This window comes from Sphingopyxis sp. (assembly GCF_051861155.1).
GTDB lineage: Bacteria > Pseudomonadota > Alphaproteobacteria > Sphingomonadales > Sphingomonadaceae > Sphingopyxis.
In genome coordinates this window covers 170,769-227,303 of sequence record NZ_JBHYDE010000004.1, presented here as the reverse complement: position 1 = coordinate 227,303, position 56,535 = coordinate 170,769, and the positions used below count along the sequence as shown (strand labels likewise).

General features: G+C 65.5%; 52 protein-coding genes (2 of these 52 running past the window's edge). 26 read left to right on the top strand and 26 right to left on the bottom strand.

What is annotated here, in order from left to right:
* Both serA and ACTIFP_RS09265 read left to right on the top strand, forming a co-directional pair.
* Positions 1–940, top strand: partial view of a phosphoglycerate dehydrogenase gene (gene serA / locus ACTIFP_RS09270; protein WP_439568427.1) — the 3' portion only. Its footprint begins 647 nt before the window's first position; 940 of the gene's 1,587 nt are visible here — the last part of the coding sequence; its start codon lies off the left edge, out of view; the stop codon is at positions 938–940.
* A gap of 151 nt (positions 941–1,091) precedes the next feature.
* Positions 1,092–2,204: an ATP phosphoribosyltransferase regulatory subunit gene (locus ACTIFP_RS09265; protein ID WP_439568426.1), complete on the top strand. Its 1,113-nt coding sequence runs from the start codon at positions 1,092–1,094 to the stop codon at positions 2,202–2,204.
* 109 nt (positions 2,205–2,313) lie between these two features.
* Here ACTIFP_RS09265 and ACTIFP_RS09260 read toward each other — a convergent pair whose 3' ends face one another.
* Positions 2,314–2,691 carry a DOPA 4,5-dioxygenase family protein gene (locus ACTIFP_RS09260; protein ID WP_439568425.1) on the bottom strand — a complete coding sequence of 126 codons (378 nt, stop codon included), beginning with the start codon at positions 2,689–2,691 and terminating at the stop codon, positions 2,314–2,316.
* Positions 2,692–2,734: 43 nt separating this feature from the next.
* Positions 2,735–3,667, bottom strand: coding sequence for an alpha/beta hydrolase (locus tag ACTIFP_RS09255; RefSeq protein ID WP_439568424.1), 933 nt, complete (start codon positions 3,665–3,667; stop codon positions 2,735–2,737).
* A gap of 152 nt (positions 3,668–3,819) precedes the next feature.
* Between ACTIFP_RS09255 and ACTIFP_RS09250 the strand changes: the two genes are divergently transcribed.
* Both ACTIFP_RS09250 and ACTIFP_RS09245 read left to right on the top strand, forming a co-directional pair.
* The gene (locus ACTIFP_RS09250) at positions 3,820–5,109 is read left to right on the top strand and encodes an adenylosuccinate synthase (RefSeq protein ID WP_439568423.1); all 1,290 of its coding nucleotides are present in this window, start codon (positions 3,820–3,822) and stop codon (positions 5,107–5,109) included.
* Positions 5,110–5,152: 43 nt separating this feature from the next.
* Positions 5,153–5,743 carry an NADPH-dependent FMN reductase gene (locus ACTIFP_RS09245; RefSeq protein ID WP_439568422.1) on the top strand — a complete coding sequence of 197 codons (591 nt, stop codon included), beginning with the start codon at positions 5,153–5,155 and terminating at the stop codon, positions 5,741–5,743.
* Between the two features lie 30 nt (positions 5,744–5,773).
* On the opposite strand, the gene ACTIFP_RS09240 is transcribed toward ACTIFP_RS09245, so the two are convergent.
* The gene (locus tag ACTIFP_RS09240; protein WP_439568421.1) at positions 5,774–6,982 is read right to left on the bottom strand and encodes a methionine gamma-lyase; all 1,209 of its coding nucleotides are present in this window, start codon (positions 6,980–6,982) and stop codon (positions 5,774–5,776) included.
* A 113-nt stretch (positions 6,983–7,095) separates the two neighbouring features.
* Here ACTIFP_RS09240 and ACTIFP_RS09235 point away from each other — a divergent pair, with 113 nt between their 5' ends.
* Positions 7,096–7,554: an Lrp/AsnC family transcriptional regulator gene (locus ACTIFP_RS09235; RefSeq protein WP_439568420.1), complete on the top strand. Its 459-nt coding sequence runs from the start codon at positions 7,096–7,098 to the stop codon at positions 7,552–7,554.
* A gap of 46 nt (positions 7,555–7,600) precedes the next feature.
* Here the strand turns inward: ACTIFP_RS09235 and ACTIFP_RS09230 are convergent, their stop codons facing one another.
* Entirely contained in the window at positions 7,601–8,914 is a 1,314-nt protein-coding gene (locus ACTIFP_RS09230; protein ID WP_439568419.1) for a spinster family MFS transporter, read from the bottom strand.
* Between the two features lie 111 nt (positions 8,915–9,025).
* Between ACTIFP_RS09230 and ACTIFP_RS09225 the strand changes: the two genes are divergently transcribed.
* The gene (locus tag ACTIFP_RS09225; protein ID WP_439568418.1) at positions 9,026–10,600 is read left to right on the top strand and encodes an amidase; all 1,575 of its coding nucleotides are present in this window, start codon (positions 9,026–9,028) and stop codon (positions 10,598–10,600) included.
* A 115-nt stretch (positions 10,601–10,715) separates the two neighbouring features.
* Here the strand turns inward: ACTIFP_RS09225 and ACTIFP_RS09220 are convergent, their stop codons facing one another.
* From ACTIFP_RS09220 to ACTIFP_RS09210, 3 genes are read right to left on the bottom strand one after another with little or no spacing between them, the layout of a single operon-like run.
* Entirely contained in the window at positions 10,716–11,201 is a 486-nt protein-coding gene (locus ACTIFP_RS09220) for a DUF2721 domain-containing protein (RefSeq protein WP_137753577.1), read from the bottom strand.
* Entirely contained in the window at positions 11,198–11,611 is a 414-nt protein-coding gene (locus ACTIFP_RS09215) for a DUF4345 family protein (protein ID WP_439568417.1), read from the bottom strand. Before ACTIFP_RS09215 ends, ACTIFP_RS09220 begins: the two co-directional genes overlap by 4 nt.
* Entirely contained in the window at positions 11,611–12,819 is a 1,209-nt protein-coding gene (locus ACTIFP_RS09210) for an LL-diaminopimelate aminotransferase (RefSeq protein ID WP_439568416.1), read from the bottom strand. The genes ACTIFP_RS09215 and ACTIFP_RS09210 overlap by 1 nt, the downstream gene beginning before the upstream one ends.
* Before the next feature lie 112 nt (positions 12,820–12,931).
* Between ACTIFP_RS09210 and ACTIFP_RS09205 the strand changes: the two genes are divergently transcribed.
* From ACTIFP_RS09205 to clpS, 3 genes are all read left to right on the top strand, one after another.
* Entirely contained in the window at positions 12,932–14,710 is a 1,779-nt protein-coding gene (locus tag ACTIFP_RS09205; RefSeq protein WP_439568415.1) for a PHA/PHB synthase family protein, read from the top strand.
* Positions 14,711–14,832: 122 nt separating this feature from the next.
* A complete protein-coding gene (locus ACTIFP_RS09200; RefSeq protein ID WP_439568414.1) occupies positions 14,833–15,588 on the top strand; it encodes a phasin family protein in 756 nt (251 codons plus the stop codon).
* A gap of 235 nt (positions 15,589–15,823) precedes the next feature.
* The gene (gene clpS / locus ACTIFP_RS09195) at positions 15,824–16,177 is read left to right on the top strand and encodes an ATP-dependent Clp protease adapter ClpS (RefSeq protein ID WP_439568569.1); all 354 of its coding nucleotides are present in this window, start codon (positions 15,824–15,826) and stop codon (positions 16,175–16,177) included.
* A gap of 1 nt (position 16,178) precedes the next feature.
* On the opposite strand, the gene ACTIFP_RS09190 is transcribed toward clpS, so the two are convergent.
* Positions 16,179–16,670 carry a winged helix-turn-helix transcriptional regulator gene (locus ACTIFP_RS09190; RefSeq protein WP_439568413.1) on the bottom strand — a complete coding sequence of 164 codons (492 nt, stop codon included), beginning with the start codon at positions 16,668–16,670 and terminating at the stop codon, positions 16,179–16,181.
* 175 nt (positions 16,671–16,845) lie between these two features.
* Between ACTIFP_RS09190 and ACTIFP_RS09185 the strand changes: the two genes are divergently transcribed.
* Together ACTIFP_RS09185 and ACTIFP_RS09180 are read left to right on the top strand one after the other, a co-directional pair.
* Positions 16,846–17,571 carry an SDR family oxidoreductase gene (locus tag ACTIFP_RS09185; RefSeq protein WP_439568412.1) on the top strand — a complete coding sequence of 242 codons (726 nt, stop codon included), beginning with the start codon at positions 16,846–16,848 and terminating at the stop codon, positions 17,569–17,571.
* Positions 17,565–18,170, top strand: a complete 606-nt coding sequence (locus ACTIFP_RS09180) for a 2-hydroxychromene-2-carboxylate isomerase (protein WP_439568411.1) — start codon at positions 17,565–17,567, stop codon at positions 18,168–18,170. The genes ACTIFP_RS09185 and ACTIFP_RS09180 overlap by 7 nt, the downstream gene beginning before the upstream one ends.
* A gap of 116 nt (positions 18,171–18,286) precedes the next feature.
* Here ACTIFP_RS09180 and ACTIFP_RS09175 read toward each other — a convergent pair whose 3' ends face one another.
* A complete protein-coding gene (locus ACTIFP_RS09175) occupies positions 18,287–19,282 on the bottom strand; it encodes a DUF3011 domain-containing protein (protein WP_439568410.1) in 996 nt (331 codons plus the stop codon).
* Positions 19,283–19,454: 172 nt separating this feature from the next.
* On the opposite strand from ACTIFP_RS09175, the gene murA reads away from it, so the two are divergent.
* Positions 19,455–20,741, top strand: a complete 1,287-nt coding sequence (murA, locus tag ACTIFP_RS09170; RefSeq protein ID WP_439568409.1) for a UDP-N-acetylglucosamine 1-carboxyvinyltransferase — start codon at positions 19,455–19,457, stop codon at positions 20,739–20,741.
* Here the strand turns inward: murA and ACTIFP_RS09165 are convergent.
* From ACTIFP_RS09165 to ACTIFP_RS09145, 5 genes are all read right to left on the bottom strand, one after another.
* A complete protein-coding gene (locus ACTIFP_RS09165) occupies positions 20,728–21,996 on the bottom strand; it encodes an alpha/beta hydrolase family protein (RefSeq protein WP_439568408.1) in 1,269 nt (422 codons plus the stop codon). The two genes, murA and ACTIFP_RS09165, sit on opposite strands and share 14 nt — an antisense overlap.
* Positions 21,997–22,022: 26 nt before the next feature.
* Positions 22,023–22,988 carry a DMT family transporter gene (locus ACTIFP_RS09160; protein ID WP_439568407.1) on the bottom strand — a complete coding sequence of 322 codons (966 nt, stop codon included), beginning with the start codon at positions 22,986–22,988 and terminating at the stop codon, positions 22,023–22,025.
* Complete coding sequence (locus ACTIFP_RS09155; RefSeq protein ID WP_439568406.1) at positions 22,985–23,995, bottom strand: threonine aldolase family protein; 1,011 nt, start codon at positions 23,993–23,995, stop codon at positions 22,985–22,987. The genes ACTIFP_RS09160 and ACTIFP_RS09155 overlap by 4 nt, the downstream gene beginning before the upstream one ends.
* Positions 23,996–24,099: 104 nt before the next feature.
* On the bottom strand, positions 24,100–24,285 hold the full coding sequence (locus ACTIFP_RS09150) for a hypothetical protein (protein ID WP_439568405.1): 186 nt from the start codon (positions 24,283–24,285) through the stop codon (positions 24,100–24,102).
* Between the two features lie 225 nt (positions 24,286–24,510).
* Positions 24,511–25,728, bottom strand: coding sequence for an argininosuccinate synthase (locus tag ACTIFP_RS09145; protein WP_439568404.1), 1,218 nt, complete (start codon positions 25,726–25,728; stop codon positions 24,511–24,513).
* A gap of 164 nt (positions 25,729–25,892) precedes the next feature.
* On the opposite strand from ACTIFP_RS09145, the gene ACTIFP_RS09140 reads away from it, so the two are divergent.
* A complete protein-coding gene (locus tag ACTIFP_RS09140) occupies positions 25,893–27,962 on the top strand; it encodes a S46 family peptidase (RefSeq protein ID WP_439568403.1) in 2,070 nt (689 codons plus the stop codon).
* Between the two features lie 63 nt (positions 27,963–28,025).
* Here ACTIFP_RS09140 and ACTIFP_RS09135 read toward each other — a convergent pair whose 3' ends face one another.
* Positions 28,026–28,526 (bottom strand): hypothetical protein, encoded by a 501-nt coding sequence (locus ACTIFP_RS09135; RefSeq protein ID WP_439568402.1) that lies wholly within the window; start codon positions 28,524–28,526, stop codon positions 28,026–28,028.
* A gap of 224 nt (positions 28,527–28,750) precedes the next feature.
* Here ACTIFP_RS09135 and ACTIFP_RS09130 point away from each other — a divergent pair, with 224 nt between their 5' ends.
* Both ACTIFP_RS09130 and ACTIFP_RS09125 read left to right on the top strand, forming a co-directional pair.
* Positions 28,751–29,710, top strand: coding sequence for a helix-turn-helix transcriptional regulator (locus ACTIFP_RS09130; protein WP_439568401.1), 960 nt, complete (start codon positions 28,751–28,753; stop codon positions 29,708–29,710).
* A gap of 47 nt (positions 29,711–29,757) precedes the next feature.
* Positions 29,758–30,195: a DUF1801 domain-containing protein gene (locus ACTIFP_RS09125; protein ID WP_439568400.1), complete on the top strand. Its 438-nt coding sequence runs from the start codon at positions 29,758–29,760 to the stop codon at positions 30,193–30,195.
* Between the two features lie 194 nt (positions 30,196–30,389).
* Here the strand turns inward: ACTIFP_RS09125 and ACTIFP_RS09120 are convergent, their stop codons facing one another.
* Genes ACTIFP_RS09120 through ACTIFP_RS09110 form a run of 3 tightly spaced genes read right to left on the bottom strand, consistent with a single transcriptional unit; the run spans position 30,390 to position 33,757 of the window.
* The gene (locus tag ACTIFP_RS09120; RefSeq protein WP_439568399.1) at positions 30,390–31,160 is read right to left on the bottom strand and encodes a molybdopterin-dependent oxidoreductase; all 771 of its coding nucleotides are present in this window, start codon (positions 31,158–31,160) and stop codon (positions 30,390–30,392) included.
* A complete protein-coding gene (locus ACTIFP_RS09115; RefSeq protein ID WP_439568398.1) occupies positions 31,157–32,014 on the bottom strand; it encodes a cytochrome b/b6 domain-containing protein in 858 nt (285 codons plus the stop codon). The genes ACTIFP_RS09120 and ACTIFP_RS09115 overlap by 4 nt, the downstream gene beginning before the upstream one ends.
* A 30-nt stretch (positions 32,015–32,044) precedes the next feature.
* Positions 32,045–33,757 carry a class I adenylate-forming enzyme family protein gene (locus ACTIFP_RS09110; protein ID WP_439568397.1) on the bottom strand — a complete coding sequence of 571 codons (1,713 nt, stop codon included), beginning with the start codon at positions 33,755–33,757 and terminating at the stop codon, positions 32,045–32,047.
* A gap of 77 nt (positions 33,758–33,834) precedes the next feature.
* Here ACTIFP_RS09110 and lgt point away from each other — a divergent pair, with 77 nt between their 5' ends.
* Genes lgt through ACTIFP_RS09080 form a run of 6 tightly spaced genes read left to right on the top strand, consistent with a single transcriptional unit; the run spans position 33,835 to position 39,847 of the window.
* Entirely contained in the window at positions 33,835–34,710 is an 876-nt protein-coding gene (gene lgt / locus ACTIFP_RS09105) for a prolipoprotein diacylglyceryl transferase (RefSeq protein ID WP_439568396.1), read from the top strand.
* On the top strand, positions 34,703–35,767 hold the full coding sequence (locus ACTIFP_RS09100; protein WP_439568395.1) for a class I SAM-dependent methyltransferase: 1,065 nt from the start codon (positions 34,703–34,705) through the stop codon (positions 35,765–35,767). Before lgt ends, ACTIFP_RS09100 begins: the two co-directional genes overlap by 8 nt.
* Entirely contained in the window at positions 35,764–36,282 is a 519-nt protein-coding gene (locus ACTIFP_RS09095) for a GNAT family N-acetyltransferase (RefSeq protein ID WP_439568394.1), read from the top strand. The genes ACTIFP_RS09100 and ACTIFP_RS09095 overlap by 4 nt, the downstream gene beginning before the upstream one ends.
* The gene (gene pgeF, locus ACTIFP_RS09090) at positions 36,279–37,046 is read left to right on the top strand and encodes a peptidoglycan editing factor PgeF (RefSeq protein WP_439568393.1); all 768 of its coding nucleotides are present in this window, start codon (positions 36,279–36,281) and stop codon (positions 37,044–37,046) included. Before ACTIFP_RS09095 ends, pgeF begins: the two co-directional genes overlap by 4 nt.
* A 9-nt stretch (positions 37,047–37,055) precedes the next feature.
* A complete protein-coding gene (locus tag ACTIFP_RS09085) occupies positions 37,056–38,462 on the top strand; it encodes an SLC13 family permease (protein ID WP_439568392.1) in 1,407 nt (468 codons plus the stop codon).
* A 59-nt stretch (positions 38,463–38,521) separates the two neighbouring features.
* Positions 38,522–39,847, top strand: coding sequence for a cystathionine gamma-synthase family protein (locus ACTIFP_RS09080; protein WP_439568391.1), 1,326 nt, complete (start codon positions 38,522–38,524; stop codon positions 39,845–39,847).
* Positions 39,848–39,999: 152 nt separating this feature from the next.
* On the opposite strand, the gene ACTIFP_RS09075 is transcribed toward ACTIFP_RS09080, so the two are convergent.
* Complete coding sequence (locus ACTIFP_RS09075) at positions 40,000–40,671, bottom strand: HAD family hydrolase (RefSeq protein WP_439568390.1); 672 nt, start codon at positions 40,669–40,671, stop codon at positions 40,000–40,002.
* A 150-nt stretch (positions 40,672–40,821) separates the two neighbouring features.
* On the opposite strand from ACTIFP_RS09075, the gene ACTIFP_RS09070 reads away from it, so the two are divergent.
* Genes ACTIFP_RS09070 through ACTIFP_RS09055 form a run of 4 tightly spaced genes read left to right on the top strand, consistent with a single transcriptional unit; the run spans position 40,822 to position 44,346 of the window.
* Positions 40,822–41,928 (top strand): ABC transporter permease, encoded by a 1,107-nt coding sequence (locus ACTIFP_RS09070; RefSeq protein WP_439568389.1) that lies wholly within the window; start codon positions 40,822–40,824, stop codon positions 41,926–41,928.
* Positions 41,928–42,794, top strand: a complete 867-nt coding sequence (locus ACTIFP_RS09065; protein ID WP_439568388.1) for an ABC transporter ATP-binding protein — start codon at positions 41,928–41,930, stop codon at positions 42,792–42,794. The genes ACTIFP_RS09070 and ACTIFP_RS09065 overlap by 1 nt, the downstream gene beginning before the upstream one ends.
* Positions 42,794–43,735, top strand: a complete 942-nt coding sequence (locus ACTIFP_RS09060; protein WP_439568387.1) for an MlaD family protein — start codon at positions 42,794–42,796, stop codon at positions 43,733–43,735. The genes ACTIFP_RS09065 and ACTIFP_RS09060 overlap by 1 nt, the downstream gene beginning before the upstream one ends.
* Before the next feature lie 11 nt (positions 43,736–43,746).
* Positions 43,747–44,346 (top strand): ABC-type transport auxiliary lipoprotein family protein, encoded by a 600-nt coding sequence (locus ACTIFP_RS09055; RefSeq protein WP_439568386.1) that lies wholly within the window; start codon positions 43,747–43,749, stop codon positions 44,344–44,346.
* Positions 44,347–44,508: 162 nt separating this feature from the next.
* Here ACTIFP_RS09055 and pepN read toward each other — a convergent pair whose 3' ends face one another.
* On the bottom strand, positions 44,509–47,106 hold the full coding sequence (pepN, locus tag ACTIFP_RS09050) for an aminopeptidase N (RefSeq protein WP_439568385.1): 2,598 nt from the start codon (positions 47,104–47,106) through the stop codon (positions 44,509–44,511).
* A gap of 46 nt (positions 47,107–47,152) precedes the next feature.
* On the opposite strand from pepN, the gene ACTIFP_RS09045 reads away from it, so the two are divergent.
* On the top strand, positions 47,153–47,962 hold the full coding sequence (locus ACTIFP_RS09045; protein WP_439568384.1) for an SDR family NAD(P)-dependent oxidoreductase: 810 nt from the start codon (positions 47,153–47,155) through the stop codon (positions 47,960–47,962).
* A 91-nt stretch (positions 47,963–48,053) separates the two neighbouring features.
* Here ACTIFP_RS09045 and ACTIFP_RS09040 read toward each other — a convergent pair whose 3' ends face one another.
* The 6 genes from ACTIFP_RS09040 to nadA form a co-directional block, all read right to left on the bottom strand.
* Positions 48,054–49,238, bottom strand: a complete 1,185-nt coding sequence (locus ACTIFP_RS09040; protein WP_439568568.1) for a DUF445 domain-containing protein — start codon at positions 49,236–49,238, stop codon at positions 48,054–48,056.
* 171 nt (positions 49,239–49,409) lie between these two features.
* Positions 49,410–52,826 (bottom strand): efflux RND transporter permease subunit, encoded by a 3,417-nt coding sequence (locus ACTIFP_RS09035; protein WP_439568383.1) that lies wholly within the window; start codon positions 52,824–52,826, stop codon positions 49,410–49,412.
* A gap of 37 nt (positions 52,827–52,863) precedes the next feature.
* Complete coding sequence (locus tag ACTIFP_RS09030) at positions 52,864–54,072, bottom strand: efflux RND transporter periplasmic adaptor subunit (RefSeq protein WP_439568382.1); 1,209 nt, start codon at positions 54,070–54,072, stop codon at positions 52,864–52,866.
* A 294-nt stretch (positions 54,073–54,366) separates the two neighbouring features.
* Entirely contained in the window at positions 54,367–54,636 is a 270-nt protein-coding gene (locus ACTIFP_RS09025) for a GlsB/YeaQ/YmgE family stress response membrane protein (RefSeq protein ID WP_439568381.1), read from the bottom strand.
* A 121-nt stretch (positions 54,637–54,757) separates the two neighbouring features.
* Complete coding sequence (locus ACTIFP_RS09020; protein WP_293647980.1) at positions 54,758–55,021, bottom strand: GlsB/YeaQ/YmgE family stress response membrane protein; 264 nt, start codon at positions 55,019–55,021, stop codon at positions 54,758–54,760.
* Between the two features lie 942 nt (positions 55,022–55,963).
* On the bottom strand, positions 55,964–56,535 hold the 3' portion of the coding sequence (gene nadA, locus ACTIFP_RS09015; protein ID WP_439568380.1) for a quinolinate synthase NadA. The gene runs 418 nt beyond the window's last position; 572 of the gene's 990 nt are visible here — the last part of the coding sequence; its start codon lies off the right edge, out of view; its stop codon occupies positions 55,964–55,966.

Genomic DNA, 56,535 nt, shown 5'->3' with positions numbered 1-56,535 from the left:
CGAGAATATCGCCAAGGCGAAGAAGGGCGTGCGGATCATCAACTGCGCGCGCGGCGGGCTGATCGACGAAGCGGCATTAAAGGACGCGCTGGAATCAGGCCATGTCGCGGGCGCCGCGCTCGACGTGTTTGCGCAGGAGCCGCCCGCCGCCGACCATCCGCTGTTCGGCGCGCCGAACTTCATCTGCACCCCGCACCTCGGCGCGTCCACCGACGAAGCGCAGGTCAATGTCGCGATCCAGGTGGCTGAACAGATTAGCGATTATCTGCTCACCGGCGGCATCACCAATGCGCTCAACGTCCCCAGCCTGTCGGCCGAGGAAGCGCCGAAGCTGCGCCCCTATATGAGCCTCGCCGAAAAGCTCGGCAGCCTGGTCGGCCAGCTCGCGCATGATAATTTGACGACGATCTCGGTCGAGGTCGAGGGTGCGGCCGCCGAGCTCAACCTCAAGCCGATAACCGCCGCGGTGCTCACCGGCCTGATGCGTCGCTATTCGGACGCGGTGAACATGGTCAACGCCCCGCACCTCGCGCGCGAACGCGGGCTCGATGTCCGCGAAGTGCGCCACGACCGCGACGGCGATTACCACACGCTCGTCCGCGTCACCGTCGCGACCGAACAGGGCGACCGCTCGGTCGCGGGCACCTTGTTCAGCAACGGCGACCCGCGCCTCGTCGAAATGTTCGGGATCAAGGTCGAGGCCGATCTCGACGGCCACATGCTCTACATCGTCAACGAGGACGCCCCGGGCTTCATCGGCCGCATCGGTACGACGCTGGGCGACGCGGGGCTCAACATCGGCACCTTCCACCTCGGCCGCCGCGCCGCAGGCGGCGAAGCGGTGCTGCTTTTGAGCCTCGACTCGCCGATGCCCGAACCGCTTCTGTGGCAGCTTTGCCAGTTGCCCGGCGTCAAGACGGTGAAGGGGCTGAAGTTCTGAGCAAGCCAGTCCCCCTCCCGCTTGCGGGAGGGGTTAGGGGAGGGCATGTCGAGGGTGGCTCTGTTCTGAAACAGGCCCTCCCCCGACCCCTCCCGCAAGCGGGAGGGGAGACTTGTTGAACTCCCCTCTCCACCCGCCTAAAGGCCCCACCATGCCTCGCACGCCCACCCTGCTGCCCGAAGGCCTTCGCGACCGCCTCCCCCAACAGGCCGAGGCGGCGTCGCGCGTCACCCGCGCGCTCGTCGATGCGATGCGCGCGCACGGCTATGGCCGCGTGTCGCCGCCGCTCGCCGAATTTCGCGAGACGCTGGGCGGCGATGACGACCGCACCACCCGCGACTTGCTCCGCTTCACCGATCCGGTGTCGCAGCGCACCCTGGCGCTGCGCCCCGACATCACCCGGCAGGTCGGCCGCATCGCGACCTCGCTGCTCGCAACCGCGCCCCGACCGCTGCGCCTTTGCTACGCCGGGCAAGTCGTCAAACTGCGCGCTAGCCAGCTCCGCCCGGCGCGCGAAATGCTCCAGGTCGGCGCCGAGCTGATCGGCAGCGACAGCGTCGCCGCGGCGCGCGAGATCGTCGGCGTTGCGATCGACGCGCTCGAAGCCGCGGCGATCGGCCCGGTCACGATCGACTTCACGCTGCCCGACGTGGTGGACCTGCTCGCAAACGGGCCGCTGCCCGTCGACGCCGACATTCAGCAGCTCCGCGACGAACTCGACGCCAAGGATGCCGGCGCGCTGACGCGTATCGGCGCCGCGGCCTATCTGCCACTGCTGCGCGCCACCGGTCCCTTCGATCAGGCGATCGCTGACCTGCGTGCGTTCGACACATCGGGCGTCCTCACCGCGCGCATCGACGCGCTCGAAGCGATTGCGGCGCCGGTTCGCGACCGCGTGACGCTGACCCTCGACCCGACCGAGCGCCACGGCTTTGCCTATCAAAGCTGGTTCGGTTTCCAGATTTTCGTTCCCGGCCAGGGCGACGCGGTCGGCCGGGGCGGCGGCTATGCGATCCCGGTGGGCGAACAGGAAGAGGCCGCGGTCGGCTTCTCGCTCTATCCCGATCCGCTGATCGACGCCGGGCTCGGCGCCGAAGACGACCGCGACCGCCGCATCTTCCTGCCGCTCGGCCATGATCCGGTACTCGCCGCGAGCCTGCGCGCCGATGACTGGCAGACGGTCGCGGCCCTGTCCGATGCGGATGATGCGCAGGCGCTGGGCTGTGGGTGGCGGCTTGGTGGCGATGGGCCGGTCGAGGCCTGAGCCATCCCCCAAATCCGCTCGTGTCGAGCGAAGTCGAGACACGCGACCGCATAGACCGCCCCAATGTATCTCGACTTCGCTCGATACGAACGGGCTCTAAAAGCCCAGCCTAGAAATCCGAAATCCCGAACCGCGGCACCCCCTGATTGATCCCCGGCGGATCGAGCACCGTCACATCCAGCACAACTGGCTCGCCGATCCAGTGCGCCAGCGTCGTATGATCGGCCAAATCGTCATCAGTCAGCGGATGCACCAGAGCGCGCAGGCCCGTTGCCGCAATCTCCGCGATCACGGCATCTTGCGAGCGCGCCAGAAAATGCACCTCATATTGCGCGATCGGATGCGGCCCAGCGGCGCGATCGGTCATCGCGCCGACGAACAGGATCGCGGGATTCTGTCCAAAAGCGTCGCGCAGCGCGGCGGCGGCAGGGCGTTCGGCGGGGTCGTAATAGATATGGGCGTGATAGGGGGCGTCGGGGTTTGTCATGATCTCTCCTACGCCCTCCCCTAAAGGCGAGGGGCTTGAATTGCTACCGTGCGAACACCCGCTTCAGCCACGCATCGACCGCCCCCGTCGCCGCATAGGCCGGATCGCCCAGGCTGCGATTGATTTCGGCATGGCCCTTCAACCCCTCGCCCGGAAAGCTGCCATGCTCGACGCGGCTGCCGCCTGCGGTCAGCGCATTGCCCAAAGCCTTCGCCTGCCGCACGCCGTCGGGTCGCTGGACATAGAGCAGCAGGAAATCCCGCGCGTTGGGGGCGGCCGCGTGTGCGGTCGGCGACAAGGCCTTTTGCCGCGCCGGATCACTGCCGAACGCCTGTTTGTAGGTCGCCTGCATGATCGGCGGGCCGTCCTTCATCTGCGCCGGCACGTCGTAAGCCGCGCCGTCGTTGGGAATCACGCCCGCGATGTCGGCGAAGGACAGTCCAGCACCTTTCAGATAGCGCTCGTCGGTCCCGACCAGCGCGACCAGATGCGCGCCCGCGCTATGCCCCATCAACACGATCCGCCGCCGGTCGATGCCCAGCGTGGCGGCACGGTCGATCAACGCCTTCACCGCGCTCGCCACATCGGCTGCCTGCTGCTCGACCGTCGCGGCGGGGACAAGGCGATAGTTGATCGAGGCAAAGGCATAGCCCTGCCCCGGATAATGCACCGGTTTGAAGCGCCCGGTCGCATTGTCCTTGCTGCCACGCTTCCACCCGCCGCCGTGGACATAGACGATCAGCGGCGCCGGTCCCTTGGCACCCTTGGCGCGCCAGATATCAAGCACCTGCAACGGATCGCTGCCATAGGCTATCGTCTCGCCGCCCGGAGCCTGCGGCCCGTCTTCGGCCCCCATGCGTTCGGCCATCCGCTCGCGCAGCCGATCGCGCAGCTTCTCGCGCGCATCACTTGCGGGCATGCCGCTGGCCACGACGGCGGTCACCGCCAACAGGCCGATCCAGTATCGCTTGCTCATATCCGCACCTCCATCGCCCCCCGGCGCCCGCGCTTTGTCCGACCCAAATGTCACAAATTCATCCCAGCGCGCTTGCCTCTGCGGCCAAATCCGCTAAGGCCGCGCCGGGCCGGCGCTGCTCGTCTTTGGGCCCAGTTCAGCAGGACAGCATCATGGCAAATGTTACCGTCATCGGGTCGCAATGGGGCGACGAGGGCAAGGGCAAGATTGTCGACTGGCTCGCCAGCCGCGCCGACGCCGTGGTGCGTTTCCAGGGCGGCCATAACGCCGGTCATACGCTGGTCGTCGGCGAACAGGTGTACAAGCTGTCGTTGCTGCCGTCAGGGATCGTCACCGGGACACTGTCGATCATCGGCAACGGCGTCGTCCTCGATCCCTGGGCGCTACGCGACGAGATCACCAAGCTGCGCGGTCAGGGCGTTGCGATCAATCCCGAGAATTTCGCGATCGCCGACAATTGCGCGCTGATCCTGCCGTTCCACCGCGACCTTGATGCGCTGCGCGAAACCGCGGCGGGCGCGGGCAAGATCGGCACCACCGGGCGCGGCATCGGCCCGGCGTATGAGGACAAGGTCGGTCGCCGCGCGATCCGCGTCTGCGACCTCGCCCACCTCGACAAGCTTGAGCCCCAGCTCGACCGCCTGACCGCGCATCACGACGCACTGCGCGCCGGTTTCGGCGAGCCGCCGATCGATCGCGAGCGCCTGGTCGCCGACCTCACCGAAATCGCCGACTATGTCCTCGAATATGCGCAGCCGGTGTGGAAGCGCCTCAAGAAGGTGCGCAAGGCCGGGGCGCGCATCCTGTTCGAGGGCGCGCAGGGCGTGCTGCTCGACGTCGATCACGGCACCTATCCCTTCGTCACCAGCAGCAACACCGTCAGCGGCACCGCCGCGAGCGGCTCGGGCCTCGGCCCCTCGGCAGTCGGCTTCGTGCTGGGCATCGCCAAGGCCTATACGACGCGCGTCGGCAGCGGCCCATTCCCGACCGAGCTCGAGGACGCGATCGGCCAGAAGCTTGGCGAACGCGGCCATGAATTCGGCACCGTCACCGGGCGCAAGCGCCGCTGCGGCTGGTTCGACGCGGTGCTCGTGCGCCAAAGCTGCGCGGTATCGGGCGTCACCGGCATCGCGCTCACCAAGCTCGACGTGCTCGACGGCTTCGACACGATCCGCATCTGCACCGGTTATCGCCTGCGCGGCAAGATTCTCGACTATTTCCCGGCGCATTCGGCCGACCAGGCCGAGGTCGAGCCGATCTACGAGGAAATGGACGGCTGGCACGAATCGACCGCAGGCGCGCGCAGCTATGCCGACCTGCCCGCGCAGGCGATCAAATATATCCAGCGCGTCCAGGAACTGATCGAAACCCCGATCGCGCTCGTGTCGACCAGCCCCGAACGCGAAGACACGATCCTGATCCGCGACCCGTTCAGCGACTGATCGCGGGGCTTGTCAGGGCGGGCATAGAGCCTAGGATCGCGGCATGACCCGCCACATCCTTGTCTTCTATGGCAGCTATCGCCGCGACCGGCAGGGCATCAAGCTCGCCCGCTGGCTCGTCGAATCCCTGAGCGCGCGCGGCGACAATGCTGAATTGATCGACGCCAAAGCCGTCGATCTGCCGATGCTCGACCAGCGCTTCAGCGATTATGCCGCGGGCGAGGCGCCGGCGGCGATGGCCGAACTCGCCGCAAAGATTGCCGCCGCCGACGGCTATGTCTTCGTCGCGGGCGAATATAATGGCGGGCTGCAACCCGGGCTCAAGAATCTCGTCGACCATTATCTCGCGGGTTTCGCGTGGCGCCCGGCCGCGATCGCGTCCTATTCGGCGGGCCCATTTGCCGGTGTCCGGTCGGCGACCGCCTGGCGCACCACGCTCGGCGCGATGGGGATGGTCGTCACCTCGACCCCGCTGGGCCTCGCGCGCATCGGCGGCGCTTTCGATGGCGACGGCCAGCCTGCGGGCGAAGACGGCGGGCGGCTCGCCAAGGCTTTCCCGCGCTTTGCCGACGACCTCACTTGGTGGATCGATGCGGCGAAGGCGCAGCGCGCCGATGCCGGGACGCCCTTCTAGTTCGATTTGTGCTCGGCCTTGATCGCGGTATCAGGCGGCGATCGCCACCGCCCGGTGATCGAGCGCCTGCGACAGGTCGGCGACGATGTCCTCGACCTCTTCCAGTCCCACCGACAGGCGAACAAGGCCGTCGGCGATGCCATGGTCGCGGCGCTCGTCGGGTGAATAGGTCGAATGGGTCATGCTGGCGGGATGCTGGATCAGGCTTTCGGCATCGCCAAGCGACACCGCGCGCTGGACAAGCTGGAGCCGGTTCATCATCGCGATTCCCGCTTCATAGCCGCCCTTCAATTCGAACGCGATCATGCCGCCAAACCCCGGCATCTGCCGACGCGCCAGATCATGCTGGGCGAACGACGGCAGGCCGGGATAATGGACCGCCGCGACCGCCGGATGCGCCGCGAGCATTTCCGCCGTCGCCATCGCCGAACGGCAATGTTCGGCCATCCGCAGCTTCAGCGTCTTCAGCCCGCGCAGCACCAGCATGGCGTTGAACGGCGCCATAACCGCCCCGGTCATATCCTTCACCCCGACCAGCCGCACTTGCTGCATATCGGCGGCGGTGCCGAGCACGATGCCGCCGACCAGGTCGCCGTGGCCGCCCAGATATTTGGTCGCCGAGTGGACGACCGCGTCCGCGCCCAGCGCGATCGGCCGCGTCAGCGCCGGGGTCGCATAGGTGTTGTCGACCACAGTCCGTGCACCGTGCGCGCGTGCGATTGCCGAAATCGCGGCAATATCGATCAGCCGCATATTGGGATTGGCGGGCGTTTCGAAATAGACGATGCGCGTCGCATCGGTAATCTCCGCCGCCAGATTGGCCGGATCGGTCAGGTCGACGTGCCGGATGCCGACGCCAAAGCGCGCAAGGCCATGGCGCATGAAGGCAAAGGTGCAGCCGTACAGCGTCTTGTCGACGATCACTTCATCGCCGGGTTCGAGGAAGGACCAGAACAGCGCCGCGATCGCGCCCATCCCCGATGCCGTCGCAACCGCCGCTTCGGCTTGTTCGAGCGCTGCCATGCGCACTTCGAGCAGGTTCACGGTCGGATTGGCGATGCGACTGTAGAAATAGCCGTCGCGCGTCCCGGCAAAGATTTCGGCCCCCGCCTCGGCGCTGTCGAACACGAATGTCGAGCTCAAGTGCAGCGGCGGCACGAGCGCGCCTTCGTGCGCGGCAGGATCGTAACCCGCGTGAATCGCACGCGTCGAAAACGATGATGAAGAACTGGGTGGCATGCGGCTTCACTCCTGCGCTGACACCAGATCTATATCACGATGCAGGGGAAAAATTCTTCCAAACTACGCCACTAACTGCCATAATATTGGCATATTCTGCTAAGGAATCGCCAATGGATCGCAAAGATTACCAGATTGTTCGCGCGTTGATGCGCGACGGCCGATTGACCAATCAGGATCTTGCGGCGCGCGTGAACCTGTCGCCTTCCCCCTGCTTACGTCGCCTGCGACTCCTCGAAGAACGCGGCGTCATCACCGGCTACGCGGCCGTCGTCGATCAAAAGTCGATGGGCTATCCGATCACCGTCTTCGTCGGTATCAGATTGAGCCGGCACGACAGGGAGACGGTGGAGCGTTTCGAGCGGAGCATCGACGAGATCGACGAGATACTGGACTGCTTTCTGATGACGGGAGCAATCGATTATCAGCTCCGCGTCGTGGCGCCCGATCTCGATGGCTATGAACGCTTTGTCCGCGATCGCTTGCATGCCATCGACGGAATTGCATCGATCGATACCAGCCTTGCATTCGGCATCGTCAAGCAGAGCCGCATCCTGCCAATGCCAGGCTAAACCTTTCGATCAGCCGGATACCGGGGAAAATCCCGACGGGCTGTTCTTAACCCGACTTGAGCTCGGCCTTCAGCCGCAGGCTGGCGCGCCAGAAGAAAAACGCCGGGATCAGCCCCAGCCACGCGGCGCCATAAAGTACCCAGCGCACACTTTCCTGTCCGGCGAGCGGTTGCAACGCGTCGGACAGCACACCGAACAGGAACGGCCCAAGGCCGAGCCCGATCAGATTCTGCCCAAACAGCATGATCGACGCCGCGACGGCGCGGGCGCGCGGCTGGACCAGCCCCTGCACACAGCCATAGGCGGGGCCGTAATAGGCCGAATTGAGGATCGTCGGGATGATCAGCATCGCCACCGCGATCCGCCAATCCTCCATATAATAGCCAAGGAACAGGATCGGCGCCGCGATCGCCATGCCATAAGCGGGAAAGGTCAGCAGATGCTTTTTGTCGCGCGGGCCGTATTTGTCGGCCATCTTGCCGCCGAGCCAGGTACCGAACGCGCCCGCCAGCCCCAGCACGACCGCCATCGACAGCCCCGCCTCGGTCGTCGACAGCCCGTGGCTGCGGATGAAAAAACTGATCGTCCACAGCGCCTTCCCATAACCAAGCACCGCGACGACCGAGGCCGCGATCAGGATATAGACAAAGGCGCGCGAGCCGAAGATTTCGCGCAGCGCCTCGCCTGTCGACAGCGGCACCACTGCGCGCGCGGTTGCCACCGCCTCGTCCGATCGGCTGTGGCGCGGCTCGCGCATCACGAACAGCACGACCAGCGCCAGCAAAATCCCCGGCGCGCCAACCATCATCAGCGCGACGCGCCAGCCGTAGATATCGTTGACGATCCCGCCGATGATCAGGCCGAGCAGCGAACCGATCGGCACCCCAAGACCGTAGAAGGCAATCGCCGACGAGCGTTTTTCGGCCGGGACGCTGTCCGAAATCAGCGAATGGGCGGCCGGCGTGCACCCCGCCTCGCCGACCCCGACCCCGACCCGCGCCAGCAGCAGCTGGACGAAGTTCTGCGCCAGCCCGCACACCGCGGTCATCGCCGACCAGATCGCCAGCGAAATGGCGATCAACCGCACCCGGTTCGTGCCGTCCTTGTCGGCATAGCGCGCGATCGGAATACCGAGCAGCGCGTAAAAGACCGCAAACGCCGGCCCCGCGAGCAGGCCAAGCTGGGTGTCCGAAAGCCCGAGGTCGGCCTTGATCGGTTCGGCCAGAATGTTGACGATCTGCCGGTCGAGGAAGTTGAAGATATAGACGATCAGCAGGATCCACAGCATCGACCGCGTCTGCGCCGAAACGCCCGTGGCGGGTGCGGTGATGCCGTGCGACAAGGCAGCTTTATCGGTCATTTTTATCTCCCGCACCCATGGGAGCAGACCGGGGGGAGTGGTGTCAACGCCCTTGCGGCGCCCCGAAAATCGTCGCTTGCAATTGCCGCTACGGCTGCCAGCCTGCCGCCCATGCAAAAAATCTCGCTGTTCGCCGCCACCGCCCTCGCCCTGATCGCCCCGGCCATGGCGATGCCGCCCCCGTTGCCGCCGGTCGAGGGCAAGGACGCCGCGACGTTGCAGGCCGAAATGACCGAGCGGAGAATCAACAGCGACGTCATCACCGCAACCTATCTCGACCGTATCCGGACGCTCGACGACAACGGCCCGCAACTGAATGCGGTCATCGCGACCTTTCCCGATGCGACGAGCGCGGCGCATGCGCTGGACCTTGAGCGCCAAGCGGGACGCGTGCGCGGCCCGCTTCACGGCATCCCGGTGCTGATCAAGGACAATATCGAGGCGATGGGGCCGATTGCGACCACCGCCGGGTCGCTGGCGCTGAAGGACAATGTCACGAACCGCGATGCGCCGCTGGTGGCGCGGCTGCGCGAGGCCGGGGCGGTGATCCTGGGCAAGACCAATCTCAGCGAATGGGCGAATATCCGTTCGAACAATTCAACCAGCGGGTGGAGCGCGGTCGGCGGGCTGACGAAGAATCCGCACGCGCTCGACCGCAACACCTGCGGATCATCGGCGGGCAGCGGCGCGGCCACTGCAGCCAGCCTGGCGCCGATCACCATCGGCACCGAAACCGACGGATCGATCACCTGCCCCGCCGGGGTCAATGGCATCGTCGGCTTCAAGCCCACCGTCGGGCTGGTCAGCCGCACCCATATCGTTCCGATCAGCCACAGTCAGGACACCGCAGGACCGATGACGCTGACGGTGCGCGATGCCGCGCTCGTGATGACTGTGATCGCCGGCAGCGACCCCGCCGATCCCGCGACCGCCGAGGCCGACGCGCGCAAGACCGACTATGCCGCGGCGCTCTCCCCCGATGCGCTGAAGGGCAAGCGTATCGGCGTGCTGCGGGACCGCATCGGCGACCGCCCGGACATCGCCGCGCTGTTCGCTGCGGCGCTCAAACAGATGAGCGACCTTGGCGCGACGGTGGTCGAGATTGCTGACAGCCGCAAAGGACTGGAGGAATTGGGCGACGCCGAGTTTGAAGTTCTGATGACCGAGCTGAAGGCCGATATGGCGGCCTATCTGACCAGCCTTCCGGCCAAGGACGGCCCCAAGACGCTCGCCGACCTGATCGCCTTCAACAAGGCGAACCCCGCCGAACTCAAATGGTTCGACCAGTCGCTGTTCGACCTCGCCGAGAGCAAGGGCGGCCTCGACAGCCCCGCCTATATTGCGGCGCGCGCCAAGGCCGCGCGGCTGGCGGGGGCCGAGGGCATCGACCGGCTGATGAAGACGCACAATGTCGACCTGCTGATCGGGGTCACCAACGGCCCTGCCTGGACCAGCGATCTGGTCAATGGCGACCATTATAGCGGCCCGAGCGCCAGCCAGCTGCCCGCGGTCGCCGGCTATCCGCATCTGACGGTGCCGATGGGGGCGGTCGCGGGGCTGCCGGTCGGGGTGTCGTTCATCGGCGGCAAATGGGCTGACGCTGACGTGCTGTCGGCGGGCTATGCCTACGAGCAGGCAAGCCGGAAACGGGTGGCACCGGCGTACCGGGTGAGTATCGATCCTTAGCCGAGCCTAGAAAAATCCGTTCGTGTCGAGCGAAGTCGAGACACCGTGACGACCGCGCTAACGATGGGCATCTCGACTTCGCTCGATGCGAACGGAAATGGAGATTGGTAAGGGGCTAGCGCTTATCCCGCCGCCGCTTCCACCCCATTTCTTCCAGCTCGAGCAATTCCATCGGGACATGGATATTGCGGATCGCCATCCGTACCTCGATCAGGAACAGCACCAGCGACGCGAGCAGCAGCAGCATCGCGATCGCGAACGCCCAGGACGCCGCCAGCCCCAGGTTGAACCCCGCGATCGCCTGCGCGAACAGCAGCGCGACGAGCAGGCACACGACGATGCCGCACGCGACCGCGGCGGCGATCGCGTTGTTGATCACGTCCATCCGCCGGTCGGCGGCGCGCAGTTCGGCGACGACGCGCTCATGCTCCTGCCCCTCGGTTTCCGACCAGCGGTCCATCAGCGCGCGCGAGCGATCGACCACACGCGACAGGCGGCCGGTGAGGACGTTGAGCAGGCTGCCCGTCGCGACGAGCAGGAACACCGGAGTTACCGACAGCTGGATCGTCTCGGCGATCATCGCCGAGCCGGTCGCGCTCATGCTGCGGGCGCCGCGGCGCCAAGACCGCGAAGCACCCAAAGCGCGATGGCGACGCCGATCAGCTCAACCGCCAGCAGCCCCGCGAATAGTGCGTCGGGCGCCTGCCCCAGCATGACCGCGGCAATCCGCGCCGCCGCGACGCAGCCCCCGATCAGCACGAGCACCCACAAACCGGGCGCCAGCGTCGCGCGCCGCCACCCGAGCAGAAAGGTCGTCAGCCCGACGCCGATGAACATCCCGCCGTAAACTGTCCGGATTTCCATCACCGCCTTGGTGCTGGGCATCGCGACATCGGTCTCGATCGTCAGCGCGGCGGGGTCGAGAAAATAGCGCAGCCCGATCAGGACGAAACCGAGCCCGAAGACCGCGGTCAATATCCCTCCCGCGCGTTCGACACCCGCGCGCGGCATTATCCCGCCTTCGCCGGGGTGTTCATGCCCATCGAGACAAAATATTTGCGGATATTGCGCGCCGCCTGCCGGATGCGCTGCTCATTCTCGACCATCGCGATGCGGACAAAGCCCTCGCCATCCTCGCCATATCCGACGCCCGGCGCGACTGCGACCCCGGCGTGGGTGAGCAATTGTTTGGAAAATTCCAGGCTGCCCATGTCTTTCAGCGCAGGCGGCAACGGCGCCCAGGCGAACATCGACGCCTTCGGGCTCGGGATGTCCCAACCGGCGCGGGCGAAGCTCTCGACCATCACGTCGCGGCGCTTCTGGTACAGCTCGCGGTTCTTCTGGACGATGTCCTGCGGCCCGTTCAGCGCCGCGCACGCCGCGGCCTGGATCGGGGTGAAGGCGCCATAGTCGAGATAGGATTTGACCCGCGTCATCGCCGCAATCAGCCGTTTGTTGCCGACCGCAAAGCCCATCCGCCACCCCGCCATCGAATAGGTTTTCGACATCGAGGTGAATTCGATCGCAACATCCTTTGCCCCCGGCACCTGCAGGATCGAGGGGGTCGGGTTACCGTCATAATAAAGTTCGGAATAGGCGAGGTCCGACAGCACCCAGACCTTGTTCTCCTTGGCCCAGGCGACGAGCCGTTCGTAAAACGCCAGGTCCACCGCCTCGGCGGTCGGGTTCGACGGATAATTGACCACCAGGATCGACGGGCGCGGCACGGTGAACGCCATCGCGCGGTCGAGAGCGCGCCAGTAATTTTCGTCCGGCGTCGTCGGCACGCTGCGGATCGTCGCCCCGGCGATGATGAAGCCGAAGGTGTGAATGGGATAGCTGGGGTTCGGCGCCAGCACGACGTCGCCCGGCCCGGTGATCGCGGTCGCGAGGCTGGCGAGCCCTTCTTTCGACCCCATCGTCACCACGACCTCGCTCTCGGGATCGAGCTCGACGTTGAAGCGGCGCGCGTAATAATTGGCTTGCGCCTTGCGCAGCCCCGGAATCCCCTTCGACTGCGAATAGCCGTGCGCGTCGGGCTTCATCGCCACTTCGCACAGTTTTTCGATCACATGCGCCGGCGGCGGCAGGTCGGGATTGCCCATCCCCAGGTCGATGATGTCTTCGCCCGAGGCGCGGGCGGCCGCACGCATCGCATTGACTTCGGCGATGACATAGGGCGGCAGGCGCTTGATGCGATAGAATTCATCTTCGGACATGGGAAACTAGAACAACTCCTTTTCGTTATCGGATATAGGTGCGAACGGCGCCTCGCCAGCCGCATCGCGGCTTGTTATAGGCTTCTAACCGCACTGACCAGCAGGAACGAACATGAGCGACGCAGACAAAAGCGATACGACCGACGCTCCGGGGCCCTTCCTGCCGACACCCGACGACATGCAGCATTGGGCCAGCGTGATCGGCCGCGCGCAGCAGATGATGCTCGAATATGCGCTGGGTCAGGCTAACGACGGCAAGACAAGCGCCGCGGCGATGTTCGATCCCTCGACATGGCTCGAAAACCCGGCGGCGCAGCTGTGGGCGCAGCAGTCCTCGAAGATGTGGGATCAAGGCGTCGCCTTCTGGACCTCGCTCGCGACACTGAACCCGATGACCCCGGCGGCGCCCGATGCCGCGGCGGCAAAGGATCGCCGCTTTGCCGACCCCGACTGGGCGGCGAACCCGGTGTTCGCGATGATCCGCCAGACCTATGGCCTGCTCGCCGAACAGATGCTGGCGACGACGCGCCAGCTCGACGGGCTCGATCCCGCGGCGCGCGCCAAGATGGAATTTGCCGCGAAAAGCATCGCCGATGCGATGGCGCCGACCAATCTCGCGCTCACCAACCCCGAAGTCATCAAGCGCGCGGTCGAAACGCGCGGCGAAAGCCTGCTCAAGGGCTTGAAGCATATGCTCACCGACCTGTCGCGCGGGCAATTGAGCCACGTCGATCCCGACGCGTTCGAGGTCGGGATCAATATCGCGACAACCCCGGGCAAGGTCATCCACGAAACCGAGCTTTATCAGCTGATCCAATATACGCCGACGACCAAGGAGGTGCTGGCCACGCCGCTGCTCATCTTCCCGCCATGGATCAACCGCTTCTACATCCTCGATCTCAACCCCGCAAAAAGCTTCGTCGCCTGGGCAGTCGAGCAGGGATTGTCGGTGTTCATGGTGTCGTGGAAATCGGCCGACGCGTCGATGAAGGACGTCGTGTGGGACGATTATATCGCGGCGCAGGTCGATGCGATCGACACGGTGCGCGCGGCGCTGGACGTCCCCGCGATCCACACGATCGGTTATTGCGTGGCGGGGACCACGCTCGCCGCGACGCTCGCGGTGCTGGCAGCGAAAGGCGAGGCCGAGCGGGTCAAGTCGGTCACCTTCTTTACCGCGCAGGTCGATTTCGAACAGGCCGGCGACCTCAAGCTGTTCGTTGATGACAGCTATCTGGCGCTGCTCGAACAGCTGTCGGCGCCCGGGTTCCTCGACGGCCGTTATATGGCCGCGACCTTCAACAGCCTGCGCGGTCGCGACCTGATCTGGAACTATGTCGTCAGCAATTATCTGCTCGGCAACGACTATCCGCCCTTTGACCTGCTTTACTGGAACGGCGACACGACCAACCTGCCGGCGAAGTGGCACCGGCAATATCTGGTCGACCTGTACCGCGACAATCGCATGGTGATCCCGAACAGCCTGGCGGTGCTGGGCACCCCGATCGACCTCAGGAAGATCGCAACCCCCGCCTATATCCAGGCAGGGCGCGAAGATCATATCGCGCCGCTGGCCAGCGTGTGGCGGCTGATGGATCATCTGTCGGGGCCGAAGACCTTCCTGCTCGCCGGGTCGGGCCATATCGCCGGGGTCGTCAACCCGCCCGCCGCGGGCAAATATCAATATTGGACCGGCGACAGCAACGCCGCGACGCTGGACGATTTCGTCGTCGGCGCCAACGAGACCAAGGGCAGCTGGTGGCCGCACTGGATCGACTGGATTTCGGCACAGGATAGCGCAAAAACGCCCGCCAAGGGGAGCCGCATTCCCGGAAAAGGTGCCAAAAAGGCGATCGAGGACGCGCCGGGCCGCTATGTCAAACAGCGGTAATATCTAGCGATTATTGAGCTTTCGGACGGCGATGACAATTTTTTTGTGCGCTGCACAAAAATATCCTTGAAATCGCCGAACCACTCCTATATTGTGCACTGCAACATAAAGGAGTTCTACCCATGGCTACCAAGATGGATAGTGCCGAAAAGGCTTTCGAAGCCGCGACGCTGGAAACCGCCGCCAAGCCGGTGGACGTTCCGGCTGCCCCCGCCGTTGTCGCTGCGCCCGCAGCGGTGAAGGCTGCGGCGCCTGCCAAGATCAAGACGGTGAAGGCAAAAGCCAAGCCGGCCGCGAAAAAGGCCGCTGCCCCCAAGGCAGTCGCCAAGAAGGTTGCCCCCAAGAAGGCGGCCGTGAAGAAAATTGCCCCGAAGATTGCCCCCAAGGCCGCGCCGAAGCCGGTTGCCGCCGTCAGCAAAGGAATCAAGACCATGAACGACACCGTCAAGAAGTTCGCCGACGAAGCGAAGACCCGCACCGAAGCCCTGACCGCCGACTTCAACGAGAAGGCCAAGGAAGCGATGGCAAAGACCAGCAAGCTCGCTGAAGAAGCCGTCGAATTCAACAAGGCAAACGTCGAAGCGCTGGTCGAAGCCGGCAAGATCGCTGCCAAGAACATGGAAGTTCTGGGCCAGGAAGGCGTGACCTTCGCTCGCAAGAGCTTTGAAGACACCACCGCCGCGCTGAAGGGCTACACCGCCGTCAAGACCCCGGCCGACTTCTTCAAGCTCTATGCCGAAAACAGCAAGAAGGCGTTCGACGCCGCTGTCGCCCAGACCTCGAAGACCAGCGAGCTGGTCGTCAAGATGGCGAACGACAGCTTCGCGCCGATCTCGAACCGCGTTTCGGTCATCACCTCGAAGATGAAGGCCGCCTAAGGCGCTTTCACCTTCCGTTGGCGCGGGCATTCCCCCTCCCTCCCCGCCTGCGCTGACACCCCCAAGGCCGCTCGCTTCCCCCGGAAGCGGGCGGTTCTTGTTTTGACGGTCAGTCGAACCCCGGCTGGCGAACAAGAGGTTAAAAACCGCGCGCGCGCCCCTTGCGCTTCGCCCGCCGCTTGCGATATTCCTGCCCATGATGCTTCCAGTTTCGATCACCTCCCCTATCCGCGCCATGGCGGAGTCAAACAATGTCCGCGCCATGGCGGACAAGGACGAAGGCTCGCCCGGCACCCCCGGCGTCGGCATCGCGACGCGCACCCGCGCGAAGGCGAAGAAGCCGTCGATGTACAAAGTGCTGCTGCTCAACGACGATTACACCCCGATGGAATTCGTCGTGATGGTGCTCCAGCGCTTTTTCAACATGGACATCGAACAGGCGACGCAAGTGATGCTGCACGTCCACCAGCAGGGCGTCGGCGTGTGCGGCGTGTTCAGCTATGAGGTCGCCGAAACCAAGGTCAATCAGGTGATGGACGCCGCGCGGCAGAACCAGCACCCGCTGCAATGCACGCTGGAAAAGGCGTAATCTAACCCGCGCGCCGCGCCTGCTCCGCCCGCAGCGCCGCCGATGGCTCGCCCTTCAAATCGCCATAACCCAGCAGTTCACCGCAACCCGGACACACCATTGCCGTCCCGACATCGGTGCCGCAGGCGCGGTGGATGTAGCGCATCGCCGGCCCGCCGCCGGTCTCGCCGTCGCGATACGCCCAGCGTTCGGCCCAGCCGCGCATCGCATAAAGCACGTCGAACAGATCCTTGCCCTTGGCGGTCAGCCAATATTCGTGGCGGACGGGCCGCTCCTGATAGGCGCGCCGCTCGACCACCCCTTCGCTTTCGAGCAGCTTGAGCCGCGCCGAAACGAGCTGCGGGCCGAGGCCGGTGTTCGCAGCGATGACCTCGAACCGCCGATTGCCAAAGAACAGGTCGCGCAGGATGAGCAGCACCGCGCGATCGCCGAGAAGTTCGGCCGACCGCCCGACGGGGCAAAAGGTTGCGGACAGATCGGCGCGTTTGGGCAAACACTGTTCTCCTGGGCCGTTCCCCGGCGAAAGCCGGGGTCCAGAGCGGCAACCACGGCCTTCGCCTTCTGGACCCCGGCTTTCGCCGGGGAGCAGAAAGGAAGCAAGCTGCCAAAAAAATCTCTTGTCACTATGATTATCATAGTTACTATCGGACGCAAGAGGAGATTCGTTTATGTCCGCAGCCGTCATCATCGGGGCCGGCGACGCCACCGGCGGCGCCATTGCCCGCGCCTTCGCCGCCGAGGGCCTCACCGCCTGCGTCAACCGCCGGACACGCAACGCCGACCAGCTCGAAGCGCTGGCGCAGTCGATCCGCGATGACGGCCACAAAGCTCGCGCCTTTCCCGGCGATGCGCGCAGCGAGGACGACATGATCGCACTGTTCGATCAGGTCGAGGCCGAGGTCGGCCCGGTCGAGGTCGCGGTGTTCAACATCGGCGCCAATGTGAATTTCCCGATCAGCGAGACGACGGTGCGCGTGTACACCAAAGTGTGGGAAATGGCGTGCCTCGGCGGCTTCCTGATGGGGCGCGAGGCGGCCAAGCGGATGACGCCGCGCGGCCGCGGCACGATCATCTTCACCGGCGCGACCGCGTCGCTGCGCGGCGGGTCGGGCTTTTCAGCCTTCTCGGGCGCGAAAGCAGCGCTGCGCATGCTCGCGCAGTCGATGGCGCGCGAACTCGGGCCGCAGGGCATCCACGTCGCGCACACGATCATCGATGGCGCGATCGACACCGACTTCATCAAGGGCCGGCACCCCGATTTCGATAACGCCAAGGCGCAGGATCTGATCCTCAACCCGGCCGCGATCGCCGCCAACTATGTCATGCTCCACCGGCAACCGAAAAGCGCGTGGACGCACGAACTCGACCTGCGCCCCTGGGGAGAAAAATGGTGACCAGAACCCTCGAACTCATCTTCGATTTCGGTAGCCCCAACGCCTATCTGTCGATGAAGGCGCTGCCCGAGCTACTCGACCGTACCGGCGCCGACCTGGTCATTACCCCCTGCCTGCTCGGCGGTATTTTCAAGGCGACGGGCAACAAGGCGCCGATGATCCAATATGCCGACGCACCGGCGAAACTCGCCTATGAAAATCTGGAGATGCGACGCTTCATCGCAAAACATGGCCTGACCAAATTTCGCCTTAACCCGCATTTCCCGGTCAACACGCTGACGATCATGCGCGGCGCGATCGTCGCGGGCGACGAGGGCGTGCTCGACGATTACATCGACGCGGTGAACCGCGCGATGTGGGAGGACGGGCTGAAGATGGACGATCCGGAGGTGATCGCAGCGTTCCTGTCGGCCAACGGCTTCGACGGCCCGGCGCTGCTCGCGCGAACGCAGGAGCCCGAGATCAAGGCGAAGCTGGTCGCCAACACAGAGGCCGCGGTCGCCCGCGGGGTGTTCGGCATCCCGACCTTTTTCGTCGGCGACGCGATGTTCTTTGGCAAGGACCGGCTGGGTCAGGTCGAAGAGGCACTGCTGGCATAAGTTCAGCCCCCAATAACGTCATCCCGGCGAAGGCCGGGATCTCAACCCGGCGTCATATCGCGACGGCGAGATCCCGGCCTTCGCCGGGATGACGGATAGAAACGCAGAAAACGCCGCTACGAGAAATCGAGCTGGATGATCTCGCTCGGCGTCGCACGGCAATACATCTCGACCGATTTGGCGCCGTCGGGGTAGGTGGCGGTCATTGCGGCGCGGATCCGCCAGCCGCCATTGCCCTGCTCAAGCGACACCAGCTTGTCATAGGACAGCTTCGTCCCCCCGGTCACCCCGATCTGCCGCGCCGCGTCGGTCATGCAATTCTGTACCGACGGCCGCGACGCGCTGGGCAGGCCGCTCAGGTTCGCGCTCAACGTCGCCGGGCCGCGCGGCGGATGCGTCGCCGCGCTGTCCTCGGTCGTCCCGTCCGCCGATTTTTTCTTCTTGCTGAGCAGCAGCGCGAGCAGCCCGCCGGCCACGACCACCCCGCCGATGATCAGCCCGGTGCTCGGCCCCTTGTCCTTTTCGGGCCGGGTCGGCTGCACATCGCGATAGCCATAAGCGAACTCGGCGCGGCAGCCCTTGTCGACCCAGATATAGTCGCCGGTATAGCCCCATTGCCGCCCGGCGTTGCACTTGCCGCCAAGCTTGCGGACCAGATCGACGCGATTGTTCGTCGGAACATTGCACTGCTCATAACCTTTGCCGCGCGATTCGCAGCGCAGCGTCCCGGCATAATCATCGACCGGCTGCGGCAGCGGGGTCGGATAGCCGCCGCTATTGGCATAACCAAAACCGAATTCGGCGCGGCAACCGCCCGACACCCAAATCTGGTTTGCGGTCCAGCCCCAGTCGCGCCCCTTCGAGCAGCGCCCGCCGATCACGCGGAGCAAGTCGACGCGATTTTCGGTGCGCACCGTGCAACGCTGGGTGGTGTTGCCTCGCGATTCGCAGCGGATCGTCCCCGCATAACCATCATAACCCGGCCGCGGCGGCTGAATCTGCGGTCCTCCTGGGGGCGGATAGGGATAGGTCGACTGCGGCAGTGCCGGAACGGCCAGCTGGCTGGCGATCAACGCTGCTGACGTAACGATCGTGACGACATTGTTCCGCATGATCCTCTCCCCTGTGAATAGTCGCTCCGGTTCGCATCACCCCTGATCGACCCGCCTATTGATGGGGATAGTTTCATATTTGGGACCGGAAAGCCACGGCGAACGCCGTTAAGCTCCTGCCACTCCGCTTAGCCCCGCTTGCGCGCCCGCGCCCGTGCGCTAAAGACAGCCGATGGATCAAATCGTCATTCGCGGCGGCCAGCGACTCAAGGGCCGTATTCCCATCTCCGGCGCCAAGAATGCGGCGCTCACCCTGCTGCCCTGCGCGTTGCTCACCGACGAACCGCTGACCCTGCGCAACCTGCCGCGGCTCGCCGACGTCGACGGGTTCGGGCACCTGCTCAACCAGCTCGGCTGTTCGACGACGATCGAGGGATCGCGGCCCGAGGATTTCGGCCGCGTGATGACCGCGCGCACGACCACCCTCACCTCGACCGTCGCGCCGTATGACATCGTGCGCAAGATGCGCGCGTCGATCCTCGTGCTCGGCCCGCTGCTCGCCCGCGCGGGCGAGGCGACGGTGTCGCTGCCCGGCGGTTGTGCGATCGGCAACCGCCCGATCGATCTGCATCTGAAAGCATTGGAAGCGTTCGGCGCCGAGATCGAGCTTGCGTCGGGCTATGTGAAGGCGAGCGCGCCGGGGCGCGGACGCTTGCCCGGCGGCAAATTCACCTTCCCCGTCGTGTCGGTCGGCGCGACCGAAAATGCGCTGATGGCCGCGGTGCTCGCCAAAGGCACTTGCGTGCTCGAAAATGCGGCGCGCGAACCCGAGATCGTCGACCTGTGCAACTGTCTGGTCGCGATGGGCGCGCATATCGACGGTATCGGCACCGAAACGCTGACCATCGAGGGCGTCGACCGCCTGCACGGCGCGACCTATCGCGTCATGGCCGACCGTATCGAGGCGGGCAGCTATGCCTGCGCCGCGGTGATCACCGAGGGCGACGTCGAGCTGGTCGGCGCCAAAGCGAGCGAGATGGAAGCGACGCTGAGCGCGCTGCGCCAGGCGGGAGCGACGGTCGAGGACACCAAGACCGGCATCCGCGTCGCCATGTCGGGCCGCGCCGAACCCGTCACGCTGTCGACCGCGCCCTATCCGGGCTTTGCGACCGACATGCAGGCACAATTCATGGCGATGGCGACGCTCGGCAAGGGCGCGTCGCTGTTCACCGAAACGATTTTCGAGAACCGCTATATGCACGTGCCCGAACTGGCGCGCATGGGCTGCGACATCGACGTGCGCGGCCGCAGCGCGGTGGTGCGCGGGGTCGATCACCTCGTCGGCGCGCCGGTGATGGCGACCGACCTGCGCGCTTCGATGAGCCTGATCATCGCGGGGCTGGCGGCCAAGGGCACGACCGAGGTCAACCGCGTCTATCACCTCGACCGCGGTTACGAGCGGCTCGAAGAAAAGCTTCAGGCGGTCGGCGCCGACATCGAACGGATCAGCGCGGGGTAAGCCGCTCCGCGCGGCCATAGGCCCCGCGCACGTCGCGCTTGATCCAGTCGCCGAGCAGTTTCAGATAGCCGTCGGTGATCCGCGTGACCTGGCGTTCGCCGTCGGCGCCGGTGGTATATTCCCACATGCCATGATCGGTCTGGGGAAAGAGATAGACGTCGACCGGCTTGCCCGCCTTCGCGAGGCCGAGCAGCGCCCCGCGCGTCGTTTCGATCGGCGCCTCGCGATCCTCGCCCGCCAGCACCCACAGCAGCGGCGCGTCGAGTTTGTTGAGCGCCGCAAGCGCGTCATAGTCCCAGATCAACTCCAGATTGTCGAAGCGCGCGCGGCCGACGCGGCGCAGCTCGTCGTTGGGCATGCGCGCCATCGCGCCGCTATGTTCGCCCACGATCGCCGCCGCCCAGGGCCTGTCTGCCATGTCGCGGCGAACGGCATCCAGGTCGTCATAACCCGCAGCGAAATTCGAAAGCAGCAACTTGCCGGTCGCCTGCGACAGCCGGTTGACGAGCTGGACAGCATCATCGCCCAGCCCCGCCGCGCGCACTTCCGACACCATCTGCTCGCGGTCCTCCTCGATCGGCGACGCCACCAAGCCGAAACCGACCGCGACAAAATCGGCCTTCGTCACCGTCGCGGCGCGCGGCGCAACCCAGCCGCCTTGGCTGCCGCCGAAAAAACCGGCGCGGCCGAAGCGGCCCTTTGCCATGGCGCGACTCTGGTCGAGCGCGTTTGCCGCATCGGCGGCGAGCAGTTCGAAATTCTGGGTATATTCGCCGTCGGAGCCGCCGGTGCCGCGCTTGTCGTAAACAAAGACCGAAATCCCCTGCGCCGCCATCGCATAGCCATAGATGCCGCCAATCGGCGAGGTGCGTTCAGACCCGTGCACCATCACGACCAGCGGTCGTTTCGCGTCGAGCGCGCCCGGCGGCTCGATCAGCACCCCGGTCATCTTCGTCCCGACGCTGTCGAAGGTCGTCGGCGTCTCGCGAAAGGCGATCGGTTTCCACGTCCGCCCCTGTACGCTCACCTCGCCGGTACCGCATGCCAGCGGCGCACCGGCATCCGACGTCGCGCCACGGCGGCCGTCGCGGAACAGATAGCGCAGCGCCGGTTCGGGCACCGCAGGCGATTTGACGAGGACGACGAAATCGCCGTCGGGTGCAGCGTAGGTGCCGGGCAGGCAAGCCGTCTGGGCAAAAGCGGGCGCAGCGGGAAGCGCGGCGAGGAGGAGCAGGGTGCTGGCAACACGGTTCATCGCACCGTCCTAGGAAAACAACACACCTATGGCAACCGCGTCTCGCGCTGGACCGGAACCGAAACGCTGTTGCCGCTGACCGAAGGGCGTTCGGGGCGTTTCGCCACCGCAATCACCAGCCCGATCAGCGCGACCACGCCGCCACCGATCGACAGCGGCGCCCAACGATAGCCTTCGAACAAGGTCGAAAACCCCATCGCGATGATCGGGATCAGCACGCTCGACCAGGCCGCCTGCCCCGGCCCGACGGCGCGAATGATGTTGAAATAGAGCGGGAAGGTCACCGCACTCGCGATGACCCCCAGGTAGAAGACGCCGCCCAGATAGGCCGCGGTCGCCCCGATCACCGGCGGCCCGGTCGTGACCCAGGCGAATATCGCATCGCCCAGCGCGCCAAACAACATCGCCCAGGCGATCATCACCACCATCGACTGCGCGCGCGCGATGTTTGTTCCCTGCATCACATTGGAAACCGACGCGATCATCACCCCGCACAACGTCAGCGCCGTACCGATCAGCACTTCACCCGCGCCGACATTCGCCACGCGATATTCGTGGAGGATCATCATGCCGACCCCGACGATCGCAATCCCGGCGCCGAGCAGAAAACGCGCTTCGATCCGGGTTTTAAGGAAAGCGCGGCCGAGCAGCGTGTTGGGGACGATCAGCAACGCAAACAGCACCGCCACCAGTCCGGACGTAATATGCTGTTCGGCGCGATAGACGAAGTTGAAGTTGAGCGCGAACTGCGCCAGCCCCAGCAGCGCGGCAAAGCCCCAGCCCGCCCCCGACAGCGTCAACCGCTCGCGGCGCCATGCCGCATAGGCAAACATCGCCGCCGCCCCGACAAAGAAACGATAAGCGACCGACCAGCTTGGCGGCACGACGCCCAACTGCCCGGTGATGACGATCCACGTCGATCCCCAGATCAGGGTGACGAGGAGGAACGGAAAAAGGACGCGCGGCGTCAGCAGGCCGGGCTGCGCACTCATAGCGCCGCGATCGCGGCCGCCAGCGGCGCGACCGCCTTTGCATCCTGATCCCAGCTGACGACCAGCCGCGCGGCGCCGTCGCCCCAGTCGTAGAAATCGAACCCGGCGCTGCGCAGCTTCGCCGCCTCTGCGGCGGTCAGGCGCACGAACAGCTCATTCGCCTCGACCGGGTGCATCAGCCGGTCGCCGCACGCCATCGCCAGCGTCGCCGCCCCGGCGTTGGCGGCGCGCGCGTTGGTCAGCCACAGATCGTTCGTCAGCATCGCGCGGATCTGTGCCGCGACAAAGCGCCCCTTGCTGAGCAGGTGCCCGCCGCGCTTCTTCAGTTCGCGCACCCCCGGCCCGCCGCTGCCGCCGAAAAAGACGATCGCCTCGGCCATCATCGCGCCATTTTTGGTGAAGCCGAACGACAGCGCATCGACCCCGGCGCGCCAGGTGACGTCGGCGGGCGCGCAGTCCAGATAGGCGACGGCGTTGGCAAAGCGCGCACCGTCCATGTGCAGCTTCATGCCCTTGCCCTTGGCGATCTCGCTGATCTCGCCGATTTCCTGCGCCCGCCAGGCCAGGCCGTATTCGGTCGCGTTGGTGATGCTGATCGCGGCGGGCTGGACCTGATGCACATCGTTGCGGATGCTGCGGATCCGCGCCTTCAGCGCTTCGGCATCGATCTTGGCGCCGCGCCCGGGCAAGGTCATCAGCGTGGCGCCGCCCGAATAAAAGGTCGGGGCGCCGCATTCGTCGACCTCGATATGCGCTTCTTCGTAGCAGAGGATGCCCTGCCATGGCCGCACGAAATGGGCGAGGATGATGCTGTTCGCCGCGGTGCCGGTGGGAATCCACACGACTTCGCAATCGCTTTCGAACAGTTCGGAAAAGGTCGCGTCGAGCGATTGGCTGAGCGCGTCGCCGTCATAGGCCGTATCGACATGATTGGCGGCCGCCAGGGCTTCCATCACCGCCGGATGAACCGTTGCAGCATTGTCGGAGAAAAAGCGGGTCGCAGTCACGAATCGCGCCTTAGCGCAGGTCCGGGCGTCATGCTAACCCTTCATTCCCGTTGCGTTTGATTATCAGTGCCGCGCCAGGCGTCGCCGGGCGGGGGCGAAGAGGCTCAGGAGGAAGGACGGCGGTAGATCCAGCGGCCGAAGGTCCGCGACCGGCGGACGAGATAGTCGCCCGGCCACATCAGGCGCGAGCGAACGCCGTAGCGATCGACAAGCAGGCCGAATCGCGGGAGCGCCAGGCGGCAGCGCTGCCATTCATAGTCGGACTGATCGAGGGTGGCCTGATTCTGCATTGCTTCACACTCATGCTATGCCGACCCCTCGCTGATTTCTTCTATATTCTCACAGACTTATTATCACTCACCTAGCATCATTGCGTGGCAAGACCATGACATCATGACGCGGAGCAGCGCGACTGGTTCCCATCCCGGCGCGGTAGTGCCGCGATAACGCGACGAAGCGATCGCGCCGCCCACCGGCAGCACGCCAGAAGGCGGTCGCGACGATGATTCGGTGGTTTAGCGGTCGCGCTTGGCGAGCAGCTTGAGGCGCAGCGCGTTCAGTTTGATGAACCCCGCCGCGTCCTTCTGGTCATAGGCGCCCGCGTCATCCTCGAACGTCACATGGCGCTCGCTGTACAGGCTGTTCGGCGACTTGCGCCCGACGACGTTGGCGTTGCCCTTGTAGAGCTTGAGCCGGACGGTGCCGCTGACCTTTTCCTGGCTATGGTCGATGGCCGCCTGCAGCATCTCGCGCTCGGGCGCGAACCAGAAGCCGTTGTAGATAAGTTCGGCATATTTCGGCATCAGTTCGTCTTTCAGGTGCGCGGCGCCGCGGTCGAGGGTGATGCTTTCGATGCCGCGATGCGCGCGGGCGTAAATCTCGCCGCCCGGCGTCTCGTACATGCCGCGCGACTTCATGCCGACGAAGCGGTTCTCGACCAAGTCGAGGCGGCCAATGCCGTGCTTGCGGCCCAGATCGTTGAGCGCGGCGAGCAACGTGGCGGGCGACATCGCCTGACCGTTCAGCGCCACCCCATCGCCGCGTTCGAAATCGACGGTGATATATTCGGGGGTGTCGGGCGCATCCTCGGGATTGACCGTGCGCGAATAGACATAGTCGGGGGTTTCATCCCACGGATTTTCGAGCACCTTGCCCTCGCTCGAGGTGTGCAGCAAATTGGCATCGGTCGAAAACGGGCTTTCGCCGCGCTTGTCCTTCGGCACCGGAATCTGGTGCTGTTCGGCCCAGGCGATCAGCGCCGTACGGCTGGTCAAATCCCATTCGCGCCACGGCGCAATCACCTTGATATCGGGGTTCAGCGCATAGGCGCTGAGTTCGAAGCGCACCTGGTCGTTGCCCTTGCCCGTCGCCCCATGCGCGACCGCATCGGCGCCGACTTCCTTCGCGATCTCGACCAGCCGCTTCGAAATCAGCGGCCGCGCGATCGAGGTGCCGAGCAGATAATCGCCCTCGTACCGCGCATTGGCGCGCATCATCGGAAAGACGAAATCGCGGACAAATTCCTCGCGCAGGTCGTCGATATAGATATGTTCGGGCTTGATCCCCATCAGCTCGGCCTTGGCGCGCGCGGGCTCCAGCTCTTCGCCCTGCCCCAGATCCGCGGTAAAGGTCACCACTTCGCAGCCATAGGTGACCTGCAGCCACTTCAGGATGACGCTGGTATCGAGGCCGCCCGAATAGGCGAGGACGACGCGTTTGAAGGACTCGGACATGATGGCACCTTTGGCACAGGACAGACGCGGGCGCGGCTAGCAGCCCGCCGCGCAGCGCGCAACCGGCGCATGTATGTTGCCGCTCGGCGCACTTTATTCGCTTGGCCGCCCTCGCCGCCGCCGCTAGTAACAAATGATACCTTATAACGCCGAAGAGGATCCCTATGCGCCTGACCCTTGCCCTGACCTTCGCCGCTCTCGCCGCCTTTAGCGCTGCCAGCCCCGCCGCCGCCGAAGAGGGCATGTGGACCTTTGACGGCGTCCCGACCGATGCGATCCGCAAGGCCTATGGCTGGGCGCCCGACGCGCAATGGCTGGCACGGACCCAAGCCGCCGCGGTGCGGCTGACCGGCGGCTGTTCGGCCTCGTTCGTGTCGGGCGAGGGGCTGATCCTGACCAATCATCATTGCGTCATCGGCTGCCTGCAAAATCTGTCGACCGCCGACAGCGATCTGGTCGCGGGCGGTTTCAATCCCGCCGACCGCGCGCGCGAACGCAAATGCCCGGGGCAGCAGGCTGAAGTCGTCACCTCGATCACCGACGTCACCGGCGACATCCAGGGCGCGATTGCGGCACTGACCGGCGAAGCATTGGTCAAGGCGCGCGACGCCCGCATCGCCGAAATCGAAGCGACGGGCTGCACCGATCGCGCCAAGACGCGCTGCCAGGTCGTGACGCTGTTCGGCGGCGGCCAGTACAAGCTGTATCAATATCGCAAATATAGCGACGTCCGCATCGCGTGGGCGCCCGAGTTCCAGGCAGCATTTTTCGGCGGCGACCCCGATAATTTTAACTTCCCGCGCTACGCCATGGATGCAGCGTTCCTGCGCGCTTACGAGGACGGCAAGCCCGTGGCGACGCCCACCCACCTCAAATGGAACGCACGTGCGCCACAGGAAGGCGAGATCACCTTTGTCGTCGGCAACCCCGGATCGACCCAGCGCCTGCTGACCGAAACCCAGCGCGAATTCCAGCGCGCCGAACGCCTGCCGCTGACGCTGATCCTGCTGTCCGAATTTCGCGGCCGCCTGATCGCGAGCATGGAAGGCGATGCCACCAAGACCCGCGAAGGCGGCGACGAGCTGTTCGGATATGAAAACAGCTTCAAGGCCTTGTCGGGGCAGCTGCGCGCGCTAAACGATCCGGCCTTTACCGCCAAACTGGCCGCCGAGGAAGCCGATCTTCGCGCGCGCGTTAAGGGCAATGCCGAAATCGGCGATCCCTGGTCCGAAATCGACAAGGCGATCGCCGAACGCCGCAACACCTATCTCGACAGCGTGTTCCTGCAGGGCGGCCCGACCAGCTATTCGACGCTCGCCGGCTATGCGCAGACACTCGTCCGCGCGGCGGCCGAACGCAGCAAGCCCAACAATGAACGCCTGCCCGGATTCACCGATTCGGCGCTGCCGCTCACCGAAAAGCGGCTGACCGATCCGGTCCCGACCTATCCCTGGCTCGAAGAGCTGGGGGTCGGATTCTGGGCCAGCAAGGCGCGCGAATATCTTGGCGCCGACAATGGTGACATCAAAACGCTGTTGGGCAAGGAAAGCCCCGAAGCGCTCGGCAAGCGGCTGGTGACGGGCACCAAGCTTGCCGACCCCGCCTATCGCAAGCAATTGTGGGAAGGCGGCGCCGCCGCAATCGCAGCGTCGGACGACCCGATGATCCGTTTCTTTGCCCAGCTCGACCCGCGCGCCCGCGCGATCAAGACGGCATATGACCGCGATTATGACGCGCCGGTCACCGCAGCGCAGGCGCGGCTCGCCAAGGCGCGCTTTGCCGCCTATGGCGACAAGCTCTATCCCGATGCGACCTTCACGCTGCGCCTGTCCTACGGTCAAGTGAAGGGCTGGGACGAGCGCGGCAAGCCGGTGCCAGCGACAACCGTGATGGGCGGCACCTACGATCGCGCGACCGGCCAGCTCCCCTACAAGCTCGCCGAAGGGTTTGTGAAAGCCGAACCGCGGATCGACAAGAATGTCGTCTATGACTTCGTCACGACCAACGACATCATCGGCGGCAATTCGGGATCGCCGGTGATCGCGCGTGACGGCAGCGTGATCGGGACGGCGTTCGACGGCAACATCCACTCGCTCGGCGGCAACTTCGGCTACGACGGAACGCTGAACCGCACCGTCGTGGTATCGACGGCGGCAATCCAGGAGGGGCTGGAGAAAATCTGGCCCGCCCCGGCGCTGGTCGCCGAACTCGCGGGCAAGCGCGCGAAGCGCTGATCGCACGGTCGACGCGGCGCGGCGGGGTCGGTACAACCGACCCCGCCCCGCCGGTCGGCATCCTCAGCCGACGCGCGTCCAATCCATGAACCAGCTGTCGTCCCAGCTTTTGCCGCCGTCGCGCGACGTCCCCTGATACCAGCGGCAGCTGGTCGGCGTGATCCGGTCCCACACGCCGCGATAAAGCTCCGGCCCGCTCGCGCCTTCACCTTCCGACAGGAAGGTGCCGACGCCGTCCTCGAACACACCAATCTGCCCCGGCACCGCGACGACGCCCGATTTGGCGTTGACCCAATGGTCGGACCAGATCTTCTTTTCGACGTCGAGCAGGCGCAGCCCCATCCCTGAAAAACCGCGCGCCGGGATGCGCAGTTCCTCGACGCTGGCGATGCCGTTCAGGATGGCGATGACGGTCGCTTCGCCCGGAAATTCGATCCAGGTTTCGCCTTCGCGAAATCTGTTGTGGATGCGCCATTCGCCGGTCAGGAAATCGAAGTCGCCGGGCTTGCCGACAGGCGCCGGGTTGATCGCGGCGGAAACGGCGGCGGGGATCAGGCTGGACATAAAAGCTCCTGTTGCGAAAGTGATCAGGGTTCGCCGGTCAACCGTCGCCCCCGCGTAGGCGGGGGCCGCCTGCAGTGGCGAGCCTTCGGCGCTGCAAAGACCGAGAGCGGCCCCCGCCTTCGCGGGGGCGACGGTAAAATCGGACATCGGGCATTTCCTTCAGGACCATAGGTACGCCCGTTATCCTGACATTTTCTGTCAGTTATTTTCTGCTACAGCGAATAATGCGCGCGAGCCGCCTCCTGTCGATCCTGATCCTGCTGCAGCTACGCGGGCGGCTCACCGCGGCGGGTCTCGCCGCCGAGTTCGAGGTGTCCGAACGCACCATCTACCGCGACATCGACGCGCTTTCGGCAGCGGGCGTCCCGGTGTACGGCGACCGCGGCCCCGGCGGCGGGTTCCAGTTGCTGGGCGGCTACCGCACCCAGCTCACCGGCCTGTCGGCACACGAGGCCGAGGCGATGGCGATGATCGGCCTGCCCGGCCCGGCGAGCGAACTCGGCATCGGGGCGGCGACCAGCGCCGCGCACCACAAGCTGATCGCGGCGCTGCCGGGCGACGGCGGCGCGCTCGCCGACCGCATGGCGACGCGCTTCCACCTCGACGCCGTCGACTGGTATCGCGGCGGCGAAGCCCTGCCCCACCTGCCCGCGATCGCGCGCGCGGTGCTCGACCAGCACGCGCTGTCGATGCGCTACGACAGCTGGCAGGGGGTGCGCGACTGGACGGTCGATCCGCTCGGCCTCGTCCTGAAAGCCGGCATCTGGTATCTGGTCGCGCGCGGCGGCGACAAGGCCCGCATCTTTCGCATCGCCAACATCGACCCGCTCGCGATCGGCACAACATCCTTCGACCGCCCCGCCGACTTTCATCTCGCGCGCTGGTGGCAGGCCGAACAGGCGCGGTTCGAGGGCGAATTGTTCGCGACGCGCGCCACCGTTCGCGCCTCGCCCGACGGGTGCAAGCGGCTGGCGGCGCAATCGCCGCGCGGCGCCGAAGCCGTCGCCGCGGCCGGGGTGCCGGCCGCCGACGGCTGGCGCGCGATCGCGATGATGGTCGAGGACAGCGACCATGGCGCGCGCGACATGCTGGCGCTGGGCGCCGAGGTCGAGGTCGTCGCCCCCGCCAGCTTCCGCCGCCGCATCGCGGCGTTGGCGGCACAGATCGCGGCGCGCCACCGGTGACTGGATTCTGCGCGCCAAGCCGCTAATCTGACGGCGGGAGGCACATCATGGGCAAGACCGAAATCAAGACCAAAGCCACCGAAGTCGAAGTTGCCGACTTCATCGCCGCGGTGCCCGAGGCGCGGCGACGCGAGGAAGCCGCGGTCATCGACGCGATGCACCGCCGCGTGACCGGGCTCGAACCGAAGATGTGGGGGCCGTCGATCATCGGGTACGGCAGTTATGACTATACCTATGACAGCGGCCATTCGGGGACGATGTGCCGCGCCGGATTCAGCCCGCGCAAGGCCGCGCTGACGCTGTATCTGATGGGCCATTACTGCGACCGCCAGCCCGAGGCAGACTTGCTGTTCGCGCAGCTTGGTAAATATAAGGTCGGGAAATCATGCCTTTACGTCAACAAGCTCGCCGATGTCGATTTGGACGTGCTCGAAAAGCTGGTTGTGCTGAGCTGGGACGTCATGAACGAGCGCTATCCGACGTGATGGGCTTGATTGCTCGGCCATAAGCCTCGTCATTGCGGGCGAAAATATCGCTTTCCTACATTTTTTGACCATGGAATAAGCTGACGGACGAGCCACGTCGCGCCCACCGCAGCGTCCGGTGCAGCGCGCCGAGCGGGCTCGCCATTGGGCTGAACTTTACTGAACTTTGCCGTCCTGGCTCGTGACGGCGCGGTTCAAATCCCCGCATACCATTCGTAATCGATGCGGTCTTCCCAATAGCCGCCCTTGCCCGCGCCGATGGCGTCGAGGCTGGCGACCGCCTCGATCGCGTTCACATATTTGGCGTGCTTATAGCCAAGCTGGCGCTCGATCCGCAGCCGCAGCGGCGCGCCATTGGCGATCGGCAGCACCGCATCGTTGAGCGCCCAGGCGAGGATCGTCTGCGGATGCCGTGCGTCGACCATGTCGCAGCTTTCATAATAGAGCGCGTCGCCGAGCCGGTCGGCGCAGCGAAACACGATATAGCGCGCGCTGTCGCGGACGCCGGCCGCCGCCAGGATGCGGCCGAGTTGCACCCCCGTCCATTGGCCGATGGCACTCCAGCCCTCGACGCAGTCGTGGCGGGTGATCTGGGTGCGCTGCGGCATCGCGCGGATGTCAGCCATCGACAGCGACAGCGGCCGCGCCACCAGCCCGGTGACCGCCACCCGCCAGTCGGCAAAGCCGCTCGCCGCGTGCGCGGCATAGGCGGCGCCGGCGGGCAGCCGCGTCCCGTTGGGCCTGAAATAGGGCGACAGGTCGGCGCGGCTGAACTCGCGCGCCAGGGCGTTGCGGTCGATCAGCGCGCGCTGGCTGGCGCGGTTCATCTCCTCGCCCATCGACAATATCTTGCGCACCGCAGGCGCGTCGTTGATCGCATCGCAGCCCGACAGCAGCGGCAGCGTCGCCGCCAGTCCCCCGGCGCGGGCGATCAATTGCCGCCGCGGCAGGATGAATTCGCTCATAAGCCCTCGCCTCGTTCCGGCGGCAAGCGGAACCAGCCGGTCACCATCGACCGGACCTCGTTCAGCGGCCCCGCCAATAGCACCATGACGATATGGACGACAAAAAACGCGACAAGCGCCCACGCCGCGATGAAGTGGATCGACCGCGCCGACTGGCGCCCGCCGAACAGGTCGAGCAGCCACGGCGCGCTCGCGTTCAGCCCCGGCGACATGGTGAGCCCGGTCGCGATCATCAGCGGCAGCAGGAGGAAGATTACGCCAATGTAGCTGAGCTTTTGCAGGATGCCGTACCGCGCCGCCGCCTCGCCTTTCGGAAAGCGCAGCCGCGCATGGTCCTTCACATCGTGCCAGATATGGCGCGGCGACCATTCGCCGCGGCGCACGTGCAAATCCTTTCGAAGGTGGCCGCCGACCGCCGTCCACAGCATGTAAAGCGTCAGCGCGATCGCCATCACCCAGGCAAAGAACAGATGCCAGCGCCGCCCATCGGCGAGGCTGTAGCTGGTCGGGATCGTCGCCCAACCGGGAAAGGCCCAGGTCTTCTCCTCACCCGCGGCATCGGTCCAGCGGCCGAGCACCCCGGTCGTCTCGACCCGCCAGTCGCCGATGCGCAGATAGCCGCTGTCGGCGGTCGATCCGATCACCAGCCACGCCCGGTCGAAATTGGCGCCATATTCGCCCCAATAGAGCCGCGGATGCGCGTTGAAGATCATCAGCCCGCTCATCAGCAGGACGAGCAGGGTGACGGCGTTGAGCCAGTGCCAGAGGCGCGTCGGCAGCCGGTGGCGATAGACGCGCCCCGGCGGCAGCGGCGCGGGCGCCGACGGAGCGACGGGAGTTTCAGCCTCGGCCATGATCCCGGTTCGCTCCTTCACCGCGAAAAGTTACGCGACCGCCTCCGCCGCATATTCGGCGCGATAGTGATTGCGCAAACTGACCTTGTCGATCTTTTCGCTGCCCAGTTTCGGCAATGCGTCGCTCGCCATCCAGATCTTGCACGGCACCTTATATGGTGCGAGCCGCTGGCTGAGGAACGAGCACATCGCGCCGTCGTCGACGCTGCTGCCGGGCTTCACCCAGATGACCGCCCCGACAACCTCGCCCAGCCGCTCGTCGGGCAGGCCGAACACCGCGCATTCATTGACTTCAGGATGTTCGTAGATCGCGGCCTCGACTTCCTGGCAGCTGATATTTTCGCCGCCGCGGATGACGATGTCCTTTTTGCGATCGACGATGAACAAATAGCCGTCCTCATCGACATAGCCGAGGTCGCCCGAGCGGAAATAGCCATTGTCGAAAAACGCCGCCTTGGTCGCCGCCTCATTGTTCCAATAGCCCGAAAAATTGGCGACAGACCGGATACACACTTCGCCGATGGCGCCTTGCGGCAATTCCCCGCCATTGTCGTCGAGGATCGCCATGTCGACCAGCGGCTTTGACGCCGGGCCCGTCGACAGCGGCTTGGCGACATAATTTTCGTTGATGATGCCGCACCCGACCGCGTTGGTTTCGGTCAGGCCATAGCCGAGCAGCGGCTTCGCCTCCCCCATTTCGGACGCCAGGCGCCGCACATGTTCGGGCGGCCGCGGCGCGCCGCCGCCGGCGTAGCTTTTGCACGTCGACAGGTCGTAATTCTTGCGGTTCGGGCTGACCAATATCTCGTAACTCATCAGCGGCACGCCGACGAAATAATTGCACTGCTCATCTTGGATCAGCCGCATCGCCTCATCGGCGTTCCATTTCGGCATCAGCACCAGTTTGCGGCCGAGCGCGAAACTTTGCAGGAACACCGGCACTTCGGCGGTGACGTGGAACAGCGGGGTGCAGATCAAGGTCGCGGGCTGGATGTCCGACATCAGCCCGTCTTCGGTCAGCAGATGGACGATGCTCGCGGTCTGGGTGACATAGTTGAAGATCGCCTGGCAGATCGCCTCGTGGCGCGAATAGGCGCCCTTCGACTGGCCGGTCGAGCCCGAGGTGAACAGGATCGTCGCCAGATCCTGTCCGGTCAGCACCGGCAGCGTGGTCGCGGCATTGCCGCCCGCGCCGGTCAGCGGCGCGATCGCCTGATCGATCGGCTGGGTGATGTCGAGCACGACCACCTTGGCGCCATGCTGCACGCCGGGCTCGGCAAGCCGCGCCGCGCGCTGCACGTCGGCGATCACCAGCTTTGCCTCGGCATCCTCGATGCCTGCGGCCAGTTCGCCGCCCTGCCACCAGCCGTTGAGCAAGGTCGCACAGCCGCCCGCGAGCAATATGCCGATATAGGCGACGCACCAGGCATTGGCGTTGCGCATCGCCAGCCCGACGCGGTCGCCGCGCTGCACGCCATGGCCGTCGATCAGCCCCGCCGCGACCTGCCGCGCCGCGACATAGACCTGCTTGAACGACAGCCGTTCGTCGCCTTCGACCAGAAAGGTCGCGTCGCCATGCTGCGCCGCAAAAAACGCAACATAATCCGCCAGGTTGGTCGGCGCGTTGGTGATGAAGGGCAGTTGCTGGCCGAAGCGTTCGACCGACCCGACCTGGATCGGTCCGCCCGGACCGGTGATCAGATTATAGGCGGCGTCCAGGCGCAAATCGAGCGCTGATGGCATCTTGTATCTCTCCTCTTGGTCTCGCTCGCCTAACCCCTTATGGGGAGGCCTCTCCTGGGGAAGGACCGCGCGACTATATGTTTCTTTTTGCAACCTTAGCCGAAGCAACGCAATATGTGAACTTCCATGACCTGATGGGAGAAAACAGCGAGGTTGCGTTCAGCATTTTTGGCCTGCCGATCCGATGGTACGCGCTCGCCTACCTCGCCGGGATTTTCGTCGGCTACTGGTATCTGCTCAAGCTGATCACCCAGCCCGGCGCGCCGATGGCGCGGCGCCACGCCGACGATATGATCTTCTATGCGATGCTTGGCATCATCATCGGCGGGCGGCTCGGCTATGTGCTGTTCTATAACCTTGGTGAGTATATCGACGAACCGCTGGGCGTCTTCCGCTTGTGGGACGGCGGTATGTCGCTCCACGGCGGCGTCATCGGGGTGCTGATCGCGATCTGGTATGTGACGCGTAAGGAAAAGCTCAGCTTCCTGCGCTTTTGCGACTATGTCGCGTGCGTCATTCCGTTCGGCCTCTTCTTTGGCCGTCTCGCCAATTTCGTGAACGGCGAACTGTGGGGCCGCACCACCAACGTGCCGTGGGCGATCATCTTTCCCGACAGCGGCAGCATGGAGGCGCGCCACCCGAGCCAGCTTTACGAAGCGGGGCTCGAAGGACTGCTGATGATGGCGATCCTGACCTGGTTCTTCTGGCGCACCGACGCGCGCTACAAGCCGGGGTTCCTGTTCGGGATGGCGGCGATCATCTATGGCCTCAGCCGTTTCGCCGTCGAATTTGTGCGCGAACCTGACGTCCAGCTGGGCACCCTGTCGTGGGGCCTGACGATGGGGCAGACGCTGACTGTACCGATGCTGCTGATCGGCTTCTGGCTGGTGGCGACCGCGAAAGGACGCCGCCAGCGGGTCGAGCCGGTCGCCGGACCCGACAGCATTGCGTGACGGACCACCGACGCCTGCTGCGCTGATCGCCGCCATCGCCGCCGCGCGGGCGACCACGGTCGCCGATTTCATGGCGGCGGCGAACAGCCATTATTATGCGACGCGCGACCCGCTGGGCGCCGCGGGCGATTTCACCACCGCGCCCGAAATCAGCCAGATGTTCGGTGAGATGGTGGGCATTTGGATCGCCGACCTGTGGACACGTGCGGGCCATCCGGCGTTCCGCTATGTCGAGCTTGGCCCCGGACGCGGCACCCTCGCCGCCGATGCGCTGCGCACCATGGCGCGCTTCGGCTGCGTGCCGCAGACGGCCCATTTCGTCGAAACCAGCCCGACCCTCCGCGCGGCGCAGCTGGCGCGCGTCCCCGCCGCGCTCCACCATGACACCATCGACGCCCTGCCCGACGACGCGCCGCTGATCATCGTCGCCAACGAGTTTTTCGACGCCCTGCCCATCCACCAATATATCCGCACCGCAGACGGGTGGCGCGAGCATATGGTCGAACGACAAGGCGATCGTCTGATGGCCGTGCCGGGGGGCGTGCCCGCCGATGACATCGTCCCCGCCGCGCTGAGCGATGCCGCCGAGGGCAGCATCGTCGAAACCGCGCCCGTATCGGCGGCGATCATGCGCGCCTGCGCCTTTCGCCTCGCACGGCAAGGCGGCGCGATGCTGGTGATCGACTATGGCTATCGCGGCCCGGCGGTCGGCGACACGCTGCAGGCGGTGAAGGCGCACCGCTTTGCCGACCCCTTCGCCGATCCGGGCGAGGTCGACCTCACCACCCACGTCGATTTCACCGCGCTCGCGGACGCCGCGCGGCCCGCCGGGGCGGCGGTCACTGCTGTTGCGACGCAGGGCGATTGGCTGCAACGGCTGGGCATCGATGCGCGGCTGCAATCGCTGGCCGCCGCCGCACCGGCCCGCGCCGCCGAATTGCAGGGCCAGCGCGATCGCCTCGTCGAGCCGCGTGAGATGGGCGAATTGTTCAAAATGATGGCCATCACCGCACCGGGCTGGCCCCACCCCACCGGCTTCACAGGAGGCGCCGCATGACCGCGATACAATTGGCAACGCCCGGTGACGCCGAGGCGATCGCCGCCTTTGCCAACGGATCCTTCACCCACACCTTCGGCCATATCTACGATCCGGCCGACCTTGCGACCTTCCTTGCCGACTGGAACCCGCCCGTACGCGTTCGCGCGCAGCTCGCCGATCCCGGCTACGCCATCGCGCTGGTCCGCGACGAGGCGGCCGCCATCCTCGGCTATATCAAGATGGGGCCGGTCGATTTCGACCTTCCCGCCGGGCAACCGACCGGCGATGCCGTCGAGTTGCACCAGCTCTACGTCGCCGACGCCGCAAAAGGGACCGGGGTCGCGGTGGCGCTGATGGAATGGGGCATCGCCTGGGCGCGCGAGCGCGCGTCGATCCTCTACCTCACCGTGTTCACCGAGAATGACCGAGCGAAGGCCTTTTATCGCCGCCATGGTTTTTACGACGTCGGCCGCAACGAATTTCGCGTCGGCAATCATGTCGACGAAGACCGTTTTTTCAGGCTCGATCTGTGACCGCGCCGTTCGTCACCGCAGAACCGCTGGGCGACATCGCCCACGGCTTCTTCGGCCGCCGCGGCGGGGTGTCCACTGGCGGCCTCGCGTCGCTCAACTGCGGGCTCGGGTCGGGCGACGACCCGGCGCTGATCGCCGAGAACCGGCGCCGCGTCGCCGATGCGGTGCTCCCCGGCGGCGCGCTCACCGGCGTGTATCAGGTCCATGGCAACCGCTGCCGCATCGTCGATGGCGCCGCCGACCTCGCCGCGCGGCCCGAGGCCGACGCGCTCGCGACGCGCACCCCCGGCGTCCTGCTCGGCATCCTGACCGCCGACTGCGTCCCGGTGCTGTTTGCGGACCGCGACGCGGGGGTCGTCGGCGCAGCCCACGCCGGGTGGAAAGGCGCGCTCGCCGGGGTCACCGACGCCACACTCGCCGCGATGGAAAGCCTTGGCGCGCGCCGTGCGAACATTGCCGCAGCCATCGGTCCTTGCATCGCGCGCGCTTCCTATGAGGTCGATGCAGCGTTCGTGCAGCGTTTCACCGCCGACGATCCCACCAACGAACGCTTCTTCGCCGCGGGCAAGCCCGGTCATGCGATGTTCGACATCGCCGCCTATGTCGCCGCGCGCCTTGCCGCCGCGGGGGTGACCCGAATTGCCATCGGCGGGCAGGACACCTATGCCGAGGCGGAGGATTATTTCAGCTATCGCCGCGCGTGCCATAAAGAAGAAAACAGCTATGGCCGCCAATTGTCGGTGATCGGCCTGAAGGTCGAATAAGGGGGACGGATGACACGCACGCGATGGTTCGGGCTGATCGGCGGCCTGCTGACCTTCATCGTCATGCTCGCGCTGCCCGCCCCTGCGGGGATGGAAACGACTGCCTGGCACGTCGCGGCGATGACGGTGCTGATGGCGATCTGGTGGATGACCGAGGCGCTGCCGCTGACCGTCACGGCGCTGCTGCCCTTCCTGCTCGTCCCGGCCTTCGGGGTGATGGATGCCAATGCGATTGCCAAAGAATATTATTCGCCGATCCTGTTCCTGATCCTTGGCGGCGCCTTTCTGGCGCTGGCGATCGAGCGCGTCGGGCTGCACCGTCGTCTTGCGCTCGCCTTGCTCAAGCGCGCCGCGCCGACCGCCACCGGGCTGCTGTTCGCCTTCATGGCGGCGACCGCGCTGCTCAGCATGTTCATTTCGAACACCTCGACCGCGCTGATCATGATCCCGATCGCGCTCGCCGTGGTCCGCGCCGGCGGCGTGCGCGAGGGCGAGACCGAGGGTTTTGCCGGCGCGGTAATGATGGGGATCGCCTTTGCGGCATCGATCGGCGGGCTCGGCACGCTGGTCGGTAGCCCGACCAATGCGATCGCCGCGGGGCTGATCGAGAAGGCGCTCGGCCTACGGATTTCATTCCTCGACTGGGCGATCTATGGCGTCCCCGTCGTCTTGCTTGGCACCCCCGTCGCAATGCTTATTCTCACGCGGGTTCAGCGTCTTGCATCGCATCCCTTTGACGGGATCGCTGCGGCCTCCGCGCTTGGCAAACAAGCGATCTGGTCGACCGCCGAACGCCGCGTCGTGCCGATTTTCCTGATCGTCCTGGTCGCCTGGATCGCGCAGCCCTGGCTCGAACCGTTCCTGCCCAAGGGCGCGCTGACCGACGGCACCATCGCGGTGGCGGGCAGCCTGCTGCTGTTCATCCTGCCCGACGGCACCGGCCGGCCGCTGCTGGTCTGGAAAGAGGCCGACCGCGCGCCGTGGGGCGTCATCATGATGTTCGGCGGTGGCCTCGCGCTGGCCGCGGCGATCACGGCGAGCGGACTGGCCGCTTGGCTAGGTGCCGTCCTCGCGCCGCTCGGCAGCATCCCGACGATCGCGCTCGCCGCGATCATCGTCGCACTCACCATATTGATCACCGAATTCGCCAGCAATGTCGCGACCGCCAGCGGCATCATGCCGGTGCTGGCGGCGCTGATCGCCGCGACCGGGGTCGACCCGATCCTGCTGGCGCTGCCCGTCGCGATGGCGGCGAGCTGGGGCTTCATGCTGCCGTCGGGCACCGGGCCCAACGCGCTCGCCTGGGCAACCGGGCATATCGCGCTGCCGCGGATGCTGAAGGCCGGGCTGGCGCTCGACGTCATCGGGGTGCCCCTGCTGATCGGGGTCATCTGGGGTGTTGCGATGCTGGGGTGACGCGCGGACCAAAGGGCGCTAGTTGCAATAGAAACTAATCTGGCCCCAAGGAAACCCCTATGCCCCCCATCGACAACAGCGACCTCACCGGCACCACGCCGCGCCGCGCGCCCAAGAAGGACGTCACCCGGATCGGCGACCGCGAGCTGCAGCCCTCGACGCTGATGATGGGCTATGGCTTCGACCCGATGCTCTCCGAAGGCTCGCTGAAGCCACCGGTCTTCCTCACCTCGACCTTCGCCTTCGAAAGCGCTGCAGCGGGCAAGCATCATTTCGAGGGGATCACCGGCAAACGCCCCGGCGGCGCCGACGGCCTCGTCTATTCGCGCTTCAACGGCCCGAACCAGGAAATCCTCGAAGCCCGACTGGGCGTCTGGGAAAAGGCCGAGGATGCGCTGGTGTTCTCGTCGGGCATGTCGGCGATTGCCACCCTGCTCCTAGCGCATGTCAGCATGAACGACGTCATCGTCCATTCGGGGCCGCTCTACGCCGCGACCGAAACGCTGATCGCGCGCATCCTGTCGCGTTTCGGCGCGACCTACGTCGATTTCCCCGCCGAAGCGTCGCGCGAAGAAATGGACGCGATCCTTGTCCGCGCCAAGCAGATGGCCGCCGATCAGGGCGGCAAGGTCGCGATGGTCTATCTCGAAAGCCCCGCCAACCCGACCAATGCGCTGGTCGACGTCCAGGCGATGCGCGCCGCGACCGACGCCGCCTTTGCCGAAGGCGCGCGGCCGCCGATCGCGATCGACAACACTTTCCTCGGCCCGCTCTGGTCGAAGCCGCTCGCGCATGGCGCCGACATCACCCTCTACAGCCTGACCAAATATGCCGGCGGGCATAGCGACCTCGTCGCGGGCGGCGTCGTCGGCTCGAAGCACTGGCTCGGTCCGATACGCATGATGCGCAACACCATCGGCACGATCTGCGACCCCAACACCGCGTGGATGCTGCTACGCAGCCTCGAGACGATCGAATTGCGCATGAGTCGCGCCGGCGAGAACGCCGAGAAAGTCTGCGCCTTCCTCCGCGATCATCCCAAGGTCGAGGGCCTCGGCTATCTCGGCTTCCTGCCCGAAGGATCGCAGAAGCACATCTTCGAGCGCCACTGCACCGGCGCTGGTTCGACCTTCTCGCTCTTCATCAAAGGCGGCGAAGCGGAAAGCTTCCGCTTCCTCGACGCGCTGAAGATCGCCAAACTCGCGGTCAGCCTGGGCGGCACCGAAACGCTGGCCAGCCACCCCGCGGCGATGACGCACCTGTCGGTCCCCGACGCCCGCAAGGCGGCGCTGGGGATCACCGACAACCTCGTTCGCATTTCGATCGGCATCGAAGACGCCGACGACCTGATCGCCGATTTCGCGCAGGCACTCGACGCGGTTTGAAAACCACAAAACCCTCCCCCTTGATGGGGGAGGCAGCGAGACTTGGAAGCTTGCTTCCTACTCGCAGCGGAGGGGGTGCGCTCTCGGCCTGAAGCGACGGTGCAAGGCTGCGCCATCACCCCCACCCAACCCTCCCCCATCAAGGGGGAGGGCTATTTGGTGTGCCGCTTCGCTGCCCGCCAATCAACGACCGTCCACCCCATCGTCGGCGCCAGCCGCTTCAGCCCGCGCGACGGGGTCGTCGCGACCGCTTCATCGGCGAAACGCAGCATCGGGTGATCAGACACATGGTCCGAATAGGCCCGGATATGCGCGGCATCACGGGTGATCGCGTTCGCCGCCATCCAGCCGTCGATCCGCGCAAATTTGGCATCGCCATAACAATTGTCCCCCGACAATCGCGCATGGATATGGTCGGCGCCATCAGGTTCGTCGAGCCGGGTCGCCAGCACATCGTCCATGCCCAGCCGCCGCGCGATCGCATCGACATAGAGGTGGAACGACGCCGTCGCGAGCAGCAGCCGATAGCCGGCTTCGCGGTCGGCGGCGATCTGTTCGAGTGCCGCGGGATGCAGCCCGCGCGCCACCACCTTGTCGGCATAGCTTTCGGCGAGCGGCGCGATTTCGGCGCGCGCAAAGCGTTCACCCACCAGCAGCCGCAGGTTGATCGCCTTCAGCCGCGAACGGTCGATCAGGCGCAACGCATAAGCAGCGCTTGCCAGTCCGACGAGCGGCAACAGCAGCAGCCGCCATTGCTGCCGCCGCCGTGCAACGTGCATCAGGAAACCGCTATAAGTCCCTGAGCGCGTTATCGTTCGGTCCATGTCGTACATGGCCACGCGGTGCGCATATTCAAGGGCGGGAGCGATCGGCGGGGTTTCCATCGCGTCGTCATAGAACGCCGCCGCGCAGCGGCCAAGGGGGGCGGGATTCGCTTGCCGTGGTGGGGCAAATAATACAATGTCCTCCGCACGATGGTGGCCCGGGCGGATTTCGAACAGAGCGAAGGTGCGAATGGCACCGACATCCGCTTTACCGGTCGGCTGACGCTGGCGCGGCTGGGCGACCTGCCCGCGCGGCTCGACGCGCTCGGCCCGATCGCCACGCTCGACCTGTCGGCGCTCGAGAGGATCGACACTGTCGGCGCCTGGATCGTTACCCGCACCGTCAACGACCATGGCGCCAAGGTCATCGGCGCCAGCCCCGAAGCGCAGCGGCTGCTCGACGCGCTGGCCAGCGACAAGAGCGAATATCGCGTCCATCGTGACCGCCGCCCGCCGCTGATCCGCATGCTCGAACAGGTCGGCGTTGCCAGCATTGCGGTGTGGAACGAGCTGATGGGCATCATCGGCTTTTTCGGTGCGATGATTCTGGCGCTCGGCACTCAGCTACGCGCGCGGCGACGGCTGCGCTGGCACGCGATCGTCACCCGGTTCCAGACGGTCGGCGTCGATGCGCTGCCGATCATCGGGCTGATGACCTTTCTGATCGGCATCGTCGTCGCGCAGCAGGGCGCGGTGCAGCTGCGCCAGTTCGGGCTGGAGGTGTTCACGATCAACCTGGTCGGCCGCGCGTCGATCCGCGAGCTTGGCCTGTTGATGACCGCGATCATGGTCGCCGGGCGGTCGGGATCGGCCTTTGCGGCGCAGATCGGTACGATGAAGCTGACCGAAGAAATCGACGCGATGCGCACGATCGGCGTGTCGCCGATGGAGGCGATCGTGCTGCCGCGCGTCGCCGCGGCGACAATATTGATGCCGCTGCTCGGTTTTTACGCCAGCATCTGCTCGATCATCGGCGGCGGGGTGTTCTGCTGGATCGGGCTCGACATTGCACCGCTCACCTATATCCAGCTGCTGCGCGACATCATCCCGATGACCGATTTCTGGGCGATGCTGATCAAGGCGCCGGTGTTCGGGATCCTGATCGGGGTCACCGGCTGCTACGAAGGCATGCAGGTGCGCCAGAACGCCGAGGAAGTCGGCCAGCGCACCACCTCTGCCGTCGTCGCCGCGATCTTCCTCGTCATCGTCCTCGATGCGATGTTCGCGGTCTTCTTTTCGTCGATCGGATGGAATTGATGAACGACGCAATCGAAGAACAGGTCGCCGAAGAGCTTGCCGCCGCCGACGCGGTGCGCCCCGACGAATTCGACTATGCGATCCGCATCCGCAGCCTGGTCAACCAGTTCGGCGACGCGGTGATCCACGACGGGCTCGACCTCGATGTCCGGTCGGGCGAGATCGTGGGGGTCGTCGGCGGGTCGGGCACCGGCAAGTCGGTGCTGATGCGGTCGATCATCGGGCTGCAAACCCCGGCAGCGGGCGAGATCGAGGTCTATGGCAAGACGCTCGACACCATTGCCAACGAAGAGGAATCGCGCGACCTGCGCCGCCGCTGGGGCGTGATGTTCCAGGGTGGAGCCTTGTTCTCGACGCTGAGCGTCGCCGAAAATATCCAGGTGCCGCTGCGCGAATATTATCCGCGCACCGACCAGAAATTGCTCGACGAAATTGCGGCGTACAAGGTGGCGATGGTCGGCCTGCCCCCCGATGCCGGGCCGAAATACCCCGCCGAGCTGTCGGGGGGGATGGTCAAGCGCGCGGGGCTCGCGCGCAGCCTCGCGCTCGATCCGGCGCTGCTGTTCCTCGACGAACCGACCGCGGGGCTCGACCCGATCGGCGCCGCCAAGTTCGACGAGTTGATTCGCGAGCTGGCCGATACGATGGGGCTGACCGTCTTCCTGATCACCCACGATCTCGATTCGCTGTATGCGACGTGCGACCGCGTCGCGGTGCTCGCCGAAAAGAAGGTGATCGCGGTCGGTACCATCCCCGAACTGCTTGCCACCGAGCATCCGTGGATACAGGATTATTTCAACGGACCCCGCGGCCGGGCGGCGGCAGGATGCAATATCGCCACCGAGCGGCAGGATAGGAAAAGCTGATGGAAACTCGCTCGAACAACGTCCTCGTCGGCGCCTTCGTCCTGCTCTTTACTGCGGCGCTCGCCTTTTTCGTCGTCTGGCTGGCCAACGACAGCGGCGGCGAGAAGCGCGAATATGACATTTTTTTCAAACAGTCGGTCGACGGCCTGAACAAGGGCGCGGCGGTGCAGTTTTCGGGGGTGCCGTCGGGGCAGGTGCGCGAAATCGCGCTGTGGCCCGACGATCCGCAGTTCGTCCGCGTGCGTATCGAGGTCAACGAGGGCGTCCCGGTGCTGCAAGGCACGACCGCGGCGCTGGAAGGTGTCGGCTTCACCGGCGTGTCGCAGATTTCGCTCGATGGCGCGGTCAAGGATGCGCCGCCGATCGCCGACAAGGGACCGGCGGGCAAACCCGTTATCCCGACGCGCGTCGGCGGCCTCGGCGAATTGCTCAACACCGCGCCGCAACTGCTCCAGCGGCTCTCGACGCTGACCGAACGGCTCGCCGAACTTGCCGATGACAAGAACCAGGCGAGCTTTGCCGCCATCCTCGACAATGTCGAAGCCAGCACCGCGATCCTCGCCCGCAACGGCCCCGCAATCGAAAAGGCGCTCGCCGACACGCGGATTGCCATCCAGCAGACCGGGGTCGCCGCCGAACAGATCGGCAACCTCGCGGCATCGGCGCAGGGGACGATCGACCGTAACGTCGACCCGGCGATGCAGGATCTGCGCAAGACGCTGCGCTCGGCGAGCGAATCGATGGCGACGCTCGAAGGCGCGATCGCCGACGCCCGCCCCGGCCTCAAGACCTTCAGCGAAACGACGATCCCCGAAGCCAATGCGCTGATCCGCGACCTGCGCCGTACCTCGGCGTCGCTGTCCAGCCTGACCGACAAGCTCGACCAACAGGGCGCCGGCGCCGTTCTGGGCGGCAGCAAGCTGCCCGATTACAAGCAATGAGGACCAAGCCCATGATCCGCCGCTTTCGCACGCCGTTGCTCGCCGCCGCCGCCGCCGTCTCGCTGTCAGCGTGCATCGGCCTGGGCGGCAAGACCCCGCCCTTCCTGCTGACGCTTGATGCAGCGGCCTCACCGCTCGCCGGCGCCGCCCGCACCGCCGCCGATGCCTCAACGCTGACGATCCTGATCCCGACCGCACCGCAGAAACTGCGCACGACACGCATCCCGGTGCAGCAGGACAATAGCAGCGTCACCTACGTCAAGGACGCGCAATGGGTCGAGGCGCCGAACCGCCTGTTCCAGCGCCTGATATCCGAAACGGTTTCCGCCAGCACGGCGCGCGTCGTGCTCGACGAGGGCCAATATCTGACCGCGCCGGGCGAACAGCTTGCGGGGCAGCTGATGGAATTCGGCGTCGATGCGCGGACGGGCGAAGCGGTCGTCGTCTATCAGGCGATGCTGGTCGCCGCGGGCGGCAAGACGGTCAGCCAGCGCCGCTTCGAAGCACGCGAGGCGATCGGCGGCCCGGTCGAGGCCAAGCCCGTCGGCGAAGCGCTGACGCGCGCGGCGAACAAGATCGCGGTTGAGGTTACGGGGTGGCTGGGAGGTTAGGTTGCACGCTTCAAATGGCAGCTAGCGACCATTTCCGTCATTCCCGCGAAGGCGGGGATCCCGCTTTTTTCCTTCGCCGTCGCAAAGCGGGATCCCCGCCTCCGCGGGGATGACGAAGTTAGGTGAGAACGTCCGCTCACCACCCCAGAGCCGCCCAACGCCCTAGCCCAGCAAACTCTTGCTCGCCTGCTCGGTCACATCCCTCGACAGCCCCGGCTGCGCCAATATCCGTTCCAGCTCGCCCCGCATCATCGCCGCACGCGCCTCATCGAAGCGTTTCCAACGGCCGAGCGGCGGGATCATCCGCGCCGATGTTTGCGGGTTCTTCGGATCGAGCGCGATGACCAGGTCGGCGATCAGCCGGTATCCGGCGCCGTCGGCCTGGTGGAACGCCGCCTGATTGCCCGACAGCGCGCCATAAAGCGACCGCACCCGGTTCGGATTGGCCAGCGTGAAGTCGGGATGCTGCGCCAGTTCCCTGACCGCAGCGACCGTATCGGCGCGCAGCGACCACGCCTGCACCTGAAACCATTTGTCGAGCACCAGCGGGTTGTCGCGGTAGCGTTGATAAAAGATGTCGAGCGCCGCGACACGTTCGTCGCTGTCGCCATGCGCCAGCGTCGCCAGCGCCGCCTGCCGCTCGGTCATACCGTCGGCGTCGGAGAAAATCCGGAATGCGAGCGTGGGCACGTCGTCCATCGCCGTCGCCGCCAGATAGGCGAGCGCGACCCCGCGCAGGCGGCGGCCGCCCTTGGCCTTGCGCGACAGGTCGGTGGCGGGCGGCGCGGCGTCCGTCAGGATCGCGCGCCACTCGCTTTCCAGCGCGGTGCCGATCGCCGCCTGCAATGCCAGCCGTTCGCGGCGGATCGCGTCGGGATCGACCGTCACCATCTGGTCGCCGATAAAGGCTTCGCTGGGCAGCAGCACCGCCTCGGCGACGAACGCCGGGTCGCTCGCGGCGCCGGATAGCGTCTGGCCGATCGCGTCGATCACCGCCCGGCTATCGCGCGCCTCGCCCGATACCGCGGCGACCAGCGTATCGAGCATCAGCTGCTGCAACGCCTCATAGCGCGCAAAGGGGTCGTCGTCGTTCGCCGCCAGCCACGCAAGTTCGCCCGCTTCGCGCGCGAAATCGACGATCACCGGCGCCGAAAAACCGCGATTGAGCGACAGCATCGGGCGGCTGCGATGGACGCCCAGCGGCACCGCCATGTCGGCGCGGTCGAGCAGCACCAGCTGCTCCGCCGCGGCATCGCCGCCATCGCGGTTGAACGCCTTGATCCGCAGCGGAACGAGCATCGGCTGCTTGTCGGTCTGGCCGGGCGTCGGCGGGACGGTCTGCGCCAGACGCAGTGTGCATTCGCCCGTCGCCGCGTCGGTGTCGATCCGCGCGGTGACCCGCGGCGTCCCCGCCTGGCTGTACCACAGGCGAAATTGGGCGAGGTCGATGCCCGCGCCATCCTCGATCGCGCGGACAAAATCCTCGCACGTCGCGGCCTCGCCGTCGTGACGGTCGAAATAGAGGTCGGTGCCTTTGCGGAAACGTTCGGCGCCGACCATCGTCGCGATCATGCGGATGATCTCGGCGCCCTTGTTATAGACGGTCGCGGTGTAGAAGTTGCTGATTTCCTGAAAGCTGTCGGGGCGGATCGGATGCGCGAGCGGCCCGGCATCTTCCGGAAACTGCGCGGCGCGAAGCAGGCGGACGTCCTCGATCCGCTTTACCGGCGGCGATCCCATGTCGGCCGAAAAGCACTGGTCGCGATAGACGGTGAAGCCCTCTTTGAGCGACAGCTGGAACCAGTCGCGGCAGGTGACGCGGTTGCCCGACCAGTTGTGGAAATATTCGTGGGCGACGACACCCTCGACCCCGTCATAATCGACATCGGTCGCGGTGTCCGGGTCGGCGAGGATGTAGCGGGTGTTGAAGACGTTGAGCCCCTTATTCTCCATCGCCCCCATGTTGAAATCGCTGACCGCGACGATGTTGAACAGGTCGAGGTCATATTCGCGGCCATAGACGCGCTCGTCCCACGCCATGCTGTCCTTCAGCGCCTGCATCGCATGGCCGGTGCGATCAAGGTCGCCGTCGCGGACCCATATGCCCAGTTCGACTTCGCGCCCCGACATTGTCGTGAAGCTGTCCTTGTTGACGACGAGGTCGCCCGCGACCAGCGCGAAGAGATAGCTCGGCTTCGGCCACGGGTCTTCCCACAGCGCCCAATGATTGCCGCCCGCGCCGTCGCCCTTGGCGATGCAATTGCCGTTCGACAGCAGGATCGGGAACGCCGCCTTGTCGCCTTCCATGCGCACCTTGTAGCGGCTGAGCACATCGGGGCGGTCGGGGTGAAAGGTGATGCGGCGGAAGCCTTCGGCCTCGCACTGGGTGCAGAGCATCCCGTTCGAAGCATACAGCCCCATCAGCTGGGTGTTCGCCGCGGGGTGGATCAGCGTGTCGACCTCGACCGTCGCTGCGCTGCGCTCGCCCAGATCGATCACCAGGTCGCTGCCGTCCATCTGCCAGTCGTTCCAGCCCTCGCCATCGACGCGCACCGCCGCGGGGGTCAGCCCGTCGCCGCGCAGCACCAGCGGCACCGGCGTATCGGCCTGCCGCACCACCGACAGCGCCGACGCGACGCGCGTCGCCTCGACCGCCAGCGCGAAATCGAGCGCGACGTCGGGCACCTGCCAGTCGGGCGGGCGATAATCGCCGCGGTGGATGGTGACGGGAAGGACGGGCGTGGAAGAGGCGTCGGTCATGTTTCGGGTCTAGGCGCGGGGCGCGGGGCGCGCAATAAGGCGGGCGATGGGACAGATGCTGATTTTCGGGATGGGATATGCCGCGAGCCACCTCGCCGAACGGCTGCGCGCGCGCGGGTGGGATGTGGCCGGGACGACGCGGGACGGGCGCGGCGACAGCATCGCGTTCGGCGAGGGGGACGCGGTGCTGACAGCGTTGCGGTCAGCGACGCACATCCTGTCGTCGGTGCCGCCCGTCGCGGGCGCCGACCCGGTGCTTGCCCGCTATGGCGATGCGATCGCGATCGCCCCGGCGGCGTGGGTCGGCTATCTGTCCTCGACCGGCGTCTATGGCGACGCAGGTGGTGCATGGGTCGATGAAAGCGCCCCGATAAAAGGCCGCCGCCCCGACCGCAACGCCGCGGATGATGCTTGGCAGGCGCTGCGCAGCGATGTGTCGGTCTTCCGCCTCCCCGGCATCTATGGCCCCGGCCGCTCGATCCTCGATCGCATAAGTGAAGGCCGCGCGCACCGGATCGACCTGCCCGACCAGGTCTTCAGCCGCGTCCATGTCGACGACATTGCGGGCGGCGTGATCGCGTCGTTCAGGGGGTCGGCGGGGGTCTATAATCTCGCCGACGATGAGCCGTGCCACCAGAACCGGCTGGTCGAATGGGGCTGTGCGATGCTGCGGGAATCGCTGCCGCCGCTGCAAACGCTCGACGAGGCGGGCCTGTCGCCCGCGGCACGGGCGTTCTATGCCGAGAACCGGCGGGTCGCGAATGGTAAGGCGAAACGGTTGTTAGCGTGGGTGCCACGCTATCCGAGTTTTCGGGAGGGACTGGCGGCCTGCCTTCCTCTCGTCCGTTCGCCCTGAGCTTGTCGAAGGGCCGTTCTTCCTTTGCTACGCCAAAGAAAAGGACAATGCTTCGACAAGCTCAGCACGAACGGGTTTTGGTAGTTCGCGCTCAGATCACCACATCGACCGTGTGGATCAGCACCCCGACCAGCCCGCCAACCAGCGTCCCGTTGATGCGGATATATTGCAGATCGTCGCCGACCGCATTTTCCAGCCGGTCGGTGATCGTCTTCGCATCCCAGCCGCGGATCGTGTCGGACACCAGTTTGAGCGCCGTCTCGCCGTAGCTGTCGACCATACCGACGACAGCGCGGCGGGCGTAGCGGTTGAGCGTGCGCTTGATCGCGGCATCCTCGCCGAGCATCGCGCCGAATTGCGTCACGAGCTCGCCGATCCGCCCGGCGAGCATCGTGTCGGGGTTGCGCGCTGCCTTGAGCAGCGCGCTGCGCCCCTGTTCCCACAGGCCGTCGAGCCAGCGCTTCACCGCCTTGTTTTCGAGCAGCTCGTCGCGGACCTTGGCGACCTTGGCCTGGACCTCGGGGTCGTGCTGCAGGTCGAGCGCCATCTTGGCGAGCCCTTCCTCGACGCGGATGCGCAGCGGGTGGGTCTCGTCGATCGCCATTTCGCTCAGCAGCTTCGACAGCCCGGCGACGATGCGGTTCGAAATGCTTTCGTCGAGCCCGGTGAAACGCACGATCGCGTTCGAATTGTCGTGCACCATCTGGTGGATCAGATGCTCGTTAAGCTCGAGCGTCTTCGATCCCCATTTGACCATCGCGTCGAGCAAGGGTTGATGGCGCCCCTCGGCGAGCGCCGCCTGCATCGCCTGCCCCAGCAGCGGCGCGACATCGAGTTCGCGCAGGCGGTCGGCGATCGCCGATTTGACCATCCCGCCGAGCCGTTGCTGGTCGAGCGCGCCGAGCGCATCGGCGATGATGCGCGACGCGCCAAGCCGCAGCCGCCCACCACCCTCGCCCGGTTCGGACAGGAATTTGCCGACCGCGCCAGCGACATCGAGCGTCTGCATCTTGCGCGCAATCAGGCGTGGCAGCAGGAAATTGGTGAGCAGGAAGCGCGCCAGCGTGTCGCCGATGCGGTTCTTGTTGCGCGGAACGATCGCGGTATGGGGAATGGGCAAACCCATCGGGTGGCGGAACAGCGCGGTGACCGCGAACCAGTCGGCCAGCCCGCCGACCATCGCCGCCTCGGCAAAGGCGCGGACAAAGCCCATGGCGGGATGGACGTCCTGATAAAATTTGGCGGCGATGAACACGCCAGCCATCACCACCAGCATCCCGGTCGCGACCACCCGGACATTCAGCCCGCCGGTGGGAACGGCAACGCCCACCCCGATGGGGTGGGCGCGTCCGGCGGTCGCCGGGGTCGAAGAATTATCCGTCATCAGGGTCAAATGGCGAAGCGCCGCAAAAGTTGCAACCGACGCGGCGCATTGGGCCGCGCCGGGTCACTCGGCGGGCTGCGGCGCCGGCTCCCCGTACGGCTTGGTGTCGTCGCCCTTGCGATAGGTCAGCAGGTTGCTGGAGAAGAAGCGGCCAAGGCGCTTTTCGATGCTGTCGGCCAGGCTGAAGCCCGCGGGGACGATCAGCAGCGTCAGCAGCGTCGACAGGATCAGCCCGCCGATCACGACGACGCCCATCGGCGCGCGCCACGCCCCGTCGCCCGACAGCGAGATCGCCGTCGGCACCATGCCCGCGACCATCGCGACCGTCGTCATCACGATCGGCTGCGCGCGCTTGCGTCCGGCGTCGAGCAACGCCTCCATCTTGCCGACGCCATGGTCCATCTCCTCGATCGCGAAATCGACGAGCAGGATCGAGTTTTTGGCGACGATGCCGAGCAGCATCAGCAGGCCGATATAGACTGGCATCGAGATTTCCATGCCGGTGATCGCCAGCCCGAGCAGCCCGCCGAGCGGCGCGAGCAGCAGCGACGACATGTTGACCAGCGGCGACAGGAAACGGCGATAGAGCAGCACCAGCGTCGAGAAGACGAGGAGCAGACCCGACACCACCGCAATGATGAAGTTGTTGATCAGCTCGGCCTGCCATTTGGCATCGCCCTGGACGACCTTGCGGATACCCTGCGGCATATCCTTGACCGCGGGCAGCGCATCGATTTTCTTCTGCGCGTCGCCGGTGACAAGGCCGGGTGCCAGATCGGCGCCGATGACGATACGCCGCGTCTGGTTATAGCGGCGCAGCTCCGTCGGCCCCGCCCCGAACCCGATCTCGGCGACCGATTTCAGCGGCACGGTGGTCCCGCGCGAGGTCGGCACCGGCAGGTTCTCGATCGTCGCCAGGCTGCGCCGCGAATCTTCGGACAGCAGCACCCGGATCGGGATCTGGCGATCGGACAGCGAGAATTTCGCCGCGTTCTGGTCGATGTCGCCCAGCGTCGCGATGCGGATCGTCTGGCTGAGCGCCGCGGTCGTCACGCCAAGCTCGGCGGCCAGGTCCATGCGCGGGTTGACGATGATTTCGGGGCGCGGAATGTCGCCCTCGATCCGCGGCGCGCGCAATTCTTTCAGCCCGCCCATCTGGGCGACAATCGTACGGGCGTGCCGTTCCAGCGCGACCGGATCGTCGCCGCCGATGACCATCGTGATGTCGCGGCCCGAAAACCCGCCCGACTGGCTCTGGAACGACACCCGCGCATCGGGGATCGCCGCCAGTTTCGGTTGCAGGCTGCGTTCCCATTCGACGCTGCTCATCTCGCGCTCTTTCTTCAGCGTGATGAACGCGTTGCCGCCGCCGACATTGACGTCATAGAATGCGGTCTGAACCACCGGGCTGTTGTCGAGAATGGCGCCGATCCGCCGCACCACGGTTTCGCTCTGCGCCAGCGTCGAACCCGGCGGCAGTTCGTAGCGCACCTGGCTGTAATCGCTGTTGGTCGTTGGCTGGAACTGCTGCGGCAGGACCATGAACAGACCGATGCTCGACAGGAAGGCAAAGAGCCCGACCCCGACGATCCACACGCGATGATCGTGCAGGCGCGCATAGGCGCGTTGGACCATGAACTTCGCCCAATGGGTAAAAGCCCACTGGCGCACGCCGATAACATAAGCGAGCGCACCGAGCAGAATGGCAAGCAGGCTGGCCGCGAGGAAAACGAAGATCGCGGTGAACGGCGTCTGCAGCAGGAAATAAACCGCCGGATTCGGGCCATCTTGTCCGGCCGGAACCGGCTGGAAATAGGTGTAGATCGCAAAGAGCACATAAAGGCCGGCCAGCACCAGCGGTACACCCAAATAGGCGAGTTTGGTCGGGGTGTCTTCGTAACGCGCCTTCACGGCCCGCTGCTTCGTGCTATCAAGCGTCCAGGCGAGCAGCCGCTCATAGCGGTCAACCCATGGGCCCGAGGCATGATCCTGTTCGCCCTGCGCCGACAGGAAATAGGCGGCGATCATCGGCGTGATCATGCGCGCGACCGCCAGGCTGACCAGCACCGCAAAAACGACGGTCATCCCGAACTGGATGAAGAACTGGCCCGACACCCCGGGCATCAACGCGACGGGCAGGAACACCGCGACGATCGACATCGTCGTCGCCACCACCGCCAGGCCGATTTCGTCGGCGGCGTCGATCGACGCCTGATAGGCGGTTTTGCCCATGCGCATGTGGCGGACGATATTCTCGATCTCGACGATCGCGTCGTCGACGAGCACCCCCGCGACCAGGCTGAGCGCGAGCAGCGACAGGCCGTTCAGCGAAAAGCCCATCATGTCCATGAACCAGAAGGTCGGGATCGCCGACAGCGGGATCGCGAGCGCGCTGATCAGCGTCGCGCGCCAGTCGCGCAGGAACAGGAACACCACGACCACGGCAAGCACCGCGCCTTCGATCATCGCCAGCATCGAGCTGCGATATTGTTCCTTGGTATATTCGGTACGCGTGAACAGGATCTTGAAATCGACCTTGGGATTGGACTTCTTGATCTCTTCCAGCTTCTTCATCGTTTCGTCGTGGACGGTGACGTCGGACGCGCCCTTCGCCTTTTCGATCGAGAAGCTGAGCACCTGACGGCCCTTGATCTTGGCCAGATTGCGCTGTTCGGCATAGCCGTCGGTCACCTTGGCGACGTCGGACAGGCGCACGGTGCGGCCGTTGCCGATCGACAGACGCGTTTCGCCGAGGTCAAAGGCGCTGCCCGCATTGCCCAGCACGCGCACCGCCTGTTCGGACCCAGCGATTTCGGTGCGCCCCCCCGCGGCATTGACGTTGGTCTGGCGCAGCTGCTGGTTCACCTGGCTCGCGGTCAGGCCGTAGCTTTGCATCCGCGCGGGATCGAGGATGACGCGGATTTCGCGATCGACCCCGCCCGAACGGCGCACCTGGCTCATGCCGGGAATCGACAGCAATTCCTTAGCGACGCTGTTGTCGACGAACCACGACAGCTGTTCGAGCGTCATATCCGACGCCTCGACCGCGAAATAGGTGATCGGGCCGCCCGCAATGTCGACGCGCTGAACCTGCGGTTCCAATATGCCGTCGGGCAGGTCGCTGCGGATCTGCGAAATCGCCTGATTGACGTCGTTGAACGCACGGTCGATCGGGGTGCCGATCGCGAACTGGACAAAAGTGCGGCTGTTGCCTTCGCCGACATAGGACGACATTTCGTCGACCCCGCTGACCCCGCGCAGCGCTGCCTCGACGCGCTGGGTGACCTGCGTTTCCAGCTCCGACGGCGCTGCGCCGGGCTGCGCCACGACGACCTGGACCGCGGGGAATTCGACGTCGGGATTGTCGTTGACGTCCATCCGGTTGAAACTGACGATCCCCGCCAGCATCAACAGCACGAACATGACGACCGGCGGCACCGGATTGCGGATGCACCAGGCGGAAATGTTGCGAAAGCTCATGATTCAAACGCCTTTTGTGCGCACAGGGTCGGAAATATTATTGCGACGATTTCTGGACCACCGGCTTCACCTTGTCGCCGACGTTGAGGAAGGCGCCGGCCAGCACGACCACCCGTTCGTTGCCAGCCAGACCAGAGGCGATCGACACGCCGTCGTCGGTCACCGTGCCGACCTTGACCACGCGGCGCTGGATCGTGTTCTTGCCATCGACGATTAGCACATAATTGCCTTCGGGACCGCTCTGCACCGCGCTTTCAGGTAGCAGCGGCGCTTCTTCGGTGCCCGACACCAGCCGCGCGTCGGCAAAGCCGCCGGGGCGGAGCGCTGCGCTGTACGGAACCGCGATGCGGACCATGCCCTGCCGCGTGTCGGGGTTGATCACCGGCGACACCTGCCACACCTGACCCGCAATCTCCAGATTGGTGCCGACCGGGCTGATCGTCGCGCGGGTACCGACACGCACGCGCTGCAGATCGGCCTCGGCCATCTGCGCCAGCAATTCCATCTCGCCGCCGCGCGCCATGCGGAACAATACGCCGCTGCCGGCGCCGACGATCTGGCCGGGCTCGACGCCGCGCGTCAGCACCAGCCCCGCCGCGGGAGCGACGATGTTGAGGCGGCCGTTGCGCGCTTGCGCCTCGGCATATTGCGCCTGCGCGACGCGGACGCGTGCATTGGCGGCGTCGCGGGTGGCGCGCTTGCGGTCCATGTCCGCCTTCGAAATGAAGCCGCGCGACACCAGCGCGTCGGCGCGGGTCAGTTCGGCCTGCGCCAGGTCGGCATCGGCCTGCGCGACGCGAATCGAGGCGGCGAGGCCGGCGGCCTGCTGCGACTGGACCGCGCGATCGATGATCGCCAGCGGCTGCCCGGCGCCGACCCACTGGCCGGGTTCGACCAGCACGCGCACGACCTGCCCGCCCTCGCCCGCGACGCCGACCGGCATTTCGCGGCGCGCCGCGATCGTGCCATTGGTCGAAATCGTCGTCTGGACCGACTGGCGGCCGGGGACCATGACGGTGATGCTGGGCACCGCTGCCGCGCCCTCGCCGCCCGCCGCGCCTTCGGCGCCGGCAGCGCCGTCCTTGCTGGAGCTGAATGCGTACCAGGTCGCTGCCAACGCCAGCGCGATCAGCACCAGCGCGACGATCAGCCGCGTCCGCTTGCGGCGGTTGTCCGCCTCTTCATAATAGCTCTGGGTCGAACCCGCGAGGCTGTCCATCACATCCACTTTCCGCTCGTAGTTCACGCCGAATTCCTCCCTGCCGGCTGCGGCATCCGATGCGGCAAGCACGGCTGCGCTTCGCCCCCTCAGGCCCGCACGACAGGACCGAAATCCCGTATGAGGTGTATTACCTAATTAAATCACCACATGCAAGAGGCCAAAGCTTGCCATCCCGCCAGCGCACCGGGCGGCGGTTCATAAGCGGTTCGTCGCGTAATTTCCAGTGGTTGCAGGCATGAAAAAGGGTGGCGCGCCTGACGGCGGGCCACCCTTTGATCCGGCCGGCCGCGAGGGGCCGAACGCCGGAAGACTATCGATTCAGCGAACGCGTCCGCGGCGCACCAGATTGACGATGGCGAGCAGGACGACCGCGCCGATAAAGGCGGTCAGCAGCGTCATCGGGTCAAAAGCGTTGCCGCGCAGGTGACCACCGCCCAGGAACTGGCCGAACAGCAAACGGCCAAGGATGGAGCCCACACAGCCGACGATGATGTTGAGGAAGATACCCTGTTGGGCGTCGGTGCGCATCACGATGCTGGCCAGCCAGCCGATAACGCCGCCCATGATGATTGCGATAATGAAATCCATGATATTGACCCCCTACGATCATTGGTATCGCCCGCCCTCGCAGGCATGGCATTGTTAACCCAGATATTTGAAAGCGCCTAGCAGAATAGCGGCGGCGCAAATTGCACCGCCGCCACTCCGGTCAACGGACGCTGCCGCGGCGGACCAGGTTGATGATGCCGAGCAAGACGACGGCACCGATAAAGGCCCACAGCAACCCGATCGGGCTGAAGGTGTCGAGGCTGGCGCCCATCCCGAAAAAGCTGCCGAGGAAATTGCCGAGGAACGCCCCGACGATGCCGACGACCACATTCAGGATGATGCCCTGCTGAGCGTCGGTGCGCATGACGATGCTCGCCAGCCAGCCGATGATGCCGCCGACGATCAAGGTGATAATCAAACCCATGTTAATCCCTTCCTGAACCACCGGGCAGACGCCGACACCCGGCGAAGCTTATTGAACGTCCGGTCGCGTCCGGACATCGTTTCAACGATGACGGAATAATGCGGAACGAAGGGGAAAGGTTCCCGGCCGGCCCCGCAGGACACGGCCGGGAAAGTGGGATCAGTTCCAGATCAAGAACTGCTCCGGGTCGCAATGACCGGACTAAGCAGCCCTGTTTGACCGCGATGTGACGGACGTCACAACGGCGAAAATAAAATAGGATCTGGTGGGAATGGGCGTGCGAGACGGCGGCACGCGCAGCGCACGCAAACGAAATGGGGGCCGACATCGCTGCCAACCCCCACTATCCGGTCCTGCTCCGCGTCCCGCCACCCCGCTTCATCCCGGTCCGCTTCTCTTGCGATCAGCAGCCCGCAAAACGATGCGTTGCGGCGCACGCCGGAACAATCCGGCGACGGTTTGGTCGGCCCCCTTTCGGGGGCCGGCCGCACCTGGAAAGCCCTTCATCATCTCTTCTTGCGTCTGCCGAAACAGTCGCTTTCCAAGCGATGGACTGCATTTCCTGTACCCGATCGGGTCCGCATCAACTCGTGGGAATCGCTACGTTCCGTGACCAGGCTATCGGTCGATTTCCTCGTAAGTCCGATCCGTTCTCTTCTGGCTAGTCTTGCAACTACCCTTGATGTCCCGGCGGTCTTTCGTCTCTGTCGTCCGATGATTTGAAGCTGACATGAAGCTTTCGGGGCGCCAACAGAAAAACGCCCAAATGCCCCACCCGAACGTCGGCTGCTGTGGATAAGTCCGGCATTAGCAACAAGCGGATTCGGCGCAGCATTTTTGTAACAAGGGTGCAGCATTTTCGGATGCGGATTTGCCGCTCGCGGGGAAAGAGGCCGTCGCTCGACTCGTGGTGGCGAGTCGAAAACCCGACTCGCTTGGGAATCACGCCCGCCCCAGATCGCCCTTGCCGATCGTCCCCGACGCCATTTCGAGCATCCGGTCGAGGCTCTTGCGCGCGGCGAGGCGGAGCCCTTCCTCCATCTCGATCTGCGGTTTCAGATCGCGCAGCGCGAGGTAGAGTTTCTCCATCGTGTTGAGCGCCATATAGGGGCAGATGTTGCAGTTGCAGTTACCGTCGGCACCCGGCGCACCGATGAAGGTTTTTTCGGGGATCGCCAGTTCCATCTGGTGGATGATGTGCGGTTCGGTCGCGACGATCAGCGTGTCGCCGGGGAAGGATTTCGCAAATTGCAGGATGCCGCTGGTCGATCCGACATAGTCGGCATGGTCGACGATGTGCGGCGGACATTCGGGATGGGCGGCGACCGGGGCGCCGGGATGCTGCGCCTTCAGTTTGATCAGCTCGGTTTCGCTGAACGCCTCGTGCACGATGCACACGCCCGGCCACAGCAGCATCTCGCGCCCGAACTTGCGGTTCAGGTAACCACCCAGATGACGGTCGGGACCAAAGATGATCGGCTGGCTTTCAGGGATCTGGCTGATGATGGTCTCGG

Coding starts and splice junctions, on each gene's coding strand:
- ACTIFP_RS09265 (WP_439568426.1), top strand. CDS start 1,092: ATGCCTCGCACGCCCACCCTGCTGCCCGAAGGCCTTCGCGACCGCCTC.
- ACTIFP_RS09260 (WP_439568425.1), bottom strand. CDS start 2,691: ATGACAAACCCCGACGCCCCCTATCACGCCCATATCTATTACGACCCC.
- ACTIFP_RS09255 (WP_439568424.1), bottom strand. CDS start 3,667: ATGAGCAAGCGATACTGGATCGGCCTGTTGGCGGTGACCGCCGTCGTG.
- ACTIFP_RS09250 (WP_439568423.1), top strand. CDS start 3,820: ATGGCAAATGTTACCGTCATCGGGTCGCAATGGGGCGACGAGGGCAAG.
- ACTIFP_RS09245 (WP_439568422.1), top strand. CDS start 5,153: ATGACCCGCCACATCCTTGTCTTCTATGGCAGCTATCGCCGCGACCGG.
- ACTIFP_RS09240 (WP_439568421.1), bottom strand. CDS start 6,982: ATGCCACCCAGTTCTTCATCATCGTTTTCGACGCGTGCGATTCACGCG.
- ACTIFP_RS09235 (WP_439568420.1), top strand. CDS start 7,096: ATGGATCGCAAAGATTACCAGATTGTTCGCGCGTTGATGCGCGACGGC.
- ACTIFP_RS09230 (WP_439568419.1), bottom strand. CDS start 8,914: ATGACCGATAAAGCTGCCTTGTCGCACGGCATCACCGCACCCGCCACG.
- ACTIFP_RS09225 (WP_439568418.1), top strand. CDS start 9,026: ATGCAAAAAATCTCGCTGTTCGCCGCCACCGCCCTCGCCCTGATCGCC.
- ACTIFP_RS09220 (WP_137753577.1), bottom strand. CDS start 11,201: ATGAGCGCGACCGGCTCGGCGATGATCGCCGAGACGATCCAGCTGTCG.
- ACTIFP_RS09215 (WP_439568417.1), bottom strand. CDS start 11,611: ATGCCGCGCGCGGGTGTCGAACGCGCGGGAGGGATATTGACCGCGGTC.
- ACTIFP_RS09210 (WP_439568416.1), bottom strand. CDS start 12,819: ATGTCCGAAGATGAATTCTATCGCATCAAGCGCCTGCCGCCCTATGTC.
- ACTIFP_RS09205 (WP_439568415.1), top strand. CDS start 12,932: ATGAGCGACGCAGACAAAAGCGATACGACCGACGCTCCGGGGCCCTTC.
- ACTIFP_RS09200 (WP_439568414.1), top strand. CDS start 14,833: ATGGCTACCAAGATGGATAGTGCCGAAAAGGCTTTCGAAGCCGCGACG.
- clpS (WP_439568569.1), top strand. CDS start 15,824: ATGGCGGAGTCAAACAATGTCCGCGCCATGGCGGACAAGGACGAAGGC.
- ACTIFP_RS09185 (WP_439568412.1), top strand. CDS start 16,846: ATGTCCGCAGCCGTCATCATCGGGGCCGGCGACGCCACCGGCGGCGCC.
- ACTIFP_RS09180 (WP_439568411.1), top strand. CDS start 17,565: ATGGTGACCAGAACCCTCGAACTCATCTTCGATTTCGGTAGCCCCAAC.
- ACTIFP_RS09175 (WP_439568410.1), bottom strand. CDS start 19,282: ATGCGGAACAATGTCGTCACGATCGTTACGTCAGCAGCGTTGATCGCC.
- murA (WP_439568409.1), top strand. CDS start 19,455: ATGGATCAAATCGTCATTCGCGGCGGCCAGCGACTCAAGGGCCGTATT.
- ACTIFP_RS09165 (WP_439568408.1), bottom strand. CDS start 21,996: ATGAACCGTGTTGCCAGCACCCTGCTCCTCCTCGCCGCGCTTCCCGCT.
- ACTIFP_RS09160 (WP_439568407.1), bottom strand. CDS start 22,988: ATGAGTGCGCAGCCCGGCCTGCTGACGCCGCGCGTCCTTTTTCCGTTC.
- ACTIFP_RS09150 (WP_439568405.1), bottom strand. CDS start 24,285: ATGCAGAATCAGGCCACCCTCGATCAGTCCGACTATGAATGGCAGCGC.
- ACTIFP_RS09145 (WP_439568404.1), bottom strand. CDS start 25,728: ATGTCCGAGTCCTTCAAACGCGTCGTCCTCGCCTATTCGGGCGGCCTC.
- ACTIFP_RS09140 (WP_439568403.1), top strand. CDS start 25,893: ATGCGCCTGACCCTTGCCCTGACCTTCGCCGCTCTCGCCGCCTTTAGC.
- ACTIFP_RS09135 (WP_439568402.1), bottom strand. CDS start 28,526: ATGTCCAGCCTGATCCCCGCCGCCGTTTCCGCCGCGATCAACCCGGCG.
- ACTIFP_RS09130 (WP_439568401.1), top strand. CDS start 28,751: ATGCGCGCGAGCCGCCTCCTGTCGATCCTGATCCTGCTGCAGCTACGC.
- ACTIFP_RS09125 (WP_439568400.1), top strand. CDS start 29,758: ATGGGCAAGACCGAAATCAAGACCAAAGCCACCGAAGTCGAAGTTGCC.
- ACTIFP_RS09120 (WP_439568399.1), bottom strand. CDS start 31,160: ATGAGCGAATTCATCCTGCCGCGGCGGCAATTGATCGCCCGCGCCGGG.
- ACTIFP_RS09115 (WP_439568398.1), bottom strand. CDS start 32,014: ATGGCCGAGGCTGAAACTCCCGTCGCTCCGTCGGCGCCCGCGCCGCTG.
- ACTIFP_RS09110 (WP_439568397.1), bottom strand. CDS start 33,757: ATGCCATCAGCGCTCGATTTGCGCCTGGACGCCGCCTATAATCTGATC.
- lgt (WP_439568396.1), top strand. CDS start 33,835: ATGTTTCTTTTTGCAACCTTAGCCGAAGCAACGCAATATGTGAACTTC.
- ACTIFP_RS09095 (WP_439568394.1), top strand. CDS start 35,764: ATGACCGCGATACAATTGGCAACGCCCGGTGACGCCGAGGCGATCGCC.
- ACTIFP_RS09085 (WP_439568392.1), top strand. CDS start 37,056: ATGACACGCACGCGATGGTTCGGGCTGATCGGCGGCCTGCTGACCTTC.
- ACTIFP_RS09080 (WP_439568391.1), top strand. CDS start 38,522: ATGCCCCCCATCGACAACAGCGACCTCACCGGCACCACGCCGCGCCGC.
- ACTIFP_RS09075 (WP_439568390.1), bottom strand. CDS start 40,671: ATGGACCGAACGATAACGCGCTCAGGGACTTATAGCGGTTTCCTGATG.
- ACTIFP_RS09070 (WP_439568389.1), top strand. CDS start 40,822: ATGGTGGCCCGGGCGGATTTCGAACAGAGCGAAGGTGCGAATGGCACC.
- ACTIFP_RS09065 (WP_439568388.1), top strand. CDS start 41,928: ATGAACGACGCAATCGAAGAACAGGTCGCCGAAGAGCTTGCCGCCGCC.
- ACTIFP_RS09060 (WP_439568387.1), top strand. CDS start 42,794: ATGGAAACTCGCTCGAACAACGTCCTCGTCGGCGCCTTCGTCCTGCTC.
- ACTIFP_RS09055 (WP_439568386.1), top strand. CDS start 43,747: ATGATCCGCCGCTTTCGCACGCCGTTGCTCGCCGCCGCCGCCGCCGTC.
- pepN (WP_439568385.1), bottom strand. CDS start 47,106: ATGACCGACGCCTCTTCCACGCCCGTCCTTCCCGTCACCATCCACCGC.
- ACTIFP_RS09045 (WP_439568384.1), top strand. CDS start 47,153: ATGGGACAGATGCTGATTTTCGGGATGGGATATGCCGCGAGCCACCTC.
- ACTIFP_RS09040 (WP_439568568.1), bottom strand. CDS start 49,238: ATGCTGGTGGTGATGGCTGGCGTGTTCATCGCCGCCAAATTTTATCAG.
- ACTIFP_RS09035 (WP_439568383.1), bottom strand. CDS start 52,826: ATGAGCTTTCGCAACATTTCCGCCTGGTGCATCCGCAATCCGGTGCCG.
- ACTIFP_RS09025 (WP_439568381.1), bottom strand. CDS start 54,636: ATGGATTTCATTATCGCAATCATCATGGGCGGCGTTATCGGCTGGCTG.
- ACTIFP_RS09020 (WP_293647980.1), bottom strand. CDS start 55,021: ATGGGTTTGATTATCACCTTGATCGTCGGCGGCATCATCGGCTGGCTG.